At 65.8% G+C, this 41,366-nt stretch carries 32 protein-coding genes and 2 pseudogenes; 17 read left to right on the plus strand and 17 right to left on the minus strand.

Translation table 11 applies throughout. The features are described 5' to 3' along the window. From B7Z66_11570 to B7Z66_11595, 6 genes are all read right to left on the minus strand, one after another. A partial coding sequence (locus B7Z66_11570; GenBank protein OYV75729.1) for a hypothetical protein occupies positions 1 to 544 on the minus strand: 544 nt, incomplete at its 3' end. A 325-nt stretch (positions 545 to 869) separates the two neighbouring features. Beyond that, positions 870 to 1,505, minus strand: a complete 636-nt coding sequence (locus B7Z66_11575; GenBank protein ID OYV75730.1) for a hypothetical protein — start codon at positions 1,503 to 1,505, stop codon at positions 870 to 872. Positions 1,506 to 1,602: 97 nt separating this feature from the next. Further along, on the minus strand, positions 1,603 to 2,526 hold the full coding sequence (locus B7Z66_11580) for a hypothetical protein (GenBank protein OYV75731.1): 924 nt from the start codon (positions 2,524 to 2,526) through the stop codon (positions 1,603 to 1,605). Positions 2,527 to 2,719: 193 nt separating this feature from the next. After that, positions 2,720 to 3,112 carry a hypothetical protein gene (locus B7Z66_11585; protein OYV75732.1) on the minus strand — a complete coding sequence of 131 codons (393 nt, stop codon included), beginning with the start codon at positions 3,110 to 3,112 and terminating at the stop codon, positions 2,720 to 2,722. A gap of 131 nt (positions 3,113 to 3,243) precedes the next feature. Further along, positions 3,244 to 3,879, minus strand: coding sequence for a glutathione S-transferase (locus tag B7Z66_11590; protein ID OYV75733.1), 636 nt, complete (start codon positions 3,877 to 3,879; stop codon positions 3,244 to 3,246). A gap of 493 nt (positions 3,880 to 4,372) precedes the next feature. Next, a complete protein-coding gene (locus B7Z66_11595; GenBank protein OYV75734.1) occupies positions 4,373 to 6,841 on the minus strand; it encodes a hypothetical protein in 2,469 nt (822 codons plus the stop codon). Positions 6,842 to 6,890: 49 nt separating this feature from the next. On the opposite strand from B7Z66_11595, the gene B7Z66_11600 reads away from it, so the two are divergent. From B7Z66_11600 to B7Z66_11620, 5 genes and pseudogenes are all read left to right on the plus strand, one after another. Further along, positions 6,891 to 7,451 carry a hypothetical protein gene (locus B7Z66_11600; GenBank protein OYV75760.1) on the plus strand — a complete coding sequence of 187 codons (561 nt, stop codon included), beginning with the start codon at positions 6,891 to 6,893 and terminating at the stop codon, positions 7,449 to 7,451. Beyond that, positions 7,420 to 8,112: pseudogene (locus B7Z66_11605) on the plus strand (hypothetical protein). Before B7Z66_11600 ends, B7Z66_11605 begins: the two are co-directional and overlap by 32 nt. Positions 8,113 to 8,284: 172 nt before the next feature. Beyond that, positions 8,285 to 8,758, plus strand: a complete 474-nt coding sequence (locus tag B7Z66_11610; protein OYV75735.1) for a hypothetical protein — start codon at positions 8,285 to 8,287, stop codon at positions 8,756 to 8,758. Continuing rightward, positions 8,755 to 9,039, plus strand: coding sequence for a hypothetical protein (locus B7Z66_11615; protein ID OYV75736.1), 285 nt, complete (start codon positions 8,755 to 8,757; stop codon positions 9,037 to 9,039). The genes B7Z66_11610 and B7Z66_11615 overlap by 4 nt, the downstream gene beginning before the upstream one ends. A gap of 33 nt (positions 9,040 to 9,072) precedes the next feature. Then, positions 9,073 to 9,459 carry a hypothetical protein gene (locus B7Z66_11620; GenBank protein ID OYV75737.1) on the plus strand — a complete coding sequence of 129 codons (387 nt, stop codon included), beginning with the start codon at positions 9,073 to 9,075 and terminating at the stop codon, positions 9,457 to 9,459. 270 nt (positions 9,460 to 9,729) lie between these two features. On the opposite strand, the gene B7Z66_11625 is transcribed toward B7Z66_11620, so the two are convergent. Next, a complete protein-coding gene (locus B7Z66_11625) occupies positions 9,730 to 10,089 on the minus strand; it encodes a hypothetical protein (GenBank protein ID OYV75738.1) in 360 nt (119 codons plus the stop codon). A 652-nt stretch (positions 10,090 to 10,741) separates the two neighbouring features. Here B7Z66_11625 and B7Z66_11630 point away from each other — a divergent pair. Genes B7Z66_11630 through B7Z66_11640 form a run of 3 tightly spaced genes read left to right on the plus strand, consistent with a single transcriptional unit; the run spans position 10,742 to position 17,202 of the window. Then, positions 10,742 to 12,169, plus strand: coding sequence for a hypothetical protein (locus B7Z66_11630; protein ID OYV75739.1), 1,428 nt, complete (start codon positions 10,742 to 10,744; stop codon positions 12,167 to 12,169). A 21-nt stretch (positions 12,170 to 12,190) separates the two neighbouring features. Next, complete coding sequence (locus B7Z66_11635) at positions 12,191 to 15,841, plus strand: hypothetical protein (GenBank protein ID OYV75740.1); 3,651 nt, start codon at positions 12,191 to 12,193, stop codon at positions 15,839 to 15,841. After that, complete coding sequence (locus tag B7Z66_11640) at positions 15,838 to 17,202, plus strand: hypothetical protein (protein OYV75741.1); 1,365 nt, start codon at positions 15,838 to 15,840, stop codon at positions 17,200 to 17,202. The genes B7Z66_11635 and B7Z66_11640 overlap by 4 nt, the downstream gene beginning before the upstream one ends. A gap of 808 nt (positions 17,203 to 18,010) precedes the next feature. Here B7Z66_11640 and B7Z66_11645 read toward each other — a convergent pair. The 4 genes from B7Z66_11645 to B7Z66_11660 all read right to left on the minus strand — a co-directional run bounded on the left by B7Z66_11645 (position 18,011) and on the right by B7Z66_11660 (position 24,561). Next, positions 18,011 to 18,964, minus strand: coding sequence for a hypothetical protein (locus tag B7Z66_11645; GenBank protein ID OYV75742.1), 954 nt, complete (start codon positions 18,962 to 18,964; stop codon positions 18,011 to 18,013). Between the two features lie 256 nt (positions 18,965 to 19,220). Continuing rightward, the gene (locus B7Z66_11650; GenBank protein ID OYV75743.1) at positions 19,221 to 22,298 is read right to left on the minus strand and encodes a hypothetical protein; all 3,078 of its coding nucleotides are present in this window, start codon (positions 22,296 to 22,298) and stop codon (positions 19,221 to 19,223) included. An 89-nt stretch (positions 22,299 to 22,387) separates the two neighbouring features. After that, positions 22,388 to 23,740, minus strand: coding sequence for a hypothetical protein (locus tag B7Z66_11655; protein OYV75744.1), 1,353 nt, complete (start codon positions 23,738 to 23,740; stop codon positions 22,388 to 22,390). A 257-nt stretch (positions 23,741 to 23,997) separates the two neighbouring features. Further along, a complete protein-coding gene (locus B7Z66_11660) occupies positions 23,998 to 24,561 on the minus strand; it encodes a hypothetical protein (GenBank protein OYV75745.1) in 564 nt (187 codons plus the stop codon). Between the two features lie 624 nt (positions 24,562 to 25,185). On the opposite strand from B7Z66_11660, the gene B7Z66_11665 reads away from it, so the two are divergent. From B7Z66_11665 to B7Z66_11705, 9 genes and pseudogenes are all read left to right on the plus strand, one after another. Next, positions 25,186 to 25,842 (plus strand): ArsR family transcriptional regulator, encoded by a 657-nt coding sequence (locus B7Z66_11665; protein OYV75746.1) that lies wholly within the window; start codon positions 25,186 to 25,188, stop codon positions 25,840 to 25,842. Positions 25,843 to 26,743: 901 nt separating this feature from the next. Then, positions 26,744 to 27,592: a fatty acid hydroxylase gene (locus tag B7Z66_11670; protein OYV75747.1), complete on the plus strand. Its 849-nt coding sequence runs from the start codon at positions 26,744 to 26,746 to the stop codon at positions 27,590 to 27,592. Next, positions 27,589 to 28,581, plus strand: coding sequence for a sulfurtransferase (locus B7Z66_11675; GenBank protein ID OYV75748.1), 993 nt, complete (start codon positions 27,589 to 27,591; stop codon positions 28,579 to 28,581). Before B7Z66_11670 ends, B7Z66_11675 begins: the two co-directional genes overlap by 4 nt. A 19-nt stretch (positions 28,582 to 28,600) precedes the next feature. Continuing rightward, entirely contained in the window at positions 28,601 to 29,368 is a 768-nt protein-coding gene (locus tag B7Z66_11680; GenBank protein ID OYV75749.1) for a hypothetical protein, read from the plus strand. Between the two features lie 155 nt (positions 29,369 to 29,523). Beyond that, on the plus strand, positions 29,524 to 29,907 hold the full coding sequence (locus B7Z66_11685; GenBank protein OYV75750.1) for a hypothetical protein: 384 nt from the start codon (positions 29,524 to 29,526) through the stop codon (positions 29,905 to 29,907). Positions 29,908 to 30,025: 118 nt separating this feature from the next. Further along, entirely contained in the window at positions 30,026 to 31,405 is a 1,380-nt protein-coding gene (locus tag B7Z66_11690) for a hypothetical protein (protein ID OYV75751.1), read from the plus strand. A 128-nt stretch (positions 31,406 to 31,533) separates the two neighbouring features. Continuing rightward, positions 31,534 to 31,821 carry a hypothetical protein gene (locus B7Z66_11695; protein ID OYV75752.1) on the plus strand — a complete coding sequence of 96 codons (288 nt, stop codon included), beginning with the start codon at positions 31,534 to 31,536 and terminating at the stop codon, positions 31,819 to 31,821. 63 nt (positions 31,822 to 31,884) lie between these two features. Continuing rightward, entirely contained in the window at positions 31,885 to 32,280 is a 396-nt protein-coding gene (locus tag B7Z66_11700; protein OYV75753.1) for a hypothetical protein, read from the plus strand. Between the two features lie 412 nt (positions 32,281 to 32,692). Further along, positions 32,693 to 33,451, plus strand: a pseudogene (locus tag B7Z66_11705) (hypothetical protein). Positions 33,452 to 33,757: 306 nt separating this feature from the next. Here the strand turns inward: B7Z66_11705 and B7Z66_11710 are convergent. The 6 genes from B7Z66_11710 to B7Z66_11735 all read right to left on the minus strand — a co-directional run. Beyond that, a complete protein-coding gene (locus B7Z66_11710; GenBank protein OYV75754.1) occupies positions 33,758 to 34,372 on the minus strand; it encodes an integrase in 615 nt (204 codons plus the stop codon). A 136-nt stretch (positions 34,373 to 34,508) separates the two neighbouring features. Then, the gene (locus B7Z66_11715) at positions 34,509 to 37,607 is read right to left on the minus strand and encodes a hypothetical protein (GenBank protein ID OYV75755.1); all 3,099 of its coding nucleotides are present in this window, start codon (positions 37,605 to 37,607) and stop codon (positions 34,509 to 34,511) included. Beyond that, the gene (locus tag B7Z66_11720) at positions 37,607 to 38,590 is read right to left on the minus strand and encodes a hypothetical protein (protein OYV75756.1); all 984 of its coding nucleotides are present in this window, start codon (positions 38,588 to 38,590) and stop codon (positions 37,607 to 37,609) included. Before B7Z66_11720 ends, B7Z66_11715 begins: the two co-directional genes overlap by 1 nt. Continuing rightward, positions 38,587 to 40,050, minus strand: coding sequence for a hypothetical protein (locus B7Z66_11725; protein OYV75757.1), 1,464 nt, complete (start codon positions 40,048 to 40,050; stop codon positions 38,587 to 38,589). Before B7Z66_11725 ends, B7Z66_11720 begins: the two co-directional genes overlap by 4 nt. Positions 40,051 to 40,181: 131 nt before the next feature. Then, positions 40,182 to 40,577 carry a transcriptional regulator gene (locus B7Z66_11730; GenBank protein OYV75758.1) on the minus strand — a complete coding sequence of 132 codons (396 nt, stop codon included), beginning with the start codon at positions 40,575 to 40,577 and terminating at the stop codon, positions 40,182 to 40,184. A gap of 542 nt (positions 40,578 to 41,119) precedes the next feature. Beyond that, a partial coding sequence (locus B7Z66_11735) for a hypothetical protein (protein OYV75759.1) occupies positions 41,120 to 41,366 on the minus strand: 247 nt, incomplete at its 5' end.

The following is a 41,366-nucleotide window of genomic DNA, read 5'->3' on the forward strand; positions in this document are numbered from 1 at the left end:
CAGCTCCTCGCGGTAGGTGCGATTGAGCCGCTCGATGTAGGCGTTCTGGTTCGGTTTGCCGGGCTTGGATGTACTGGATGGCCATCCCCTGGCGAATCGCCCAGCTTGTGAATGTCTCGCCCAGGAACTCCGGACCGTAGTCCGTGCACAGCACCTGTGGCAGGCCTTTCTCTTGTTTGCTCTGTTCGAACACCCGCACCAGTCGCGCCGAGGTGATGGAGGTGTCGATCTCGATGTGCAGCACCTCACGGTTGAAGTCATCGACCACGTTAAACGTGCGGAACCGCCGGCCATCGGCCAGCGCGTCGCTCATGAAGTCCGCCGACCAGACCGTGTCGGGCAGTCGGGGCACATACAGCGGCACCCGAACCCGCTTGGGTAGGCGCCGTTTGGCACGGCGGCGTAGATGCAGTCTCATCAGCTTATACGCCCGGTAGATCCGTTTGTGGTTCCAGGGCCGCCCCTGGCGGCGCAGCAGCGTGCGGCACTTCCAGAACCCGCGGCTCGGTTTGCCCTCCACCAGGGCCGCCAGCGCCGCGATCAACTCCGCGTCGAACGCTGGCGCCGAGCGGTGTTGTCTGCTCGGTCACTGGCTGGAGACGGACGGGCGCGAGCAGCTCGGCGTGCACGCCTGTCCGTGACGCCGTCATCACCCTCCACGAACGTTTGCACGAGCATGCCCGCGGGGCCGTGGCGGCGCACCGGCGCGCGGACCCGGCCGCCGTCGCGCGGTACTTGCAGGCACTCGAGACCGACAACCGCGTCCTGCTGAGACTGCTGTACGCCGTGCTCACGGACCCTGGCTGCGGTGCCGACAACGGGTGAGCGCCACCGATACCGGCGTTGGGGCGAAGCTGAGCAGCGCTGCCCTACGAGGCGGCATCGCCCGCCGCCGCCGGTTCAGCCGGCGGGTGTGGGGGCGTTGCGGCGAGCTGCTCGGCAATGACGCGGAGTTGCCGGCGAAAGGCGTCCAGTCCGCGCTCGATGGCCGCGTTGACGTCGTAGTCGAGGGCGGCCGCCTCCAGGTAGGGGTAGCCGATGCGCTCGGGATCGAGCAGCTCGTGCAGAGCCCGCCACTCGCCGTCGACGCGCAGGCGCAGGGTCGGATTGAGGATATAGTAACCCTGGCGCAGCCGGAAGAACAGCTTACGGTTATAAGGCCCCTGCCGGCGAACCTCATTCTTGGAGAGGATGCCGGAGAGGTAGGCGCGCCGCTTGCGCCGTTCGGGCACCAGGCTGTCGGGGAAGTGCTCCAACACTGCGGCAAAATCACCGGCCTGAAAAGCCCCGCCGATGTCGATGATCTTCTGGCCGAGGCGGATGTAGAACATGGCCATCATCAGGTTGAACAGCAGGAACTCCGCCTGCCGGTTGTCGAGCTTCACGAGGCGGCCCTCCACCTGTACCGACTCGCTCTGCGGCTGAAACAGTCGGTAGACCGCCGCTGCCGATGCGTCCCGCCGGGCCCTCATCGCAGTGACCGAGGAGCGCGACGCGTGCGCCATCGAACGTCTGGCCCAGGAAATCCAGGCCCATGGCGGCGATCCTGCCTTGAAGAGTGTGCGCTGGACGCTGCAGTACCATGGGGCAGCCGCGGCCGCTTCAATCGTCAGGGAAAGCCATCGCACGCAAAAGGCCCTCCTCGCCGGCACCGGTGAGGTAAGGATAGATCAGCGATTCCTCTTTCTCGTCGTGGGCTTCAAGGATGCGCCAGAACCGGCGCAGCGTCTGCGGCCTGGTCAGGCCCGCCCGATCCTCCCGTACCAGCCCATGCTCGCGCTCGAGTTCGGCGATGCGTCGCGCACTGCCGCCCTGCCTCCGGTAGATATCGAACAGGAACGTCTCCTCGAGCCGCATGTGCCGCTCGAGCATGAACAACGCCCATTGCAGCCCATGCGGGTCTCCCTGCCGGTGACGGGCCAGCGCCGCCTCGATCAAGGCATGATCACGACCCAGATAGTCCGCAAGCGTAATGGCTTCGGGCTGACGCGCCGTCCAGGCGATGTAGCGATCGCCTTCCGACCACAAGGGATGCCATGTAAACCGTCCCCCGGCGCGACGAAAGGCATCGCCGACCGCGGCGGCCGGATCGCCCCGCCCGTGGATCAGCCGGCTCGTTCCTTCCCGCATTCTGGTCAGCGTGCGCGCCAGATCGCCCTCGCCCGCGACCGCCAGCCGCTCCGGATCGTCGAGCCAGTGTGATCGCGCCGGCGACGGAAGGTCGGCCTCCGCGGCGGGGCCCGCATGGGGTGCCACGGCAATCCGACTGTCGGCATCGATGCCGCGAACCCGCCAGCGAATCCCGGGACCAAACCAACACGACTCGCCGGACGGCAACTCCCGGCGGGCGATTCCTACCGGTCGCAGGCGTTCGCAGAGTATCGCCCCGGCGACTACCTGCAACCGCTCCCACCGATTGAGCCGCGGAGCGTGCCAGGCCGAGAACTTCCCACGGATCTCCCGAGCGTCGTATACCCGTTCGACCAGAAGCCGCAAGCCAACCGGATGATCGGCCGGATCCGTCATCGATGGATCACCTCCGGGCTGCGGTTCGGCGCCGGCTGGCTCTTCTCGACACCTGTGGTCACCTGGAGCGACGCGGGATACCGCCTGATCCGTAAAATGGAACCCGCCTGACACACCTGTTGGTAATTGAGGTCCGAGGAGCAGAAGAACGCCACGCTGCCAGTGCAAGATCCCGTATTCAGGACTGCATCCTCTAGGAGGCAGGCGCGGCCTCGAGGAACGAGATGCGGCGCAAGCTGCTCGCTGCCGAGAAAGTGCTCATCGAGGTGGAATACGGGGACGTAGCCGAGGCGATAGAAGAGCAGCAGCGAGGCCGATCAAATGCTCGCGCCACGATGTCGGCGGCGTAACCGCGCTGCAACAGCGTCCGATTACCGCACGGCATGCGCGCCTCCCCGAGACCGGCACCACTGCGGTCAAACAGGCGTAGCCCGGGCGTGCCGGCACGATCCACAGCAGCGGACAACCCCTCGCCGCGATCCTCCCCCCATCGCTGGTAGGTGCCCAACTCCGTATTGTCCCGGGTCGCGCCCAGCGAGGTGCCGAGAAAAGCCTGCGGCGTCGCCACTCGCTCCGCGCCGTGCATCCCGCGATCCTCACGCCGACGGCCGCAGAGGCCGTTTCCTACGCAGAGTCTAGCAGACCGCGAAGCCATGGGCCGACGAAGCGATCCAGCGCGGCGCCCCGGAACGGTCCAGGCACGCGGCAGGCGTGCGATCAGGAGGCGGGAAACGGCCGCCGGCTACGCTCCGCGCTCGGGCGGGCGCGTAATCGGTCGAACCACGGCCCGAGGCGCGGAAGCGTGCGGTCGAACGGCTGACCCACCGTGCCGCCGAACTCGAGCCAGACATAGAGCCAAATATCGGCGGCCGTGAACCGCTGCCCGCAGAGGTACGGACCGTCGCCGAACATGCGGTCGAGCCAACCCGTGCGGTCGCGGGCGATCCGCTTGAGCCCGTCCGCCGCCTCCGGCGCCACGGGTATGCGGTCGCGGAAGCGTTCCAGACCTTCCGCATAATGATAGGCGTTGTGGATAAACTCGGTGATATTGAGCTCGACCCTCCGCCACCATTGCCGGGTCTCGGCACGCTCGACCGGGGTACGGCCGATCAACGGCGGCCGCGGATACAGCTCTTCGAGATACTCCGCGATCGCCACCGCCTCCGCCAACACCTGCCCGTCATCGATCTGCAGCGCCGGTGTCTGCCCCGCGGGGTTGCGTTCCAGAAATTCCTCGCGGCGATTTTCTCCCGAGAAGACGTCGATCACGACGCTGGGTATCGCCACCTGTTTCTCCAGCAAGAACATCCGCAGGCAACGCGGGGCGGGACTGTCCGCATCATAGAGCAGCATCGCGGCAACCTCTCAACGGAAAACCCCGGCGTGTCGCCGCTCCATGTGCGGTGCCCAGAGACAAACCGGCAAACGCGAGGAACCCGGTATCGGCCCCCGCGCCGAGCATGCAGAAAAACCGGCGACGAGCCCGGGACGGGACAAAGTCTTTCGATTGCATCGGCGTTCCCACCGTCTCGAGGAGCCACTGCCGATCTGTGCCTCTACGCTCGAGAATTCTACCTCGCGGGGGATACAATGAACACGGAATACAACGTGTCCAGGTCCGGACATCCGCGGCGGTGCGTACGCCGGCCATGACGCCTCGGAAGAGGCCCGACTCCGGAAGATCCATGCGCGTCGGGGGCCAGCATGGTAACGATTTCATGGCCATTTACCAGTCTGGAATGCTGGTGAGGCTCCATAGACTCCGAGGCTCGCCGCCAGAGTGTAGACGACGTAGATCCCATGTCGCGGGAACACCTTGAGTGTTTCGACTACCAGACATTGACGCCTACAGCTCATGCACCCTCACCGGCTGCCGCTGCGGCAACGCCCTCGCCTGCTCGACGACCCGCGAGTGGTGGGTAAAAAGGATGACCTGGGTCTTCTCAGCCAGGGTGACAAGGGCTTCGAGGGCGGATGCGGAGCGGGCGTCGTCGAAGTCGACCAGCACGTCGTCCACGATGAACGGCATGGGCTCCGCGCTGGCCATGTATTTCTCGAGCGAGGCCAGACGCAGGGCCAGGTAGAGCTGGTCGCGCGTGCCCGAGCTCATACCTTCGACCGGCACCTGCTCGCCGCCGCTGCGCACGCCGACGAGGACGGGTACGTCCTTGTCGTTGAAGTCGGTGAGCAGTCCCTCGAAGGCGCCCCGGGTGAGCGCCGCAAAATGCTCGCTGGCACGCTGCACCAGGGGCCCCTGGTTTTCGCTGCGGTAGCGCTCGATCTGGTCGCGCAGGATCTTGCCGACCAGTTTCACCCGTACATAGCGCTCGGCCTGCGAGCGGATCCGGGCAAGCAGGGCATTGGCCTGGTCCGCCAAGCGTGCTGCCTCGTCCCGCCCGTCCATGAGTTCCAGCTCCTTTTTCTGGCGCCCCTTCTGCTCGTTCAGCGCGCTCTGGCGGGGTTCCAGCTCGCTTTCGATGGTTTCGTCCAGCGCAGCGATGCGAGCTGGCAGGCTGTCGGGATCGACCGTCTTCGCCTCTGCCTCCAGCTCGGCCAGCGGCATGCCCTCGCCCGCCTCCAGGATCTGCCGCTCGATCGCGGTGAGCGCCTCGCGGGCGCGCATCCGTGCCGCCGAGCGCTGTTCGACCGCCTCGAGCTGGCCCGGCTCGGTGCATCCGGCTTCTGCACACAAGTCGGTGAGCCGGGCCTGCATGGACGTGATGATGCGCGTCGATTCCTCGATCTCCTGGCGTGCCTGTTCGATCTGTTCCTCGAGCTGCTGGCGCCGATGCTGTCGCGACCGGTTCTCCGAGAGCAGGCCATTCAGACGCACTACCGCCTCATCGACCGGCAGCCCGGCAAGCTCCGGGGCCGTTCTGGCCACCAGGGATGCCACCTGCTCCTGGAATGCGCCGGCATCCTCGTCGATGGCCGCGATACGCAGCTGGAGCTTCTCGGCCTCGTCCTGTCTACCGAACAGCGCGCGCAGCTTTTCGATGAACGCATCTGCCTCGGTCGGTGAGGCCTCGGGCGGCAGGCCCAGGCTCGCGACCAGGTGCGCCCATGCCTCGCGCCATCGTTCGAGTGCCTCGCTGGCGGCGCGATGGGCCACCTCGAGCGCGGCGATCTCCGTCTCCCGTTCCGTGATCTCCTGGTCGAGCGCGGCGCGCTGGCGTCGGATCTCGTCGAGCTCTTCGGCGGTCGCCTCGGCCCGCTGCAGCACGGGCTCCAGGACGTCCAGGTGGTCGCCGGCGCGGCCCAGTTCGGCCAGGACGGCTGCGAGGCGCTGGCCATGACGGGCGCGCGCCTGCTCCAGCGTGGCAAGCTCGCTCCGGCGCCGGGCAAGCCGTGCCACGCCATCGCGCAACGCATCGAAGTCGTCCAGCCAGGCGCGCATCTCGCGCGGGGTGAGCGGGTCGATCCCCGCCTCCGCCCAGGCGGCCTGCCATTCGGCATCGAGGGTCGCCCTCTCCTCGGCCACCGCCGCGACCTTTTCGGCCAGTGCCTCAGTCTGGCGTCGCGCGCCCCCCTCTGCGGCCTCCAGGTCCGCCAGGCGAAAGACCCGGTCGGCCTCTCGCCGCAGGCGATCGGACAGGTTGTCGGCCTCCGCAAGGTGCACCTCGAAGGCATCGGGCAACCGATCCAGGCCCTGGTAGGCCGCAGCCTCCGCCGAGACGTCTTCGCCTTCGACCCATTGGCGCCGCAGCAGCTGCCAGAGGGCGTCCCGTTCCGCACGGGCCTGGGCCAGCGCCGCTTCGGTCGGCACGCCACCGACCCGGGTCAGGGCATCGAGCGCCTTCAGTGCAGCCTGGAGGGCGTCGTCGATCTCCTGCTTGTGCGTCTCGAGCTGCTCGGTGCGCCGGGCGATGTCGTCGAACACCGTCTCGAACCGATGGATACGCTCGCGACTGGGCAGGGGCAAGACCGGCACGGCTTCGAGGTCCCCGTCCCACAGCGGCAGTCGCGCAAGCGCGGTCAGGCAGGTCTCGTGCTGCGCGGCGATCTCGTCTTCGGCGAAGCGGATGGCCTGGTCCAGGTCATCGGCCTTGCGCGCGGCCGCGATTGCCTGGCGCAGCACCTGGGTCGAGGGTGTCTCGGGCAGGGCGTCGCGGCTGGCCCTGTCGCGCTGGAGGCGTTGCTGGATCTCCTGCAGACGGGCTGCTGCCTGTTCCAGCCGGGCGCCCAGCCCGGCCAGCTCCGCGCCCCGTTCGCGAATGGCCTCGCGCCGACCGAGCAGGGGCCGCAGCGCCTCGACACCGGCAAGACGCCCGGAGCAAGCCCCGGGCGTCTTGCCGGTGCTGCTCGCGCTCGGCAACCAGATGGGGTCGATCCTGCTGGGCCTTGCGGTAGGCGCCCAGGCGGGCATGCAGGTCTTCGATCGCCTCGGCGTCGGCCAGCAGCGCGGTCTGGACCGACAGTGCCGCGTGCTGGGTCTGGAGCTGCTCCAGACGCGGCGCCGCGCGCGCGTGGACTGCCTGGGCGGTCTCCAGTTCCTGCACTGTTTGCTGGCGCCGCCGGGCAAAATCGGCCGGCAATTCGGGCGCATCGTGGAGCGCTTCGAGCGTCTCCTGCAGCTGCTGCCGTTCGGCGAGCTTCGGCAACACGCGCTGGATGCGGCGCAGGCGGTTGAGTTCGCTGCGCTTGCGGGTCAGCGCCGCCTGCACCGTTTCCAGTTCCTGTCGGGGAAATGGGCAGGCGGCATCCCCATCCCCTTCGATGGGGCCGTGGTGCGTTTCAATCCGGAGGTGGAGAAGAATCCGGGTCTGGTCAACGTCACGCCCTATACCGATGCCTGGCTGGTAATCGTGAAGCCGGACGACCCGGCGACGGCGCTCGCGCGCCTCACGCGCGACGATCAGGCGCAGGGGGCCCTGCGCACCTGGATCGAGCGCTATGACGTGCAGTGCATGCGCTGCGCGGACTGAGGGGCACGGGAGAGGCGCGGTAAAGGTGCAGCTGCTGGTCTCGGAGCGGTGCGCGTCCTGCCACCAGACGGAGCGGATCTGGCGCGAGGCCGCCGAAGAACGCGACTTCGAGTTCGAAGTCCTCGACATGGGCCAGCCGGAGGGGCGCGAACTGGCCACGCGCCCGCACCTGCGCAGCGTGCCCTCGACCGTGATCGACGGGGAACTGCGCGCGGTCGGCGTACAGAGCCGGCAGGAGGCGTTGGCGCTGGTAGCCGGCGCGCCGCCGAAGGCGGCGCGCGCGCTACCCCACGTAGGCCTGGGCATGGCGCGCGGCGCGCGCCTGGCGGTGCTCTCGTCGGTGTTCTACCTGTTCCTCGCCGGCACCGCGCTGCCCGTCTACGGCGGGCTGTTCGCGCCCGGGGCGGCCTGGGTCGCGCCGTTACACGTGTTCACGCTCGGTTTTCTGGTGTTCATGATCTACGGGCTCGGCGAGCACATGCTGCCGCGCTTCACCGGCAACCCGATTCGCGCCGGGGCGGCGGCCTGGTCCTAGCTCGTCCTCGCGCACCTGGGCGTGTGAGGCCTGGTCGGCAGCCTCTGGTTCGGGATCACGCCGCTGGCCGTAGCGGGCGGCGCCTGCGCCTGGGGCGGGCTGCCGCTGTTCACGGCGCGCGTCTGACCGGTACTCTGGCCGCGCCGCTCCGCCGGCGCCGACCCCGACAACCGCGCGGGCGGCCCGAAGGGGCCGCCCGAACCGGACCCTGGACTTGATCTCGGTTAAGGTGCCGGCGCCCGGGCACCCGTATCGTGCCTACCGGTGCGACCCCGCAATCGGACCCGAGGAGGCCGGTATGGACACCATCAGCCGTTTTCTGCGCGCTGACCATCACGCCTGCGATGCCGCCTTCGGCGCCACCGAAGCCGCGGCCGCGGCGGGCCGGTGGGAGATCGCTGCGGCACGCTTTACGGGGTTCCGTGATGACCTCGAGCGCCATCTCGGGCGCGAGGAACGGATCCTGTTTCCGCGCTTCGAGGCGCGTACCGGACAGTGCACCGGACCGACACAGGTCATGCGCGCCGAACATGAGCAGATGCGCACGCTGGTGAGCCTGCTCGAGAGGATGGTGCAGGCGCGCCGGCGCGAGGCGTTTCTCAACCACGCCGATACCCTATTCACGCTCATCCAGCAGCACAATCTCAAGGAAGAACAGGTCCTGCATCCGACGGCCGATCAGGTACTCGAGGACGAGCGGATCACGCTGCTGGCGTCGATGCAGCAGTTTCCCGAGCACGGGTCCGCCGCGGTCGCGGCAGGCGGGCAATGAGCGTACCGGAGCAGGGACCGGCGGCGCGCGAAAGGCTGCTCGACGTGAACGACCTCGAACCGCCAGAACCCATGGAACGCGCCCTCGACGCCCTGGAGCAGCTGCCGCCCGGGCACTATCTGCGCATGCTCCTGCACCGCGAACCGTACCTGCTCTACCCGCTGCTCGATGAGGACGGCTTCCGCTTCGAGACCCGGCCCGGAAGGCGCGCACTGTTCGAGATCCTGATCTGGCGCGTCGGCGACGAAGACGCGGAGCGCGCCGTCCTCGCCTCGCCCTGAGGCGCATCCCGCGCGCGCCACGACCATCCGGTGATGAACTACGCCGGCCTGTCCCTGGACGACGCACCGTCGTTGTCGGTCCCGCTGCGTTTTCTTCTGAGCGCACCGCCGTTCGGAGTCGCCGCTGCCCTGCTGCTGATCTGGTTCGGACCGCAGGCGCTCGCGAGCCGCTGGTCCCCCGCCACCCTGGCGGCGGCCCACCTGATGACGCTCGGCTACCTGACGATGGTCATGGCGGGCGCCGTCCTGCAACTGCTGCCGGTATTGGCGGGGACACGGATCCCATACGCGCGCACGGTCAGCGCGGGCGTGCATGTCCTGTTGTGCGCCGCAGTGAACGCTCCTACCTTCGATGTCCTCACCATCCCCAACGCCCAGCAACAGCGCACGATCGAGCTCCTGCGGCAGATCAAGGTGTAGACAGAATCTTCACTTACAGGAACTTCAGCTTCGCAGTACGGTGGGTGAAAGTTAGCCGACGTCGTCGAAAGAGCTACACACGAACTGTACCGGGTGACATCAACCGATCTCAGAACTATAAAAATTGCGTCGACCGGCGCACTTTTACGTGGACACAGCCGCCGGCTGCCCGCTCAGACTCATACCCAATTGGATAAGGCTGGCGGAGATGGCGTTGCAGTCCGCAATGTTGTAGCATCAGCGCATGATGGGTCGGCGACTTCGTTCACGTTACCTGACGCTCCTGCTGCTGGCGGTGATGACACTCGGGTACGGCCAGCAGGTCTGGGCGTGTCCCATGATGCTGTCCTCGACTCCTGCCACCGGCTCACTGTCCCATCGCAGGTCATCGTGCGCGCTTCCCTGCGGTAGCACGTCGTTGTCGTGCGGAGTCTCGTGCGGGATGCCCGGCACCTGTGGCTGGGTGCCCGCTGGGCCGGCGGCTCGAATCACCGGGATCGAAATCCGGGACGTGCACGCCGTCGCTTTACCAGCGCCTGCATGGGACGCCGCCGCATCTCTTGTCGCGGTGCGTAATAGACCGCCACCCCACCCGCGGATCGCCATCGTGCCCTCGGCGGGGCGCGACATCTATCTTTCGACCCTCCGTCTGAGACTCTGACACTCCTGTTGCGGATCGGTGCTTGCACGCGAAGCGTGTGCGGGCGCGTCATCGTTTGGGATCTGCAAACGGAGTGTCTTGTGCGTCAATATTCAAGTCTGGCGAACGTGGTCGGCTGGCTGTTGCCCATCGTCGTAAGCGCCGCTTATGCTACGGGTCTCGCTCCCCGAGAGCGCCTGGCGCCGCTTCCCGCGGCGCTTTCGCCCGAGTCGTTCCCCCCCCGATGCTTGCGCGAAACGCAAGTCTCTCCGCCATGCAGCACGCGCTGGTCGCGGCGGTCTCCGGCCTCCGCCTCGTCGGCGCGCTGCCGGATCCGGTGCTGAGCGTGTCGGCGGCACCGCATACCTTCGGCAGTGCCAAGGGAACGGGCGGGGACACCAAGGTGAGCCAGGCCCTGTTGGAGCGCATTCGATGTGCGCAAAGAGGTCGCTCGAGCGCATGCGGAGGTGGTACGTCACGCCCTCGAGGCGCTGCGGCTATGTCTCGCGGCGACGACTCGTGGAGTCTTTGCGGACCGGGTGCTCGTTCACCGTGCGCTCGCCATCAACACCGCCAACCAGTCCGTGGAAAATCGAAGGTGGTTTCGTGATGCATGGACACACACTCAAAGGGCGCTGACGAATGAAACGCTCGATTGCAACGGGAATTCTCGCAGCTCTCGCCGCTGGCGCGGGTTTGATCTCAGGTGTCATGCTGGTCTCCGGCGGCAAGGTCCCAAAGGAAACAGCTTCCCGAGCAGTTGCATCCGCCGGGACAGTGGCTGCGCAAGGAAAACGCAAGATCCTCTACTGGTGGGATCCGATGGTCGGACCGTCCTCGATCTCTCCGAAGCCCGGCATCAGCGCCATGGGCATGAAACTGGTGCCTGTGTACGCCTCGCAAGGCCGGCAGAGTCCCGGGGAAGTGACCATCAGCCCGGCGATCGCGCAGGACCTGGCCGTTGAAACGAGTCCGGTCCGATTCGGGCCGCTGGTGAAAACCGTGCGCACCGTGGGCTATTTCAGGCAAGCAACGCCCGTCAGTTATGCGGTGTCGATGCGCGTGAGCGGCTGGGTGGGAACGCTCTATGCGACCACCCGCGGCACGGCGATCCGCAAAGGGGATCCCCTTTTCACCCTGTATAGTCCACAGCTCCTGGCGGCGGAGGAGGAATTGCTCGCGTCGGCGCAGAACAGCACGCTCGCGGCCCGCACGCACGATCCGCATTCCGTCGCGGAAGCGCGCCGGCTCTACCAGTCGATCCGCCGGCGCCTGATTTTTCTCGGTGTATCCGCCGCGCAGCTCGATCACATCGTGGCCCAGCACAAAGCGCGGGAGTATTTGACGTTTCTAAGTCCCGTTTCCGGCTATTTGGATCGGGTTTCGGTTCGGCAGAAGTCGTTCATCAAGAGCGGCCAGACGGTCATGCGGATCGAGCAGCTGAGCACGGTCTGGCTCGATGCGAAAGTCTATGACAACCAGCTGCCGTGGGTGCGCCTCGGCGAAGTCATACAGGCGCGCATCGCGGCGGACCCGGGTCGAACGTTCGAGGGTCGCATTTTTTTCATCGATCCGAACGAGGATCCGCGCACCCACACCGTCACGGTCCGCGCCCGACTTGGGAACCCCGTCGGCCTGCTTCGTCCCGGCATGTACGCCCTGGTCAATATTGCGAGCACGCCCTTCAAGGACATCCTGCTCGCACCGGCCTCGGCGATTATCCATACCGGGACGGGGGAAGTGGCGCTCGTGGCCAAAGGCAAGGGGCGGTTCGTGCCGCGCAACGTGACGACGGGTCTGACCGGCAACAACAACAAGGTGCAGGTGCTCTCGGGGCTGAAAGCCGGTGAGGAAGTCGTCACGAGCGGCCAATTCCTCATCGACGTGGAATCGAACATGAACGAGCTCACCGCCAAGTTCACGGCGCGGGGGCGCTCGCCCAAGCCCGCTGCGCCGGATGTAAAGGGCGCCATGCCGGGCATGAAGATGCCTCCTGCTGCCCATCAGCCGACGAAGGCCGCCACGCCGGCGCGCAGTGACCTGCCCAGCCAACCCAAGTCGCGCGATTGATCGACGATCACGGACGCTACCATGATCCGCAAAATCATTGAACTCTCCGTCAAGAATCGCGAGCTCGTGCTGCTGCTGGCGCTCGTGATCATCGCTGTGTCGGCCTGGATGACCTTTCACAGCAAGCTGGATGCCGTTCCTGACCTCTCCGATACTCAGGTACTGGTGCTGACCAATTACATGGGCGAGCCGCCCGGTGTGGTGCAGGACCAGGTGACCTATCCGCTCGAGACGGCGCTCCTCGATGTGCCGAAGGTCAAGTCCATTCGCGGCGAGAGCATGTTCGACTATTCGCTGATCCATGTGACCTTTGAGCCGGGCACCAACCTGTACTGGGCACGAAGCCGGGTGCTCGAGTATCTGAACTATGCGAGTACCCAGCTGCCACGGGGCGTTACGCCGCAGCTGGGTCCGGACGCCACGGGTGTCGGGTGGGCCTATCAGTATGCGCTGCTTTCCGGATGGTACTGCGCCCGGTATCCACAAGGGATCTGGCACGACCCGCGCACCGGCAAGTGGTACGGCGCGCGCGGCGACGCGCCGGTTGGCGCACGCGCACACCTGAAGCTCGTACGGGGTTTCAGTCATGGGGGAGTCTGTCCGTTGGACGGCAGGCCGTTGGCGAAGTCTGATGCCAACCTGGCGGGTCTTCGAAGCCTGCAGGACTGGTTCATGCGCTTCGAGCTCGAGGCCGTGCCCGGAGTGGCCGAGGTTGCGCCGCTCGGCGGGTTCGTGCGCGAATACCAGGTGATCATCAACCCCAACCGGATCCGCGCCTACCACCTGTCGCTCGCCGAGATCCGCAGCGCCATCCGGGACTCGAACAACGATGTCGGCGGATCGACCGTCGAGCAAAGCGAGCTCACCTACATGGTCCGCAGCCGCGGTTACCTCAAGAACCTCAAGCAGCTCGGCGGGGTGCCGGTGGGTCGAGAGAAGAACGGCACGCCGATTCTGCTGCGCGATGTGGCGACGCTGCAGCTCGGCGGTGAGCAGCGTCAGGGGATTTGCGATTGGGACGGGAAAGGGGAGGCGGCCTGCGGGATCGTGGTGGTGCGTTTTCACGGCGACACCTACCGCGTCACCGAGGCCGTCAAGAAAAAGATCGCGCGGATTGAGCACAGTCTGCCCCCGGGGGTGCTCGTCCGGACCGGCTACGACCGGACCCACCTCATCACTCGTGCCATCTCGACGCTCTCGGACACGTTGGCTGAAGAAATGATCGTCGTGGCGCTGGTGTGCATCATCTTCCTCCTGCACGGGCGCAGCGCGCTGATCGCCATCATCGTGATACCGACGAGCATGCTGATCAGCCTCGCACTGCTGTATCTCATGGGTGTGAGCGCCAACATCATGAGTCTGAGCGGCATCGCCATCGCCGTCGGGGTGGTTGTCGATTCGGCGATCGTAACGGTCGAGAATGCGCACCAGCACCTTAATGCGGAGGACATCCGCGTTGGCAATGGTGAAAGTCCGCGCGAGCGCTGGATGATCATCCTGCAGGCAGCCGCCGAGGTGGCGCCCAGCCTTTTCTTCAGCCTGCTGATCCTGACGGTGAGCTTTCTGCCGATCTTCATCCTGCCCGGAGAGAGTGGCAAGATGTTCAGTCCCTTGGCGCTGACCGGCACGTTCGCGATGGCCGCTGCGGCCATCGTGTCGATCACGCTGATTCCGGTCCTGATGGTCTACTTCATCAGCCCGAGCCTGTTTCCCAGTCACTGGTCACGTCGGTTACAGATCGGGCTGGCGCTCGTGCTCGCCGCGACCGCTTGGGCGGGTGTGTTCATCCTGGCTGGACATTCAGCGCTGTTCGCGCAACATCGTTGGACGGCGGCAACGGCGGTCGCGGTGCTGACGCTGCTGTTGGCCGTCCCCCAGCGCATCATTCACGAGCAGCACAACCCGATCAGTCGGGCACTCCAGAGCACGTTCGGCCCGGTGTTCAGGCTCGCGATCCGGTATCGCTGGGCGCTGATCCCGCTGGCCGCGGTGCTCGTGCTGTCAATCCTCTGGCCGCTCTCGCACCTGGGCACGCAGTTCACCCCGCCGCTGTGGGAAGGGACCCTCGAGTACATGCCGACGACGTATCCGGGTATCGGCATCACCGAGGCGCGGGCGATCCTGCAGCAGACCGACAGGATCATCATGCGCTACCCTGAGGTTACCAGCGTCTTCGGACAGCAGGGTCGGGCGGAGACGGCCACGGATGATGCGCCGCTCGGCATGCTCGATACCATTGTGCGTCTAAAACGTCGGGACCAATGGCCGTATGCCGCAGTGCCACACTTTTACGCGCACTGGCCGCATTGGCTACAGTGGCCGTTCCAGCACACGTTCTGGCCCGACAAGCGCCGTGTAACGGTCGATCAGCTGGAAAACGGGTATACGGGTCCCGCCGGCACGTTCCACGAGGGCCTCAATCAGGCCCTAGATATCCCGGGGTTGCCGCCCTATTGGACAATGCCCGTGGCCAATCGCACCAATATGGTGAACAGCGGCAGCAAGACATTGATCGGCATCCGCGTGACCGGCTCGAATCTCACGGTTCTGGGCAAGCTCTCGAACGATATCGCCCGTGCGATCACGCCGGTCCGGGGCACGCTGAGCGCGATCGCCAATCAGCCGCTCGGTGGCTATTACCTCGATATCAAAGTGAAGCGCGACGTAGCAGCCCGCTACGGCTTGACGGTCGGCGCCGTCCAGCGCGTCATCGGCATGGCGATCGGAGGCAAGAAGATCGGCACCATGGTCCTTGGCGTGGAACGCTATCCGATCAACCTGCGCTACCCGGTCAATCTGCGCGATGAGCCCAAGGCGCTGCGGGAGATTCCGATCATGCTGCCCGGCGGTGCCAGTATTCCCCTCGGAATGGTTGCGACGATCCGCTACGACGCTGGGCCCCCTTCGATCGACAGCTACGATACCCGCACGGTCAATTACATCAACGTGACCACGCAGGTGTCCGACCTGCTCGGCTATGTCCACCGGGCCGATGCCGCCATCATCAAGGGGGTTGCGCTGCCGCCTGGCTACACCTTCGAATGGGTCGGTCAGTACCAGCAGATCCGCGCCGCCAATGCGCGGCTCGCCATCGCAGTGCCGCTCGTCCTGTTCGCCATTGTGGTGCTGCTGTTTCTCGCCACGGGGAATTTCCTGCGCGTGCTCGGCGTGCTGCTCGCGGTGCCCTTCGGGCTCGTGGGAGCGTTTTGGGGCTTGTGGTTCATGCACTACCAGCTGTCGGTGGCGGTCTGGGTCGGCGTGATCGCACTCGCGGGGCTCGCGGCCGAGATGGGGCTCGTCCTGCTGGTATATCTCGATGTGAGCTTGCGGGAATTCCGCGATAGCGGTCGCCTGCGCAGCCGCAGCGATCTGCTTGACGCCGTTTACTCTGGTACCGTGCGCCGCATTCGGCCACAGACCATGACGGTACTCGCGGCGCTGGCGGGACTGACGCCTCTGCTTTGGTCCCAGGGCTCGGGCGCGGACGTGATGCGCCATCTCGCCGTGCCCATGATTTTCGGTCTCATCACGAGCTTCTTCCTGGAACTGCTGGTATTGCCGACGCTTTATTACATCGTGATGAGTCATGCCTTCCCCCATCATATCGAGCCGCATATTCCGCCGAGCACCGGAGCAGGGCAGCCGGAGCTGAATCTAGGGAACAACGTATGAGTCTCGGTTTTCCATACCGGAATTCACCGCGCTGGCGTGTGCTGTTGACGTTAGGCTTGACCGCCGTCACCGCAGGATGCACGTTCATGCCCCGCGGAGCGCATACGCTACAGCGCCAGGCCGTGCTTGCGGGACGGCCATTTCTGAAGTCCCCACAAGAGCGGCATTTGCCCCCACTGTCCGCCGTACCGGCGCCCCGGGAACTCGTCCGTCGCGCTCTGCTCAACAGCCCGGACGTTGAGGCTGCCTATTGGCGGTGGCGAGCAGCCATCGAGGCGATTGCGCAACGGGGCACCGAGACGACGGTTCCGGCGCTCGGGGCGACCGTGGGCCTCAAGAACGGAGCAGCAAGCTACGACAGCACCATGCTCCAGCTCGCCAATATGAGTAGTGCGCCGATTGAATGGCCGAGTAAGCCGCTCGCCGAGGCCCGAGCAGCGCTGCAAAGGGCGTATGCCGCCGGATGGCAGTACCGTCGCGCTCAGTTTGCCGTGCGCCGGCAAACCCTCGACGCCTGGTATAGGTTGGTAGCGGATTCGGCGATGCTTGATCTCCTGCGCCGGGATGCGGTGCTGCTCCGCGAGCTGGACGCCTTCGCCCGGGCACGCGTCGAGGCCGGTGCAGTTTCACCCACCGCGGTTCTCACGATCGAGAACGGACTGACTCGATTGCGCGCGATGATGGCCGCCGTGTCGGCGGAGCTGCCCGCCGATCGAGCTGCACTTAATCGCATCATCGGGCGACCGGTGCGTCGGCCGATGCGTGTACCGGAGAAGCTTCCACGTATACCGCTACCGCACGGCGGTCTGACTCGCATGCTGACTCTGGCGGTGCGCCGCAATCCCGATCTGGCGGCATTGCGCCGGGATATCCGCGCGGGTCGCATCGACATTGAGCGTGCCAAGATGAACTATATTCCCGACTTTAGCCTGTCGGCCGTGACGACCCTCGATGGCATCACTCAGAATCTCGGCGGCGCGATCATGTTTCCATTCGTCCGCTACCAGGCGATCAATGCCTCGATTCACCAGAATCGCGACTGGCTGCGTGAGAGTGAGGCTGAACTGCGCAGCGGGCGGTTGAGCATTGCCGCGCGGGTCGTGGCCGATCTCGTGATCGTTCAAAGCGATACTCGGCGAATTAATCTGTACGAGGGTGTCCTCTTGCCGCGTCTGCAGCGTCTCGCGGCTTTCGCGCGCACTGACGTCGAGCAGAACCAGGGGGCAATTGATGAGCCGGTTCAGATCGAGCGGACGCGAGTGCAGATCCACGAGGCCATTCTCGGGTTACGACTCGATGAAGTCGAGCGTTTGGCCGACATGGACGCTCTGCTTGCCTCGCGACTCGAAAACGCCAATTAGTCTTACTCTGTTCTGTCTATTACAAGGATCTTTCGCGAGCCGCAGCGCGTAGTCAATGACTTCTGACACGACAATGTCATGCCATGTTTAGGCTTGTGAGACGCCTGCTCTCATGCTGGTGTGCGGAGACGAGACGAGGCTTGCTGGGCAGGCGTCTCACAACCCTCAAGGGAGGAAACCACGGAGGGGACCGATGCGCCGTGGGGTGGCTACTTCGCTATGGGGATTTGACGCGTCGTCGTTGGGTACCCGTCGATGATTGGGGGGCGCGCGGCCTAGAAAGCCGACCAACCGCTTCACGGCGCGGACATAGCGCGCTTGCGTCTTCGGTGAGAGCTTGCGCAAGCAAGCGCATGTCGTCGATCAGGCATTGGCGTAACGGGCTGGGGGCTTGAGTCGATGAGTTCATCAGGCTGCTCCTGTCGTGGACCAAGACGGATTGCTCGTACGCACAGTCTCCACGTTCCCGAGATCCCTGGGCATAGCCCTCTTCCCAGGCCGCCCGCGCCGCCTCGGAATGGAACGGGCACGTTTCCCGCTGGCGCGGTGCGCACCGCTCGCCGCCGTGCATCCGCCCGCTGTGGTAGCCGTGGATCCGCGCGGCCGCAATTACCTGCGCGTGGGCCACATGCCCTAAAATCCCTTCTCTGACCAGCGCCTTGATCGCCTCACATCGCCAGTCGCGTGGGCCTAGGCCCTCGGGGCACACTTCCTGCCACGGGTTTTTCCGACTGCCCACCGCCAATCCCTCCTTTTTGCTACCCTTGCGCGCAAGCGGATGCGCCACACCGACGCCCCGCACGTCCCGCTATTCGGCAGCAGCGGGAGATTCCTTGAACCGCCCGAGCGGGCACCACAGATCCTCGACCGGATAGGGCAACCGGCGCGGGATCGAGTGCAGCGCCCGCACGATGCGGGTCGCTTCCCGATCCGTCTGCCGCCACGGCGGCTCGTGGTGATAGTCGCCCGTGACCCGTTGGATTGCGCGCACCCGCGGGCAGTGGGCCGGCACACCCTTGCCCGGACGGCGCACGACCACGGCCGTCTCCCCGTCCGCGAGGACGACGCCCGTGCCGGGCGCATACACTCCGATCCAGCGCAGCACAAACGCCCCCAGCGCGCGATCGACAGTCGCCGCGCGTGCCAGGAATGCCTCCTGCAGCTCGCCCCCCACCAACGCCGTACGGAAATCCCGACTCACGGCGAGCGCGCAATAGAGATCCGCCAGCGCCACCACGCGCACCTCCACCGGCAGGTCCGCCCCGCGCAGACCGGCGGGATAGCCGCTGCCGTCGATCCTCTCGTGGTGGCGGGCGACGATCTGGAGCCAGAGGGGGTCCCGAATCCCGGCCTCGCGCAATTGCCGCGCGCCTTCGGTCGGGTGACCCAGGAGTTGCGCCCAGCGCTGCGCGTCGACCTCTCCTTTCCACGTCCACAGCTCATCCTGCAGATCGCGGATGGCGAGATTCATCGTGAGCGCAGCGGCCACGAGTGAGCGCCGCCGCTGCGCCGCCCAGCTCAGGCTCTGCGCCAGCGCCTCGACGAGCAGTGCCGCGTGTACGGAGTGCGCCACCGCATAGCCGTGCTTGTGCACCAAGCGAATACCGGCAAGGCCCGCGTCGCAGTCGGCCCGGATCAGCGACTCGGCCCCCTGTGCCAAGCGCTCGATGCGCACGGCCAAGTCGCCTTTGCAATCGCCCAGGCGGAAAGCCATCGAGAGTTCGGTCATGAGCGCGGCCGCACCGACGAAGATCCCGCCCATGGCCTTTCCACCCGCGGCCGCCGAAGGCCGATCACCGCTGCTCACCGCTTCCGCCCTCTGGGACGCACACCCCCCCGCTCCGCAGGGGCCGCTTCGCCGAGCGATCTGGGATAGTGGCGCGGCAACGGCCCCTGCCCGGCGGCGCGCAGCGCCTCACGCCACCTTCGACGCGGCGGTGTCACCGCCGCGCGCGACCCGGGCGAGGCGCCGGTGCGCACCCGGACCCCCCGGTCGGGCGATGCGTGCGTTGTGACGCTCACGCCGCACCTCCCCGCTCCAGCGGCAGGGTCCGCAACCCCCGGAGCAGCTCGTCATAGCGTTCGACGAGGGCGCGCGCGGTTCCGGCTAACGTCTCGCGCTCGCCCGCGTCCAGGCGCACGACGAGGGCGCGCACCGCCGTGGACAGCGCGCCCTGCTCGGCCACCAGCGCGTGGAAAGCGGGGTCACTGCCATAGCGCTCGCGTCCTGGGCCGGCCAGCCAATGCCCGAACGGCGAGCGCCTGTGCGTACCGTCGGTTCCGGCACAGCAATCCGGCGCCGCTGCGCGCAGCCATGGGCAGCAGCCGGACGGATCGGCGGGTCCGCCACTCGCCGCGCGCAGCAGCGCGCACGCCCCGACCCAATCCTGCAGCGCAAGCGCGAGTACCTCGGCGCGATCGAGCAGCGGGGCCATGGCGCCGCCGTCGACCTGCGCCCAGGGCGCGGGATCCCAGGCATGCAGCCACGCCTCGGCCTGTTCGGCCGGCATCGGACGCGCGATCCGATAACCCTGCAGCTTCGGGCAGCCGAGGTGGCGCAGCAGCTCGGCCTGGCTGTCGACCTCCACCCCCTCGGCGACCAGATCCAGGCCGAGCAGCCGCGCGGTCAGGACCACGCCGCCGACGATCGCCTCCTCGCGCCGTCCCTGCAGCAGCCGGTTCGTGAACGAGCGGTCGATCTTGATCCGGTCCACCGGCAGTTCCTGGAGGTAGCTCAGCGAGGCGTACGCGGTGCCGAAGTCATCGAGCACCGTGCGCACACCGCGCGCGCGCGCCGCTTCCAGCGCGGTAACCGCCGCGGCGCGTCCCTCCAGGTAGGCACTCTCGGTGATCTCGATCAGCAGCCGGGCGCCATCCGCCTCGCGCCCGGCCAGCGTCGCCTCCAGATCGGCATCGAAGGCCGGATCCGCCAGGTGGCTCGCACCGATGTTGACCGACACGTCCACCGCCAGGCCCACGTTCGACCAGGCCGCGATGCGCGCAAGCGCCTCCCGGAGCACAAAGCGCCCCAACTCACGCAACAGCCGTGGGTCCCGCTCGACCTGCGGCAGGAATGCGGAGGGCACACGCACGGTGCCGTCCGGCGCGACCCAGCGCACCAGCGCCTCCACGCCCTCCACCGCGCCGGTGGCCAGACTCAGGATCGGCTGGTAGTAGAGCACCAGCTCGCCGCGCGCCAGCGCCGGCTCGAACTCCCGGCGCACGCGCCGCGCCGCGTGCACCGCCGTCTCCAACACCGGCTCAAAGCCGACGCACGGCCCCGGCCCCCGCGCGCGCGCCGCTTCCAGCGCCAGCTCCGCACGGATCATCAATCCCGCAGCGCCGTTCCAGTGCTCGGGCCAGCGCGCCAGCCCCGCCAGGCACGCCACGTGCAGCGCCTCGCCCCCACTCAGGTTCATCGGCGCTGTCAGCGCCTCCTGGGCCTCGCCCGCCCGCCGCTCGCCCTCTCCGGCCGCGACCCCCGGCAGCATCAGAAAGAACCGGTCGCCGTCGCCACGCGCCGCGAGCGCCCCGGGCAGAGCGCCGGCCACCGCCTCCAGGCGTGCCGCCGCCTCGCGCAGCACCTCATCGCCGACCCCGTGCCCAAGTGCCGCGTTGATCTCGCGCAGCTCGTCTACGTAGAACACCAGCAGCACGCCGGGGGCCTCGGCACCATGGGCAGTCTGCAACGCTTGCGCCAAACACCGGCGGTTCGCGAGCCCGGTCAACTCGTCGTGATTGACGGCGTGCTCCAGGCGCCGGCGCTGTGCCGTCTCCTCCAGCGAGAAGCCGAGATCGAGCGCCATCTCCTCGAGCAGCGCCCACATCTCCCGGTCCTCCAGCAGCGCATGATCGGCGCACAGCCACAGGACCGCCACGGTGTGCGATCCGCGCCGGATCAGCAGCGCGATCTGCGCCGCCCCGCCGAGTACGCGATAAGACGCACAATAGGCCCGCCCGGCGGCGCGCTGCGCACGGCCCGCAGTCACCGCCTGGCACGCAAGCGCCTCGGCCGGACCAGCGGCCGCCTCGGCGGTCGCCTCGGCGTCCGTGCCACCGGCCCGCGCCACCCAGCGAACCACCGGATCCGGACGGGCCGGATCCGGTCGAGCGGATTTCGCTGCTCCGCTTGCCGCGGTGCAACCGCCCTCCACCCAGCCGATGCGCGCCGCCCACACCCCAGCGCGCTCCACCAGCAGCCGGCAAGTCGCCGCGAACAACGCCTCGGGATCCGGGTGGCGCACAATGAGCTGGTTGGTATCGCTCAGCGCCGCGTACAGATCACGCGCGCGCAGCGTACGGGCGCGCTCGGCCGCCACCTCCGCTGCGGCGCGCGATGCGCGGCGCTCGAAGCCGCGCATCGCGCCCTCCGTCGCGAGCACGACCAAACCAAAAAAGATCGCGCCCGGCCAGACGATCGCCCACCACTCCGTGCGCAGCGAGGCGCCCGTGGCCCCGGCGCCGAACGCAAGCCCGATATCACCCACCGCCCGCCAGACCCGCACCGCTAGACGTTCATCCGCACCCCGCAGCCGCACCGACTGGCCGCGTGGACCGCGCAGGTCAAAAACGTGGGCCGTGCGCGCCGGAAGCCGCGACCACAGCGGGTCGAGTGCCGTCAACGGCAGCGCCCCGTAGACCGTGAGCGCACCGACCGTGCGGGTGAGCCACAGCCGCCCCGATCCGTTCCCCGAGGCAGCCGCGGGCTCCAGCGCCGCCACGCACCCGGCTCCCGCCGCGCAACGCGCCGCGCGTACCGCTTGCGGGGGCTGCGGCCCGAATACGCCGTGCAGCCGCCCGCTTGGCCCGCGCACCGCCAGCCCTACCCAACCCCGGTGCGCCGCTCGATACGCCGGCGCCGCACCGGGGGCCACCCCGAACCCCGCAACCGCCTCGCCGAGCTGATGCAGCCGCGCCCCGATTACCACGCCCGTCCCCGCCGCGGCGAGGTCGGCGAGATGACCGAGGGACACCGTGCGCTGATGTACCAGGGTGTACCACGAGTACGAAGCGGAAAAGGCCGCAAACCCCACGAGCAACGCATACACCAGCACGCGCACATCCCGCAAGGGGCCGCGCCCCGCGAGGGACCGCACCCCGGCAAGGGGCCGTACTCCCGCGGGGCGTGAGACTTTTGTACTGGGGTCGGGATCGCTCCCGCCGTTAGTGCTGGGGTTGGTGTCGATCACGCCCGCCCTTCACCCCCTCCCAACCGGAACCGCCCCGTGCGCTCGGCCAGCTCTGCGGCTAACGCCTCCAGCCGCTCGCCCCACTCGCGCACTTCGCCCGCTGCCTGCTCGCTGCCGCGCCCGCCCTCGGCGATCGCCACCACATTGCGGTCGATCTCCGCGGCCACCGCGCTCTGCTCCTCAGCCGCGCTCGCGATCTGCGCCGCCAAGTCCGAGATCGTTCCCACCGCGCCGCTGATCTCCGCCAGCGCCTCGGCCGAGCGTTCCACCTGCCCCTCGCCCACGCCCGCCGCGGTGTCCGCCTCCTGCATCGCCGCCACCGCATCCAACGCGCCCCCCTGGATGCGATCGACCGCCTCGCGGATGCGCTCGGTCGAGGCGCGCGTCTGCTGCGAGAGCGAACGCACCTCCTCCGCGACCACCGAGAATCCGCGCCCATACTCGCCCGCCCGCGCCGCCTCGATCGCCGCGTTGAGCGCCAGCAGGTTGGTCTGGTCCGCAAGACCGGCGATGATCTCCAGTACCCCGCCGATTTCTCCGGCCGCCGTCTGCAACCGCCCCATCACTTCTCCGCCCGTACGCAGCTTACCCATCAGTGCCTCGATTCCCCCCATCGCCTCGCTCGCCACCATCGCCCCCGAGGTCGCCAATTCCTTGCCCTGGCGCGCCGACTCCGCGGTCGTGTGCGTGTTGCGTGCCACCTCCTGCACCGAGGCGGCCATCTCGTTCATCGCCGTGGCCACCTGGTCGGTCTGCAGCCGCTGCCCCGAGATCGCCTCCAACGCGCGCCCCGCCGTGGCGCGCAGCTCACTTGCCGCCTTGCCCAGCTCCGCCGCATTCGCCGCCACCTCCCCGATCAGCGCCCCGAGCCCAGTGCGCAACCGCTCGGCCGCCTGCGCCACCGTACCGAACTCGTCCGCCCCTTGCCGGGTGCCAACCCCGCCCGCGCGCACCGCTACACTGAAGTCGCCCGCCGCCAGCCGCTCCAGATCTTCCACCAACGCTTGTGCCGGAGCCACGATGCCGCGTCGCGAGAGCACCAGAAAGAACGCAAAGGCCACCGCCACCGAGGCCGCCATCAGCGCCAGCGCCACCGCCAGGTCCCGGTCGGCTTGTACGACCGTCCGGTCGATGCGGGCGCCCAGATCACGCGCCCGCAATGCGTGCGCGCCGGCCCGGTGCACAGTACCAACCTCAACTGCCACCTCCCGGCGCACGCCGGCACCCAACCGCCCCAGGTCCGCATGGATCCACCACAGGCCAGTCAGGGCGCTCGCCAGCAGCAGCGCCGTGCCGCCGCCGGTAATCAACAATAGTTTGCGAAACAGACTCCAACGAAACCAACGCATGGCCGATACCTCCCGGACAGTGCTCGGCGCCGCCGGGGACCCGGAATCTCGGACGAGGCAGCGCGCGGCAGCCGGTTTATCGGCCAAGCAGGCGAGATTCTACATACGATAGCTCACGCCACGACGAAAAGCCGACCATCAATCCGGCATCTGGAACCAGTCCAGGTCCAAGCAGGGAAAGGACGGGATACAGGACCCGGATCTGGACCGCAGCGCCGCGAGTTGAAAAGGCCGGGGACGGCATTTTCAACTTCCTTTCAAGGCAACAAGTGGTGGATCGTGCGCACGAGCCTCCGCGTACCGCGGCTGAACAAGCGCCTGCCGAGCCAGGTGTTCACGGCGCGCCGGTGCACCTGGGCTAGCGTCGGATAGGCATGGATGGTGACGCTGATCGTACCGAGACGCGCGCCGGTAGTCATCGCTAGGGCCAGTTCGTGGAGCAGTTCGCCGCCGCGCGGTCCAAGGACGGAGGCCCCCAGCAACCGGTCGCGGTAGGCGACGAGCTTCACCAGTCCAGCACACTCGCCCTCGGTGATCGCGCGATCAACATCGCGGAACGGAAAACGCGGCACGTCGGGTTCGATGCCGCATTCCCGCGCCTGCGCCTCGGTCATCCCGATGTGCGCCAGCTCGGGATCTGTGAAGGTGAACCGCGGGACGATGCGATAGTTGGTCCGGTTGGGGACGCGGAACACGGCGTTCGCGATCACGATACCGGCCTGATACTCGGTTCGGCCCACCAGGGCACAGCAATCGTACTGGCGATACCCGGCCCCGGCCGTGAGCGCCCGCACACGGATCACCCGTGCCTCGCGCCCGATCGTGGCTGCCGCGCTTACCGGTGACCGCGTGGGGCGAGCAGCTTGGGCACCTTATCGCTGGTACTGATTCCAGCACCACTCTCACATGGGTCGCGGCCCCGCTCAACGCGGGCTCAAGCCTCGCCATTGCGAACCACCAGCCCGCCCCGCCGGCACCTGTGCTAGACCTCCACCGGTGGCCGGGCACGCACCCACCCGACCCTACTGCCCGAAGACATGGACATCGCCGAATCCCTTTCCAACCCGCGGCGGTGCCGCCGTGGTGGTTTTGAGGTTACTAACCGTCCCTCCCAGGTCACAATCCGGCCATCGTTGCCGCCGGATCCTGTTGCCGGACCCGTTCGAGGATGGCCCGCGAGCGGATCGCCTCTGGGCGGTACGCCACGATGACTGCATGGGGCATCATCCGGCTAAAGTGCACCGATACGACGCCATCGTAGGTACTCAGATCCTCTTCCATCCTTGCGCGCTGATCTCCGGACAAATCTAGAGGCACATGAATTAGAATATCCGCGATATTCATCTCCGCCTCCTTCGGTCGGAGGAGCGGGCATTGACCCGCCGTCCTGACCGTTCTAGTATTCAACTTCTAAATTGAAATTAATATTACAGGAAACCGCCCCCATGTCAACCGCTTCCCTCAAACACCGCCTGTTCTCGGAGCTGGCCCGGGTCGCCAAGGCCCTGTCCCACGGCAATCGGCTGGAACTGTTGGAATTTCTGGCCCAGGGCCCGCGCAGTGTCGAGTCTCTTGCCGCTGTTTCAGGGCTGTCCGTGGCCAACACCTCCCAGCATTTGCAACAGCTGCGCCAGGCCGGGCTGGTTGAGGCCCGCCGTGACGGCCAGTATGTCTACTACCGTCTTACCGGCGACGATGTGGTCGGCCTGCTCACGGTTCTGCGCACCGTCGCCGGGCGCCATGTGGCGGAGGTGGATCGTCTGGTGGAGACCTACCTGCGCGTGCGCGACCGCCTGGAACCGATCCTGCGCGAGGAACTGCTGGAGCGGGCGCGCCAGGGGTTGGTCACCGTCCTCGACGTGCGCCCGCCCGAGGAGTACGCAGCCGGCCACCTCGCGGGGGCGCGCAACGTCCCTCTCGAGGAGCTCGAGAGGCTTCTCGCCAGCCTCGATCCGGATCAGGAGATCGTCGCCTACTGCCGCGGACCGCACTGCGTACTGGCCTACGAGGCCGTCGCCCGCCTGCGTGCGCACGGCCTGCGCGCCCGCCGCCTGCAGGACGGTTTCCCCGAGTGGCGCGCCGCAGGTCTGCCGGTGGAGTAAACCCACAAGTGGCGACTGGGCCGCGCTCGTGCTGCTGGCCGGGTTCCTCGCGTGGCGCATGCTGCGGTCGCTGCACATCTTCGTGAACGGCAAACACTTCAAACGCTCGATCCCGAGCGCCCGGCAGTGCGGCACCTGCCTTCAGGCCAACTATCGCGGGTGGCGTACCACCGTGCATGCCCATGCCTGGACCGATCCCTATTTTCGAGCCGACTGGCGCTACGCGGCCCGCGAACAGATCTGCCGCAATTGCCATACACCGCTCGACCGGCGCAGCCCCAGCACGAGGACGTCACCAGCGCGGTTTGCCACCTGCGCGACGGCAAGATCCTCGACCCCTGCGGGCCGAAGCAGATACGTGCACCGCGCCTGGGGCGGAACCGGTACTGCGCGTCGGTACCGCGCGGCTCGCCCGGAACCAGGTGGGACTGTTCGAACCACTGGTGGTGGCGGGCGATCCGCGGGACCCCGGAACGTCGGCGGGCGGCGATCTACCGGCAGCGGATGGCGGCGCGTCTGTCCGCCGACTCGCCGGTTGCGACCTGCGCGCGCCTCGCGCTGGCGCTCGACCCGGCCGGGCTGCACGGGTTCGACGTCTCGAGCCGCGCCACCGAGCCGGGCGCGGCCTGAACGGACGCGGCCGGGTCCCCCGATCGATCCGTTGCTCCGTCGTCGTTCCCCCGAGCGGGCTCGGAGCGAGAAATTCCAACAGTTCCAGCCGATTGCCGTGGGACAGGGCCTTGGCGACCCGGGCCAGCCAGCTCCAAGAACAGGCGGTGTTTGAGGGGGGCAGTTGACATAGCGGGGACTTCCTGAAATATTATACTCAATTGAGTAATTTAATATATGAGTGATTAGGAGGGGCAGATCAATCCCTCTGCTACCCTTCAGGAGTCTGCGCATGAACCACTTCATCCTCGCCCACGAGGTGCCGATCCGACTGGGCTTCTTCTTCGGCGTATTCGGCCTGATGGCGGCGTGGGAGATGCTCGCCCCGCGGCGCGCGCTCAGCGCCTCCAAACCGGTGCGCTGGACCAACAACCTCGCCCTGGTGTTCCTCAACAGCGCCCTGCTGCGGTTGATCTTCCCGGCCGCGGCGGTGGGCGTCGCGCTGTTCGCCGAGTCCCGCGGACTGGGGCTACTGCACGCCGCGGCGCTGCCGCCCTGGGCCGCGCTGGTGATCTCGGTGATCGCCCTGGACTTTGCGATCTACCTGCAGCACGTGATGTTTCACGCGGTGCCGGCGCTGTGGCGGCTGCACCGCGTGCATCACGCCGATCTCGACATCGACGTCACCACCGGGGCGCGCTTCCATCCGATCGAGATCCTGCTCTCGATGCTGATCAAGTTCGCGGTGATCCTGGTGCTCGGACCGCCGGTCGCGGGCGTGGTGGCCTTCGAGGTGCTGCTCAACGCCACCGCGATGTTCAACCACGGCAACGTGCGCCTACCGCGGGCGCTGGACCGCGTGCTGCGCTGGATCGTAGTGACCCCCGACATGCACCGTGTGCACCACTCGGTCGAGGACGACGAAACCAACAGCAACTTCGGCTTCAACCTGCCATGGTGGGACCGGCTGTTCGGCACCTACCGCGATCAGCCGCGCGCCGGACACCTGGGCATGCAGATCGGCATCCGCACCTTCCGTGATGCACGCCGCTGCGCCTGGCTCGACGGGATGCTGGTGATCCCGTTCCTCGGGCGGGTCACCGACTACGCCATCAATCGGCGCTGGGGGGGTGCGAAGTGAAGGCGGACCGGCTCCTGCACGCGCTGGCGTGGATTGCCCTGGCCGCGGGGATTGCCGCCGCCATTGCCTATCGCGGGCGGTTCGACGCCACGGCGCTGGAGGCCTGGATCCGCGCCGCCGGAGTCGGTGCGCCGGTGCTGTTCATGGCGGTCTACGCCCTGGGTACGGTGCTGTTCCTGCCCGGGTCGGTGCTGACGCTGGCGGGCGGCGCGCTGTTCGGGCCGGTCCTGGGCACCTTGTACAACCTCGCCGGCGCCACGCTCGGCGCGACCCTAGCGTTCCTGGTAGCACGCTCCCTCGGCGCCGCTTGGGTCGAGCGTAAGGCCGGCGCTCGCCTACAGCGGCTCCAGCGCGGCGTGGCGGCCGAGGGCTGGCGCTTCGTGGCGTTCGTGCGCCTGGTGCCGCTGTTCCCCTTCAACCTGCTGAACTATGCGCTCGGCCTCACGCGGATCCGGCTGACGACCTACGTGCTGGCCTCGTATCTGTTCATGCTGCCGGGCGCGCTGGCCTACACTTATCTGGGCTACGCCGGGCGCGAGGCGGTCACCGGGGGAGCGGGCATGATCCGCAAGGGCCTGCTCGCGCTGAGCCTGCTGGCACTCGTGGCGTTCCTGCCACGCCTCATCGGGCGCCTGCGCAAGCGCCCGATGCTCCCGGTGGAAGAGCTCTGGCGCCGTCTGGCCGCCGGCGACGAAGTTCTGGTGCTGGATGTGCGCACGGGCGCAGACTATTCCGGCGAGGCGGGGCATATCCCGGGCGCGCGCAACCTGCCGCTCGAAGAGCTGCCGCAACGGATTGCGGAACTGGGCGAGTTCGTGGAAACAACGATCGCGGTGGTCTGCCGCACTGACAAGCGCTCGGCTAAGGCCGCGCAGCTGCTCGCGGGCCAGGGCTTTGCGGATGTGCACGTGGTCGACGGCGGAATGACAGCCTGGGCCGACGCCGATTTAGACGTGGTACGCGGTACGGCGCGCGCCGGGTCGAATTAACCGGACGGGGGTGGGCGGTATGTGCGAACTACTGGGCATCAGCGCCGACCGGGCAGTCCCTGCCGCGGCGTTCCTGGCCGAGTTCGCGCGCCGCGGCGGGGAGACGGCCGACAATCCGGACGGCTGGGGTCTGGCTTGGTGGGAGAGTACGCACCTGGTGCTGCGCAAGGCCCCAGAGGCGGCCGCGCGGAGCGCCGAATTCCACGCGCTGGCGCAGGATATCCGCTCGCCGCTGGTGATCGCCCATGTGCGCAAGGCCAATCCGCCGAGCCCGCATACGCCGCAGAACACGCACCCATTCGTGCGTGCCTGCTGCGGGCGGCGCTGGGTGTTCGCGCACAACGGGAAGGTACCCGAACTGCTCGCTGCGCGCGGCTGCTGCCATCCGCAGCACTCGCAACCCGCAGGCCAGACCGACTCCGAGCACGCCTTCTGCTACCTGCTCGAGGAGATCCACGGCGTATCGACGCCCGAGCACCCGCTCAGGTCGGGAGCAGGCGGAAAGGGGGAACCCTGGTTCGAGACGCTCGCGCTGCGCAGTGCCGCAATCGCCGCCTACGGACAGTTCAACTTCCTCATGTCGGATGGCGCCTATCTGATCGCCTATGGTCACGATCGGCTCTACCGGCGGGAACCGCACCCCGCGCATACCGTGTGGATAGCCTCGGCGCCGTTCACCGAGGACCCGGACTGGGAGGCGTTCGAACCGGGCGAACTGCACGTGTACCGGACCGGGCAGCGGCTCGCGCGGTTCCTGACCAGGCCGCAGGCGATGGTGGCGGGGTAAACCGATATGGCGCGCATGCCTCTCCACCACTGGGGATCCGCGCCGCCGCGCCAGAACCGTCGCGTGTGATAAAGTTGTGGCGTAACCGGGTCAGCTGTTCCGCGGGTGCCGAGGGCCGGGTATTGTCGGATTCCAGGTGAAGCCGGAGAAAGCTCGTGTCGATCAAGCATTCAAGGTTCGGTTGGCTTGCCGGCGCCGCTACGGCACTTTCATTGGTCGCCTGCTACGGAACCCTGGTGGTCATTACCCTTCTCGGCGCCCTCGGCATCACCATCGCCGTGAATAACGCGCTATGGGCCGGGGCGATCGTCACCTTTTCGATCCTCGCAGTCGGCGGTCTCGGCCTCGGTCTGGCGCGACACCGACGACCATGGCCAATTCTGGTCGGTGGGCTCGGAGCACTCACCCTCGCTTATGCCATGTACGTGCACTATGCCCGCCTGACCGAACTTGCGGGTTTCGTCTTGTTGTGTATCGCCGCTTTCTCGGACTGGCGACTGCGTCGTATTTGTACATCAACAGCCCGGACTCCGATATGAGACCCAAGGCGCGGGGGCAGGTCAAGTGTCAGTTTCCAGTTTCTAAAGCTGCGGTGTGCCGGTAGGCAAGCCTCCTGCAGGAGGCCCGCCACTCGAGTGAGATGACCGAGATACGGGTATGCGGGCGAATATAAAGATCATAACCATAAGCTTGCTGGGATTGGCCGTGGTGCTGTTCTTCGCCTGGCGGATGTTGCGGCCGCTGCACGTTTTTACCGTCGCTAAGGATTTCGAGTATCCCCTCGTAACCAGAAAAATCCCACCCCCACTGCCCAACCTGAGCGCGGCTACTTGCGGCACCTGCCACCGTGCGATCTACCGGGAATGGATTACCACTATGCACAGTCGCTCCTGGACAGATCCCTACTTCCGCACGGACCGCCGCCTCGAAGGTAACGAGCAGATCTGCCTGAACTGCCACACTCCCCTCGATCGCCAGCAGAAATTCAGGGTGTTGGGTTTCCATGACGGTAACAAATTCGATCCGATTCTCGCCCCAAATCCAGAGTTCAGTCCTGAATTGCGGCGCCAGGGGGTAACCTGTGCCGCCTGTCATGTCCGCCATGGTGTCATCTACGGCCCGTTCTCGCAGAATGCCATGCGCGATGCTCCGCACCCCACAGCACAGTGGGAAAACGATAATGAGGCCTGCGTCCGCTGCCATGTGGCACCCGATAAAAGCTGGGGCGTATTCCTTGCGATGCCGCCATGCGGCACGGTGCCTGAAATCCAGTTGACCCAAAAGGAAGTTCTCGAATCCAAAATCAGCGGGCACTTACTACTGAAGATCCCTCCGCCAATACCGCGAACCGGTGCGCGGGCCTGGGTACCGAAAGCCGGCTATCCGTCCGCGGACGGCTCGGTGGATGGGTATCTGGGGCAGCCGGTACCACCCGAAGTCGCCACCGCGAACTGTGTCGAATGCCACATGCCGCGGGTACAACGACCACTGATGACGGGTTATCCTCCCCGGTGGGGGCGACACCACCTCTGGCGCGGTGGACACGACCCTCAGATGGTTCGTCAATCGTTGAGCATCCGTTTCCGTGCTGAAAAGCCGCTTCACGGCAGCGTGGCCTATGTCTTGACGATTACCAATACCGGCGCCGAACACTATGTTCCAACAGGGGTTCCCGATCGGTTTATCAGCGTTGATCTTCGTCTGCTCGGATCGGGCGGGCGTACGCTGGAGCACGAACATTACCGGTTGACGCGGTTCATTATGTGGCGCCCGTTTGTGATCCAGTTTTGGGATACGCGCCTGCGGCCGATGGTTCCGCAACATTTTGCGATTAAGGCGGATTTGCAAGCATATCCCGACGCTGTCGCTGTAGAGGCCGTGGTTCGCTATCATTTGCTTCCGGCGGCACATCGCCGCAAGGACAGATTGCCGATGGATGTCGCGCCTTCCTCCACCGTGTTTCGTAAACGGATTCTGATCCACGGTCACGACGCAGCGACGCACAGGGGGCATGGTAGTAAATTTTCCAAAGGATGAAATTATCAGAAGACTTTTTGAAAGTCGGACGTCTCGAAATATCCCCGTAATCAGGAGCAATCCTCATGAACCAACCGAAGTCAATTTCGCGCCGGAGATGGCTCAAACGTGTTTTGATAACGACAACGATGGCTCTATGGCCGCTTACGTGGCAATCCATGGCTGTTGCTGATACGCGAAAGAAAGCGACCAAGGCGTCGGTCCACTACCAGGACCGTCCCAATAACGGGAAAATGTGTGGAATGTGTCGATACTTCATCCCGCCGGGCGGTGTCGCCGGCCATGGGATGATGGGTGGGATGATGGGTGGGATGATGGGCCGAATGGGTCCGGGGATGATGAAGGGCGGGACCTGCGAATTGGTACAGGGTCGGATCAGCCCAATGGGGTATTGCGATTTATACGCTCCCGCGTAACACAATCCCTGCATTTCTCCATCGAGGCACCCGCCGCACGGAAACATTGATGGCGTACCTGATATGCTCATCGCAGTTCTCAGAACACGGCATCCCAAACTTGCGGACGTGCTTGCCCGCTTTGCCCACCACGGGGTTGAAATCCGCTCCGTGCTTGCGGTGCGGAGCGGACGATTCGAGTGCGTCGGCCACATCAGCTGCGCTGCCCTCGTCGTCTACGGCGTTGACAGCCCGGCGGATGCCGACCAGCTTCGCCGGTGTGGAGCGGTCGTCATTCGCGTCGTGGATCCCAACGTGCCCGCCGAGACCGCGCCGTGCGCCTATCGGCTCCAAGCCGACTATCCGGTCTATGTAACCGACGACGCGCCCGTTGCTCCCGAGATCGACGCGCTGCTGCACCTACTCGGATACCTAGATCCGCTATCGGCCGATGTCGCTGAACCCCCAAAGAGCGGCTGATTGCGCCACGGAATACGTTATAAAAGTGGGCTCTTCAGGGTTCCGTGTGGGCAGAGGAGATCTTGCCTAGACCCTGGCCCCGGGGGAGTATCGCGGAACTATGCGCGATACGGAACTCTACCAAACGCTTTTGGGCCTCACCCCGCCATGGGAGGTGACGGCAGTGAGCGTCACGCAAGCCTCGACCGCCCGCCCGCTGGGGGAGATTGCCGTCACCGTGCAGTGACGAGCGGATGTCCCGCTTCGCTGTCCACACTGCAATGCGGCGGTACCGGGCTATGATAGCCGCCCGCAGCAAGGTCCAGGCGCAGTGGTTGACCGCCCTGTCCTGGGATCAGGTGGATCGGATCATGGAGCGCGCCGTCTCCCGCGGCCTGAAGCGCCGCTCCTTGGGGGGCCTGACCTACGTCGGGTCGATGAGAAGAGCTTCGGGCGCGGCCACGACTACATCTCGGTGCTGCACGACCTTGAGGGGAAGAGGGTCCTTGATGTCGTGCCTGAGCGCCCCCGCGAGGCCGCCGATACGCTGTGGTCCACGCTCCCCGAGGCGCAGCGGGAAGCCATCAGGGCCTGCGCGATGGACATGTGGGAGAACTACCTGCAATCCACCCGCTCGGCCGCGCCCCAGGCCGTGGTCGTGCATGACAAGTTCCACTGCGCCAAGGAATTGAACAAGGCCGTCGACCGCGTGCGCCGCAAAGAACATCGCGAACTCCGCGGTGCGGGCGATGAAACACTCACCAAGGCGAAGTACCTGTGGATCAAGAACCCCAAGAACTTCACCGAGCGCCAGCGCACACACTTTGACTCGCTCAAGCTCGACACCCTCAAGGTGGGGCGCGCCTGGGCAATCAAGGAGGCCTTTGCCGAGTTCTGGAACTACCACTATGCCGCCTCTGCGAAGAAGTTCTTCGACCGCTGGTACTTCTGGGCGACCCATTCGCGCCTGTCTGCAATCATCGCGGCCGCCAAGACGCTCAAACGCCATTTGCCTGGGCTCCTCGCCTACACCAAGCACCGCATCACCAACGCAGGCGCCGAGGGCACGAACGGCAGAATCCAGCTCATCAAAGCCAACGCCCGGGGCTACCGAAGCTTTGCCCAGTACCGCATCGCCATCCTCTTTCACTGCGGGGGCCTCGCTCTCTATCCCGCGGGCTGCGCACCGTGACCGTTCAGGCGCTCACCCACACGAATGTCGGAAGAGCCGAAATTATAGGGCTGAACTACCATGAAATCCCAGGTTGGCACCCACACTAATCCTCGTAGACCCACATTATCATTCGGGTGATGATTATGTATTCCTTGCGGGAACCGGATGGCGTCCAAGGGATACGCCCAGACCCACACAACCGGCAGTGAAAGCATCTCTGGGCGGACATCCGCTCTTCGCCGATAGCACACATACACCATCATTCCAGAAAGCGGCCGCACGCAGTCTGGCAGCTCGATCAGCATGCGGCCGGAACTCCCTGCGCTAAATCTCAGTCTGCTCCGAGATCTCCAAGGCGTCATCGACCTCAATGCCCAGGTATCGGACGGTACTCTCCAGCTTGGTATGCCCGAGCAGAAGTTGAACGGATCGGAGGTTTTTGGTTCGCTTATAGATCAACGTCGCTTTCGTTCTCTGCATCGTATGCGTACCGTAGAACGTCGCGTCGAGTCCGGCTGTGGCAACCCACTGATGCACGATCCTGGCATACTGCCGAGTCGAAACATGCGGCGATTTCGGGAGACAGCTGGGGAACAGGTACTGCTCAGACTTTAGATGCCCCCTTTCGATCCACGCAGCAACCGAAGTCCGGGTCGGCTCGGTCAGTTCGAACTGAACGGGCCGTTGCGTCTTGCGCTGCACGACCATCGCCCGGGCCAAAATCTGGTTACCGTGCGTGATGTCGCGCACCCGCAGATGGACGAGATCGCAGCCGCGTAATTTGCTGTCAATCGCGAGATTGAACATGACAAGATGCCGCACCTGATGGGCATTTTGCAGATGGATTCGGATGACCCAAATATCCTTTGGTTTGAGTGGCGACTTCTGGCCAACCAGCTTGCCTTTGTTCCAGGGCTCCCGGTGTAGAGTGATTTCCATAAAAGACTCCTTAGTTATTGATTGGAGTCCTATTGTCCTCTTGCAAGACGAATGGCGACTTTCGGTTCCGATGCTGGTTACGTACAACCGGCTAGGACCGGACGGTGGCCGCGTCGAGACACCGGTCGCGTTTTCGTCATGAGGTGACCTCCGATCTGGAGACCGACTCGAATCGCAACCAGCGCAACGCCATACCCGGAAGCAGGAGCAAACTGAGAATTGTCGAAGACACCAAGCCGCCCAGCAGTACGACCGCCATCGGGCCCTCTATCTCTTGGCCTGCCTGGCCACTATGCAAGGCCACTGGCAACAGAGCGAGTGTGGTTAACAGCGCTGTCATCAGCACGGGCGTGAATCGCTCGCGGGCCCCACGCAGGGCCGTTTCCAGATTCCACGGCTGTCCTTCATCTACCACCAGCTGCCCATAATGAGCCAACAGCAGGATGGCATTGCGCGCAGCGATGCCGAACAGGGCGACAAAACCCACCCATGCACCGATCGAGGTGATGCCGCCGGTCAGAATCAGCGCTACCACGCCACCGACCAGTGCAAAGGGGATGCACAACAGCACCAGCAGGACCCGTCGGGCATCGCCGAATGCCAGGAACAACAGGATGACGATGCCGGCAAGCGCGACGGCGGCGTTGATGGCAATATCGCGATGGGCCGCCGCCTGCGCCTCAGCGGTGCCGCCGAAGTGGAGATACACGCCGGGCGGAAGTTTGACGTTGTTTGCAATGACGGCCTTGGCTCGGGCGATGAAGGTGGTCAGGTCGGCAGGAGTCGGATTACAGGTAATTACCTGTCGACGGATGCCGCCTTCGTGCAGGATTTCAGATCGCCCTTCGCCAAGATCGACATCGGCGACCTTGTCCAGGGGGACCAGCGATCCCGACGCGCCACGCAACAATAGCGTTCCCACCCTCTGCGGGTCGCGCTTCAATGCGGGGTCTACGGTTACCGTGACGGGTATGAGCCGGGTGCCGGCATAGACATGTGCCACGGTCGTGCCTTGGAATGCGGTTTCAATCGCGTTCAACACCTCGTCGACGCGCAATCCATAGCCTGCCAGACGCTCGCGGCGCAGACGAATGTTCAACTGCGGCTGAGAGGGCGGCGCCTTGACGCGGACCTGGGCGGCACCTGGCACGTTGCGGAGTGCATCCGCCACCGCGCGGACCGCCTGGTCAATCGCATGCAGGTGTTGCCCGAACACGCTGATCACAACCGGCGCGGCTTCGCCCGTCAGCGAGTCGTTGATACGGTCGCCTAGAAAGGTCGTGACCTGGTACTGCAACCCGGGTTGTGCGCCGAGAAGCGCATTCAACTGATGTTGAATGTCTGCAGAATCCTGGGTGCCGGCAGGCGTCAATTCGACGTTGAACTCTGCCTTGTTGGGGGGATAGGTATCCACGCCGCCCGCGGCACGACCGATCGTCACATAGTCACGGGCGACACCGGGAATGGCCAGCATCTGTTGGCTTAGCCGCGCAGACAGTTTCTGCATCACATTGATGGAAGTTCCAGGCGGCGCAGTCATGGTCGCGACGAAATCGCCCTCGCGGAATGTCGGCAGCAGTTCTCCTCGGAGCAGCGGCAGTGCCAGGCAGGCGCCGATGCCGGCAAGCAGGGCGCTGGCCAGCAGCGTGCGCGGATGCCGCGACAAGCGCCGAAGAATGCGGGTCTGGTGGTCTTTGAGCCAGAACAGAAAGTGGGACTCCGGCTTGTGCGCGCCACCCGTCAATAAGAGTAGACAGAGCGCGGGGGTCACCGTCAGCGCCACCGCCAGCGAAGCCAGAACGGCAAAGACGACGGCCAGTGCAAGAGGGGCGAAGAAACTGCCTTGCAGGCCGTGCAGGTGCAAGATGGGCATAAATACCATCAACACCGCCAGCGTCGCGAACAGGATGGGCGTACGCACTTCCAGACTGGCACGAAACACCGTCACTACCCGTTGGGCAACCGAGGGGCTATGTTCACGTAAGCGTCGGAGTACGTTCTCGACATCGATCACGGCGTCGTCCACCACCACGCCCACGGCCACAGCCAGACCGCCGAGCGTCATCGTATTGAGGCTTTGCCCGACATAACGAAGCGCAATGACCGCTGCCAGCAACGAGAGTGGAATGGAAATGAACGAGATCAGCGCTGCGCGCCATTCACGCAGGAAGACCATCAGCACGATGGCGACCAGAAATATGCCAAAAAGCAGCGACTTTGCGAGTGAATGCAATGCGGATTCTATATAGCGGGCCGGTTCGTACAGCTGGGGATAGAGGGTGACACCGCGCTCGCGCGCGAGCGCGGTCAATTCGGTGAGTGCGGCGTTGACGCCGCGCGTGGTGGTCAAGGTGTCGGCGCCATACTGGCCGTTGATCGTGATGACGACGCCCGGTTGGCCCATCACCAGCGCATCACCGAAGCGGGGGGCATTGCCGAAGCGGATTCGCGCGACGTGGCTCAGTAGCAGCGGCGGTGTGCCAGCGTGAGTGCGCACCACGGCATCGCCGAGCTGCTGCGGCGTCAGCGCCTGTCCGTCGCTCTCCAGTGTGAAGCGCTGGATCGGTGTGTCGACTAATCCCGCACTACGCATGCCGGTGGCCGCTTGGGTCGCGGCCACCACGTCCTGCAGACTCAGATGCAGCATGGCCAGTCGCGATGGCCGCACCCGCACCTGCAGTTGACGCGTCTCTCCACCCCAGAGGTTGATGTCGGCGATGCCCGGTACTGAAAGCAGGCGTGGCAGCACGGTCCAGCGCACAAAATCCTGCAGCGCACGTGGCGACAGGGACACGCTGGTGAATCCGATACTCTCGATCACCATCGTCGAGGAAGTCAGGGGCAACATCGTTGGCGTGCCAACGCCCGCCGGCAGTTGCCCAGGGATTCCCGCGAGCTTCTCAGAAACCAATTGCCGCTGGCGGTAAGGGTTGGCGCTGCTGCCGAAAACGAGCTGGATTTTGGACAGCCCCTGTACCGATTCAGAACGTACCGCGCGCACGCCCAGCACTCCGGAAACGGCCGCTTCCAGCGGTCGCGTCACCAGCGCCTCGACCTGTCGTGGCGCCAGCCCCGGTGCCTCGGTTTCTATCGTCAGTTGCGGCGGCACGAACTCCGGGAACAGGTCGTAGTCGGCATGGCTGAGCGTCAACCCGCCCCAGACCAGCAGCAACACCGCCAAAGCGACCACGACACCCGGATGCGCCAGGCTGCGGCGAACGATGGCGGCGAGCATTAGTCATCGTCCCCGTCGGAATCTTGAGGCTCGGACTTCGATTTCGCAGCGAGCCCGGGGGCCTGCTCAGCCCGCCACAAGGCGCTGGCCCCTGCGATCACCAGTTTATCGCCCGGTCCGACTTGGCCACCCGCGGCCCAGCCATCGCCTTGCCACGTCCGCAGCGTGAGTGCGCGGCGCTGGAACCGATCCGATCCTTCCTGAACATAGGCATAGGGGATACCCCGTATCCGCACGATGGCAGTCTCCGGGATCAAAACGGCGGGTTGCGCTGCGCCCCGTAATCGCAGCGCGATGCGGAGCGCCTGTCCCGGCCGGAGGACTTCCGCGCCGGGCATCCCCACTTGTAGCAGCCAGGCGGGGGCTTGCAGCGCAGGGTCCACGGTCGGCGCGGGGCCGAGTACGCGCGCAACGATGGGCCCGCCGCCATTGAGAGCGCGCAGGGTCGCCGCAATCGGCGCAGCGTCGGCAGTCCCACCCGGAACATCCGCGCGTACCAGCACCGCGCGACCCGCGACGAGCTGCTGGATCAATTGATTGCGCTGCGCGGTCGTCAACGTCGCCACGACCGCGCCCCAATCCAGGCGCAGTCGCTGGCGCAGGCTGTTTCGCTTGAGGCGGTCGGCAAGTGCCTGCACCTGCGCCGCCTGAAGCGTTTTCAGCGAGGTATTGCGGCCGGCGGTGTAGAGTTGTTGCAGACGCATCGCTTCGGCGGACGAGACATCGGCCGTGGCCGCCGCAGTCTCAATCGCGGCATCGAGCACCACCAGAGGTGCGGGATTCAGCACTTGCCCGAACGCCTCGATTTGCGGCGGAACCCGCAGAGCGCGCGCCGGTTGCACGCGCAGGCTTACAAGCGCCTGCTCGGATCGGGTCAAGGTGACTTGCGGTGATGAATTCGATCGAAGATCTGCCGGGTCGGCGCGAACGGCACCGGTCACGAACAACAACAGGAAAGCGACTGCGTTGGATACCCTTTTCATCGTGACTCTCCCAGAGTGAGAGGCTGGGTGAGGAGGCTGCCCAACGCGACTTCGCTGCCACCCAGCGGCCGATGCAAGGCGTCTTCTAAGGCGCCACGCGCCATCTGCCAGTTGAAGTTGGATTGCAGACTGGATAGCTCGACCGCCGCTGCGTTCAGGCGGGCGGTCAGCAGGGCGACATGATCGAGATTGCCCAGATTGAAATCTTGCTGTGCCGTGCGCAGTTGTTGCTGCGCCAGCGGCAACTGCCGTTCACGGGCGCGCTCAGCGACGAGGGCGGCCTGACGCGCTGCCGCGCGGGCGGCAGTGATATGGGCGAGAATGTGTGCTTGCACGGCCTCCAGCTGTGCCCCTGCCTTGGCGACGCGCGCCTGGGCTTGGGCGATGGGACCTTGGTTCTGGTTGAAGATCGGCAATGCGAAGTGGATCGAGAACGGCAGGCGTACGCCGCCTTCCAGAGTGTTGTAGCCAGGCCCAACGGTGACGCCGGGGTACTGCTTGTCCACCTCGATGCGCAGGGCCTGCTCAGCGGCGCCGTAGTTCGCCATGGCGGTCGCCAGATCGGCACGAGTCAACAAAGCGTGTCGGCTGAGCCTGTCCAGCAGCTCGGAAGAAACGGGTATGGGGTGCTGCCATTCTGGCCAGACCGCATCCAGCGCCGGCAAGGCTTGCGCGGGAATGCCGATGACGGCGGCGAGCGCATGGTGTGCGGCCGTCGCTTGCGCACGCATGGCGTCGAGCTTTTGCCGGATCCTCAGGGCTTGGGCCTGCGCCATTTGTACCTGCGGAGCAGAGGCCTCCCCCACGTTCACCTGCGCCGCGAGTAGTCGTGACATGGATCGAGCGTCTTCATACTGTCGCGCAAGCACGGCACCGGCAGCATCGGCGTAGCGCAGCCTCAGCAAGGCGTTACGCAAACGGCTACGGACTTTCCACACCGCGTCGGCCAAGTCCCAGCCAGCGGCCGCTTCGAAGAAACCGGCCTGTATCTGCCGCGCACGACGCAGGTCGAATCGCGGCAACAGGGCTTGGATTGCCACGCCATAGAGCCATGGAGTGGTGACCGCATCCTTGGCGTATTCGAGTGTGAGTCCCAGCGTCGGGTTCGGATACTCGTGCGCGGTGATCTCGCCGGCGTGCGCGGCGAGAAGTTTGGCGCGCGCTTCGGCCAGGCTCGGATTGTAGTACAGCGCCGCCACCAGCAAGTCGGCACGGTTCCAGTGCGGAGGGGGCCAAGGCAAGCGCCCCAGTTGTGCCACATAACGCGTCAGCCCGGGATCATCCAGGCGGCGCATCTCCAATCGCTGGGCCTGCTTTGTCAAATCCACGGGCTGCGGACGATAGCTCACGCAGCCGGCGAGCGTTGTCAGAGCTGCGAGTGCGATCAGGGCCGCCGGTCGGGTGAAACCCAGTGCCGTTTTGAACGGCTGGGTCCCGACGACAAAAGGAGGGTCAGTCATGCTTCGGCGTGCCGAGTGTCGCAAGCACGGTCGAGGTTACTGACAGCATCATGGCGGGAGTATTGCCTGACCGAACACATGTTCAGCGTCGCCTTTGCGGTGAGCTGAAGGGCGGAGAAGCGCGCATCGCTTCAAGCGCGGCGGGCATGAATGCCGCTCTTGGCGTCTTCAAGCAGGCATAGCGCGCGATCGAACAGTTCGGCAACGCAAGGATCCACAATCCGGTAGTGAATCGTCGTGCCTTCCCTACGGGTTGCCACCACGCCGCGATCCGCCAAGCGCTGGAGTTGGTTGGAGACCGCTTGTGGTTTCAGGCCGATGGTCTTTGCCAACTCGGATACGCACAGTTCCCCGGCCCGCACGAGCGCGTGCAAGAGCCGAATCCGTGTCTCGTTCCCAAGCACTTTGAACAGAGACGTCAATTCAACAGCATGCTCGGGCGAAACCAGTTTGCGTGTCGCCAATGAGCGTTTGGGCGGACAGCACGCCGGTAGGCCAGCGGATGGCGTCTTGGAATGTTTAGTCATTTTTAGATCACTTTACTACACAATGTAGTGTAATATCTGTCGTGATGGCAGTCAACGCCTCGCCTGCCCCGGCTATGGTATGTGGGCGGCGCCGCTCAAACATGCGGCAGAACACGAAATCACCTGCAACATGCACGGGGTAACGTGGGTGAAGTACGCACCCTGATTCGGGTGATCGAGGACACAATCAAGCGCTATGTCCTGAAGGTGATGGTATTGGCGGTCAGGCGGCGGGCTGCCAGGTGGTCGGCAGCAGGGTGCCGATAAAGCGACTGTCCGGATTGTGGTCGGGTGCTGCCGCTGACTCGGTACCTGGTCGATGACCGCTTTGGCACCGAGGTGCCGACCTTCACGGCGAGGGTGGCCACGCACAAAAATCACGGGATATACCCACCGCGGCGATCATCGTCGCGGTCTACTCTACGGTTATGCCTTACCAAGACCCCACGCCGTTGCGGTAGGCCGCTTTGCGTGGGTGAGGAGGCGCTCGGCTGGGTGATGGCCAAGCGTCGCCTGCGCGGTTCTAGGGGACGGCACCGTCTTCAACACCCGGATCCCCACCGGCCGGCGAGATAATCATAGAACGCGTGGCGCACCGTGGGTCGACTGAGTCCGCCTTTTTGGTAGCCGGCGCGCAACATCACCGGCAAACCCGCCTCGAAGCCGGCCAGGACCTGCGCACGCTCGGTTTCCGTGAGAGCCGCTAGGCGCGCCTCAAGTGCGCTATTGCGCGCGCGCAACCGCCCTCCCCTTTCGGCCTGTTCGATCGCCTCCTGTTGCGCGGCCTGG

The organism is Chromatiales bacterium 21-64-14, assembly GCA_002255365.1.
Lineage (GTDB): Bacteria > Pseudomonadota > Gammaproteobacteria > 21-64-14 > 21-64-14 > 21-64-14.

Coding starts and splice junctions, on each gene's coding strand:
- B7Z66_11575 (OYV75730.1), bottom strand. CDS start 1,505: ATGGCGCACGCGTCGCGCTCCTCGGTCACTGCGATGAGGGCCCGGCGG.
- B7Z66_11580 (OYV75731.1), bottom strand. CDS start 2,526: ATGACGGATCCGGCCGATCATCCGGTTGGCTTGCGGCTTCTGGTCGAA.
- B7Z66_11585 (OYV75732.1), bottom strand. CDS start 3,112: ATGCACGGCGCGGAGCGAGTGGCGACGCCGCAGGCTTTTCTCGGCACC.
- B7Z66_11590 (OYV75733.1), bottom strand. CDS start 3,879: ATGCTGCTCTATGATGCGGACAGTCCCGCCCCGCGTTGCCTGCGGATG.
- B7Z66_11600 (OYV75760.1), top strand. CDS start 6,891: ATGCAGGTCTTCGATCGCCTCGGCGTCGGCCAGCAGCGCGGTCTGGAC.
- B7Z66_11610 (OYV75735.1), top strand. CDS start 8,285: ATGGACACCATCAGCCGTTTTCTGCGCGCTGACCATCACGCCTGCGAT.
- B7Z66_11615 (OYV75736.1), top strand. CDS start 8,755: ATGAGCGTACCGGAGCAGGGACCGGCGGCGCGCGAAAGGCTGCTCGAC.
- B7Z66_11620 (OYV75737.1), top strand. CDS start 9,073: ATGAACTACGCCGGCCTGTCCCTGGACGACGCACCGTCGTTGTCGGTC.
- B7Z66_11625 (OYV75738.1), bottom strand. CDS start 10,089: ATGTCGCGCCCCGCCGAGGGCACGATGGCGATCCGCGGGTGGGGTGGC.
- B7Z66_11630 (OYV75739.1), top strand. CDS start 10,742: ATGAAACGCTCGATTGCAACGGGAATTCTCGCAGCTCTCGCCGCTGGC.
- B7Z66_11635 (OYV75740.1), top strand. CDS start 12,191: ATGATCCGCAAAATCATTGAACTCTCCGTCAAGAATCGCGAGCTCGTG.
- B7Z66_11640 (OYV75741.1), top strand. CDS start 15,838: ATGAGTCTCGGTTTTCCATACCGGAATTCACCGCGCTGGCGTGTGCTG.
- B7Z66_11645 (OYV75742.1), bottom strand. CDS start 18,964: ATGGGCGGGATCTTCGTCGGTGCGGCCGCGCTCATGACCGAACTCTCG.
- B7Z66_11655 (OYV75744.1), bottom strand. CDS start 23,740: ATGCGTTGGTTTCGTTGGAGTCTGTTTCGCAAACTATTGTTGATTACC.
- B7Z66_11665 (OYV75746.1), top strand. CDS start 25,186: ATGTCAACCGCTTCCCTCAAACACCGCCTGTTCTCGGAGCTGGCCCGG.
- B7Z66_11670 (OYV75747.1), top strand. CDS start 26,744: ATGAACCACTTCATCCTCGCCCACGAGGTGCCGATCCGACTGGGCTTC.
- B7Z66_11680 (OYV75749.1), top strand. CDS start 28,601: ATGTGCGAACTACTGGGCATCAGCGCCGACCGGGCAGTCCCTGCCGCG.
- B7Z66_11690 (OYV75751.1), top strand. CDS start 30,026: ATGCGGGCGAATATAAAGATCATAACCATAAGCTTGCTGGGATTGGCC.
- B7Z66_11695 (OYV75752.1), top strand. CDS start 31,534: ATGGCTCTATGGCCGCTTACGTGGCAATCCATGGCTGTTGCTGATACG.
- B7Z66_11700 (OYV75753.1), top strand. CDS start 31,885: ATGCTCATCGCAGTTCTCAGAACACGGCATCCCAAACTTGCGGACGTG.
- B7Z66_11710 (OYV75754.1), bottom strand. CDS start 34,372: ATGGAAATCACTCTACACCGGGAGCCCTGGAACAAAGGCAAGCTGGTT.
- B7Z66_11715 (OYV75755.1), bottom strand. CDS start 37,607: ATGCTCGCCGCCATCGTTCGCCGCAGCCTGGCGCATCCGGGTGTCGTG.
- B7Z66_11720 (OYV75756.1), bottom strand. CDS start 38,590: ATGAAAAGGGTATCCAACGCAGTCGCTTTCCTGTTGTTGTTCGTGACC.
- B7Z66_11725 (OYV75757.1), bottom strand. CDS start 40,050: ATGACTGACCCTCCTTTTGTCGTCGGGACCCAGCCGTTCAAAACGGCA.
- B7Z66_11730 (OYV75758.1), bottom strand. CDS start 40,577: ATGACTAAACATTCCAAGACGCCATCCGCTGGCCTACCGGCGTGCTGT.